52 protein-coding genes (1 of these 52 cut by a window edge) are annotated in these 56,266 nt (G+C 62.1%); 23 read left to right on the top strand and 29 right to left on the bottom strand.

Annotation, left to right across the window (positions count from 1 at the left end; genetic code table 11):
- Positions 1-278 (top strand): hypothetical protein (locus IEX16_RS20155; protein WP_229676427.1); only part of this gene is annotated, 278 nt, incomplete at its 5' end.
- A gap of 259 nt (positions 279-537) precedes the next feature.
- Here the strand turns inward: IEX16_RS20155 and IEX16_RS18435 are convergent.
- Together IEX16_RS18435 and IEX16_RS18440 are read right to left on the bottom strand one after the other, a co-directional pair.
- On the bottom strand, positions 538-1,614 hold the full coding sequence (locus tag IEX16_RS18435; RefSeq protein WP_188709953.1) for a DUF58 domain-containing protein: 1,077 nt from the start codon (positions 1,612-1,614) through the stop codon (positions 538-540).
- 4 nt (positions 1,615-1,618) lie between these two features.
- Complete coding sequence (locus tag IEX16_RS18440; protein WP_188709954.1) at positions 1,619-2,539, bottom strand: AAA family ATPase; 921 nt, start codon at positions 2,537-2,539, stop codon at positions 1,619-1,621.
- A 30-nt stretch (positions 2,540-2,569) separates the two neighbouring features.
- On the opposite strand from IEX16_RS18440, the gene IEX16_RS18445 reads away from it, so the two are divergent.
- Positions 2,570-3,520: a histone deacetylase family protein gene (locus tag IEX16_RS18445; RefSeq protein ID WP_188709955.1), complete on the top strand. Its 951-nt coding sequence runs from the start codon at positions 2,570-2,572 to the stop codon at positions 3,518-3,520.
- Positions 3,521-3,574: 54 nt separating this feature from the next.
- On the top strand, positions 3,575-4,882 hold the full coding sequence (locus IEX16_RS18450) for a mechanosensitive ion channel family protein (RefSeq protein ID WP_188709956.1): 1,308 nt from the start codon (positions 3,575-3,577) through the stop codon (positions 4,880-4,882).
- A gap of 10 nt (positions 4,883-4,892) precedes the next feature.
- On the opposite strand, the gene IEX16_RS18455 is transcribed toward IEX16_RS18450, so the two are convergent.
- From IEX16_RS18455 to IEX16_RS18465, 3 genes are all read right to left on the bottom strand, one after another.
- Positions 4,893-6,185 (bottom strand): TRAP transporter large permease, encoded by a 1,293-nt coding sequence (locus tag IEX16_RS18455; protein ID WP_188709957.1) that lies wholly within the window; start codon positions 6,183-6,185, stop codon positions 4,893-4,895.
- Positions 6,182-6,667 carry a TRAP transporter small permease gene (locus IEX16_RS18460; RefSeq protein ID WP_229676428.1) on the bottom strand — a complete coding sequence of 162 codons (486 nt, stop codon included), beginning with the start codon at positions 6,665-6,667 and terminating at the stop codon, positions 6,182-6,184. Before IEX16_RS18460 ends, IEX16_RS18455 begins: the two co-directional genes overlap by 4 nt.
- A gap of 72 nt (positions 6,668-6,739) precedes the next feature.
- Positions 6,740-7,750 carry a TRAP transporter substrate-binding protein gene (locus IEX16_RS18465; RefSeq protein WP_188709958.1) on the bottom strand — a complete coding sequence of 337 codons (1,011 nt, stop codon included), beginning with the start codon at positions 7,748-7,750 and terminating at the stop codon, positions 6,740-6,742.
- Positions 7,751-8,128: 378 nt separating this feature from the next.
- Here IEX16_RS18465 and IEX16_RS18470 point away from each other — a divergent pair, with 378 nt between their 5' ends.
- The 6 genes from IEX16_RS18470 (at position 8,129) to IEX16_RS18495 (ending at position 15,210) form a co-directional block, all read left to right on the top strand.
- Positions 8,129-8,878 (top strand): electron transfer flavoprotein subunit beta/FixA family protein, encoded by a 750-nt coding sequence (locus IEX16_RS18470; RefSeq protein WP_188709959.1) that lies wholly within the window; start codon positions 8,129-8,131, stop codon positions 8,876-8,878.
- Between the two features lie 138 nt (positions 8,879-9,016).
- A complete protein-coding gene (locus tag IEX16_RS18475) occupies positions 9,017-9,949 on the top strand; it encodes an electron transfer flavoprotein subunit alpha/FixB family protein (RefSeq protein ID WP_188709960.1) in 933 nt (310 codons plus the stop codon).
- A gap of 83 nt (positions 9,950-10,032) precedes the next feature.
- On the top strand, positions 10,033-11,847 hold the full coding sequence (locus IEX16_RS18480; RefSeq protein ID WP_188709961.1) for an acyl-CoA dehydrogenase: 1,815 nt from the start codon (positions 10,033-10,035) through the stop codon (positions 11,845-11,847).
- A 100-nt stretch (positions 11,848-11,947) separates the two neighbouring features.
- Positions 11,948-12,910 (top strand): NAD(P)H-dependent flavin oxidoreductase, encoded by a 963-nt coding sequence (locus IEX16_RS18485; protein ID WP_188709962.1) that lies wholly within the window; start codon positions 11,948-11,950, stop codon positions 12,908-12,910.
- Positions 12,911-12,922: 12 nt separating this feature from the next.
- The gene (locus IEX16_RS18490) at positions 12,923-13,966 is read left to right on the top strand and encodes an acyltransferase family protein (protein WP_188709963.1); all 1,044 of its coding nucleotides are present in this window, start codon (positions 12,923-12,925) and stop codon (positions 13,964-13,966) included.
- Positions 13,967-14,124: 158 nt separating this feature from the next.
- Positions 14,125-15,210: a PA0069 family radical SAM protein gene (locus tag IEX16_RS18495; protein WP_188709964.1), complete on the top strand. Its 1,086-nt coding sequence runs from the start codon at positions 14,125-14,127 to the stop codon at positions 15,208-15,210.
- Between the two features lie 59 nt (positions 15,211-15,269).
- On the opposite strand, the gene IEX16_RS18500 is transcribed toward IEX16_RS18495, so the two are convergent.
- Genes IEX16_RS18500 through IEX16_RS18510 form a run of 3 tightly spaced genes read right to left on the bottom strand, consistent with a single transcriptional unit; the run spans position 15,270 to position 17,864 of the window.
- The gene (locus IEX16_RS18500) at positions 15,270-16,238 is read right to left on the bottom strand and encodes a Bug family tripartite tricarboxylate transporter substrate binding protein (protein WP_188709965.1); all 969 of its coding nucleotides are present in this window, start codon (positions 16,236-16,238) and stop codon (positions 15,270-15,272) included.
- A 39-nt stretch (positions 16,239-16,277) separates the two neighbouring features.
- A complete protein-coding gene (locus IEX16_RS18505) occupies positions 16,278-17,075 on the bottom strand; it encodes an aspartate dehydrogenase (RefSeq protein WP_188709966.1) in 798 nt (265 codons plus the stop codon).
- Positions 17,076-17,864 carry an alpha/beta fold hydrolase gene (locus IEX16_RS18510; RefSeq protein WP_188709967.1) on the bottom strand — a complete coding sequence of 263 codons (789 nt, stop codon included), beginning with the start codon at positions 17,862-17,864 and terminating at the stop codon, positions 17,076-17,078.
- A 119-nt stretch (positions 17,865-17,983) separates the two neighbouring features.
- Here IEX16_RS18510 and IEX16_RS18515 point away from each other — a divergent pair, with 119 nt between their 5' ends.
- A complete protein-coding gene (locus IEX16_RS18515) occupies positions 17,984-19,009 on the top strand; it encodes a LysR family transcriptional regulator (protein WP_188709968.1) in 1,026 nt (341 codons plus the stop codon).
- Between the two features lie 11 nt (positions 19,010-19,020).
- Here IEX16_RS18515 and fghA read toward each other — a convergent pair whose 3' ends face one another.
- The 16 genes from fghA to IEX16_RS18595 form a co-directional block, all read right to left on the bottom strand.
- On the bottom strand, positions 19,021-19,890 hold the full coding sequence (gene fghA, locus IEX16_RS18520) for an S-formylglutathione hydrolase (protein ID WP_188709969.1): 870 nt from the start codon (positions 19,888-19,890) through the stop codon (positions 19,021-19,023).
- Positions 19,887-20,795, bottom strand: a complete 909-nt coding sequence (locus tag IEX16_RS18525; RefSeq protein ID WP_188709970.1) for an alpha/beta fold hydrolase — start codon at positions 20,793-20,795, stop codon at positions 19,887-19,889. Before IEX16_RS18525 ends, fghA begins: the two co-directional genes overlap by 4 nt.
- A 16-nt stretch (positions 20,796-20,811) precedes the next feature.
- Complete coding sequence (locus IEX16_RS18530) at positions 20,812-21,918, bottom strand: S-(hydroxymethyl)glutathione dehydrogenase/class III alcohol dehydrogenase (protein ID WP_188709971.1); 1,107 nt, start codon at positions 21,916-21,918, stop codon at positions 20,812-20,814.
- A 249-nt stretch (positions 21,919-22,167) separates the two neighbouring features.
- A complete protein-coding gene (gene dnaJ / locus IEX16_RS18535; RefSeq protein WP_188709972.1) occupies positions 22,168-23,313 on the bottom strand; it encodes a molecular chaperone DnaJ in 1,146 nt (381 codons plus the stop codon).
- Positions 23,314-23,419: 106 nt separating this feature from the next.
- Positions 23,420-25,357, bottom strand: coding sequence for a molecular chaperone DnaK (dnaK, locus tag IEX16_RS18540; protein ID WP_188709973.1), 1,938 nt, complete (start codon positions 25,355-25,357; stop codon positions 23,420-23,422).
- A gap of 135 nt (positions 25,358-25,492) precedes the next feature.
- Positions 25,493-26,065: a nucleotide exchange factor GrpE gene (gene grpE / locus IEX16_RS18545; RefSeq protein ID WP_188709974.1), complete on the bottom strand. Its 573-nt coding sequence runs from the start codon at positions 26,063-26,065 to the stop codon at positions 25,493-25,495.
- 289 nt (positions 26,066-26,354) lie between these two features.
- Positions 26,355-26,681 carry a winged helix-turn-helix transcriptional regulator gene (locus IEX16_RS18550; RefSeq protein ID WP_188709975.1) on the bottom strand — a complete coding sequence of 109 codons (327 nt, stop codon included), beginning with the start codon at positions 26,679-26,681 and terminating at the stop codon, positions 26,355-26,357.
- A gap of 226 nt (positions 26,682-26,907) precedes the next feature.
- A complete protein-coding gene (locus IEX16_RS18555) occupies positions 26,908-27,360 on the bottom strand; it encodes a MarR family winged helix-turn-helix transcriptional regulator (protein ID WP_188709976.1) in 453 nt (150 codons plus the stop codon).
- 34 nt (positions 27,361-27,394) lie between these two features.
- Positions 27,395-28,129, bottom strand: coding sequence for an ABC transporter ATP-binding protein (locus IEX16_RS18560; RefSeq protein WP_188709977.1), 735 nt, complete (start codon positions 28,127-28,129; stop codon positions 27,395-27,397).
- Positions 28,130-28,142: 13 nt separating this feature from the next.
- Positions 28,143-29,909: a branched-chain amino acid ABC transporter ATP-binding protein/permease gene (locus tag IEX16_RS18565; protein WP_188709978.1), complete on the bottom strand. Its 1,767-nt coding sequence runs from the start codon at positions 29,907-29,909 to the stop codon at positions 28,143-28,145.
- A gap of 1 nt (position 29,910) precedes the next feature.
- Positions 29,911-30,951 (bottom strand): branched-chain amino acid ABC transporter permease, encoded by a 1,041-nt coding sequence (locus tag IEX16_RS18570; RefSeq protein WP_188709979.1) that lies wholly within the window; start codon positions 30,949-30,951, stop codon positions 29,911-29,913.
- Positions 30,952-31,041: 90 nt separating this feature from the next.
- On the bottom strand, positions 31,042-32,178 hold the full coding sequence (locus IEX16_RS18575) for an ABC transporter substrate-binding protein (protein WP_188709980.1): 1,137 nt from the start codon (positions 32,176-32,178) through the stop codon (positions 31,042-31,044).
- A 39-nt stretch (positions 32,179-32,217) separates the two neighbouring features.
- A complete protein-coding gene (locus IEX16_RS18580; protein ID WP_188709981.1) occupies positions 32,218-33,207 on the bottom strand; it encodes a Bug family tripartite tricarboxylate transporter substrate binding protein in 990 nt (329 codons plus the stop codon).
- 66 nt (positions 33,208-33,273) lie between these two features.
- On the bottom strand, positions 33,274-34,038 hold the full coding sequence (locus IEX16_RS18585) for an SDR family NAD(P)-dependent oxidoreductase (protein WP_188709982.1): 765 nt from the start codon (positions 34,036-34,038) through the stop codon (positions 33,274-33,276).
- Positions 34,035-35,927, bottom strand: coding sequence for a feruloyl-CoA synthase (locus IEX16_RS18590; protein ID WP_188709983.1), 1,893 nt, complete (start codon positions 35,925-35,927; stop codon positions 34,035-34,037). The genes IEX16_RS18585 and IEX16_RS18590 overlap by 4 nt, the downstream gene beginning before the upstream one ends.
- 21 nt (positions 35,928-35,948) lie before the next feature.
- Complete coding sequence (locus IEX16_RS18595) at positions 35,949-36,743, bottom strand: crotonase/enoyl-CoA hydratase family protein (protein ID WP_188709984.1); 795 nt, start codon at positions 36,741-36,743, stop codon at positions 35,949-35,951.
- Positions 36,744-36,866: 123 nt separating this feature from the next.
- Here IEX16_RS18595 and IEX16_RS18600 point away from each other — a divergent pair, with 123 nt between their 5' ends.
- The gene (locus IEX16_RS18600) at positions 36,867-37,745 is read left to right on the top strand and encodes an amidohydrolase family protein (protein WP_188709985.1); all 879 of its coding nucleotides are present in this window, start codon (positions 36,867-36,869) and stop codon (positions 37,743-37,745) included.
- Positions 37,742-39,583: an AMP-binding protein gene (locus IEX16_RS18605; RefSeq protein WP_229676430.1), complete on the top strand. Its 1,842-nt coding sequence runs from the start codon at positions 37,742-37,744 to the stop codon at positions 39,581-39,583. Before IEX16_RS18600 ends, IEX16_RS18605 begins: the two co-directional genes overlap by 4 nt.
- Before the next feature lie 9 nt (positions 39,584-39,592).
- Here the strand turns inward: IEX16_RS18605 and IEX16_RS18610 are convergent, their stop codons facing one another.
- The 4 genes from IEX16_RS18610 to IEX16_RS18625 form a co-directional block, all read right to left on the bottom strand.
- A complete protein-coding gene (locus tag IEX16_RS18610) occupies positions 39,593-40,210 on the bottom strand; it encodes a 2-hydroxychromene-2-carboxylate isomerase (protein ID WP_188709986.1) in 618 nt (205 codons plus the stop codon).
- Positions 40,211-40,224: 14 nt separating this feature from the next.
- A complete protein-coding gene (locus IEX16_RS18615; protein ID WP_229676431.1) occupies positions 40,225-41,265 on the bottom strand; it encodes a Gfo/Idh/MocA family protein in 1,041 nt (346 codons plus the stop codon).
- On the bottom strand, positions 41,258-42,247 hold the full coding sequence (locus tag IEX16_RS18620) for a Bug family tripartite tricarboxylate transporter substrate binding protein (RefSeq protein WP_188709987.1): 990 nt from the start codon (positions 42,245-42,247) through the stop codon (positions 41,258-41,260). The genes IEX16_RS18615 and IEX16_RS18620 overlap by 8 nt, the downstream gene beginning before the upstream one ends.
- A 173-nt stretch (positions 42,248-42,420) precedes the next feature.
- Positions 42,421-43,185, bottom strand: coding sequence for a FadR/GntR family transcriptional regulator (locus IEX16_RS18625; RefSeq protein WP_229676432.1), 765 nt, complete (start codon positions 43,183-43,185; stop codon positions 42,421-42,423).
- A 186-nt stretch (positions 43,186-43,371) separates the two neighbouring features.
- Here IEX16_RS18625 and IEX16_RS18630 point away from each other — a divergent pair, with 186 nt between their 5' ends.
- The 11 genes from IEX16_RS18630 (at position 43,372) to IEX16_RS18680 (ending at position 54,725) form a co-directional block, all read left to right on the top strand.
- Complete coding sequence (locus IEX16_RS18630) at positions 43,372-44,181, top strand: NAD-dependent epimerase/dehydratase family protein (protein ID WP_188709988.1); 810 nt, start codon at positions 43,372-43,374, stop codon at positions 44,179-44,181.
- Between the two features lie 4 nt (positions 44,182-44,185).
- Positions 44,186-45,079: an SMP-30/gluconolactonase/LRE family protein gene (locus IEX16_RS18635; protein WP_188709989.1), complete on the top strand. Its 894-nt coding sequence runs from the start codon at positions 44,186-44,188 to the stop codon at positions 45,077-45,079.
- A gap of 36 nt (positions 45,080-45,115) precedes the next feature.
- Entirely contained in the window at positions 45,116-46,090 is a 975-nt protein-coding gene (locus IEX16_RS18640) for a TRAP transporter substrate-binding protein (RefSeq protein ID WP_188709990.1), read from the top strand.
- A gap of 115 nt (positions 46,091-46,205) precedes the next feature.
- Complete coding sequence (locus tag IEX16_RS18645; RefSeq protein WP_188710040.1) at positions 46,206-46,652, top strand: TRAP transporter small permease; 447 nt, start codon at positions 46,206-46,208, stop codon at positions 46,650-46,652.
- The gene (locus IEX16_RS18650; protein ID WP_188709991.1) at positions 46,643-47,938 is read left to right on the top strand and encodes a TRAP transporter large permease; all 1,296 of its coding nucleotides are present in this window, start codon (positions 46,643-46,645) and stop codon (positions 47,936-47,938) included. Before IEX16_RS18645 ends, IEX16_RS18650 begins: the two co-directional genes overlap by 10 nt.
- 32 nt (positions 47,939-47,970) lie before the next feature.
- Entirely contained in the window at positions 47,971-49,062 is a 1,092-nt protein-coding gene (locus IEX16_RS18655; protein ID WP_188709992.1) for a lactonase family protein, read from the top strand.
- Positions 49,062-50,651 carry a galactarate dehydratase gene (gene garD, locus IEX16_RS18660; RefSeq protein ID WP_188709993.1) on the top strand — a complete coding sequence of 530 codons (1,590 nt, stop codon included), beginning with the start codon at positions 49,062-49,064 and terminating at the stop codon, positions 50,649-50,651. The genes IEX16_RS18655 and garD overlap by 1 nt, the downstream gene beginning before the upstream one ends.
- A gap of 68 nt (positions 50,652-50,719) precedes the next feature.
- Positions 50,720-51,502, top strand: a complete 783-nt coding sequence (gene garL / locus IEX16_RS18665; protein WP_188709994.1) for a 2-dehydro-3-deoxyglucarate aldolase — start codon at positions 50,720-50,722, stop codon at positions 51,500-51,502.
- Positions 51,503-51,729: 227 nt separating this feature from the next.
- Complete coding sequence (glxR, locus tag IEX16_RS18670) at positions 51,730-52,626, top strand: 2-hydroxy-3-oxopropionate reductase (protein WP_188709995.1); 897 nt, start codon at positions 51,730-51,732, stop codon at positions 52,624-52,626.
- Between the two features lie 42 nt (positions 52,627-52,668).
- Positions 52,669-53,646 (top strand): Bug family tripartite tricarboxylate transporter substrate binding protein, encoded by a 978-nt coding sequence (locus tag IEX16_RS18675; RefSeq protein ID WP_188709996.1) that lies wholly within the window; start codon positions 52,669-52,671, stop codon positions 53,644-53,646.
- A gap of 110 nt (positions 53,647-53,756) precedes the next feature.
- Positions 53,757-54,725: a TRAP transporter substrate-binding protein gene (locus IEX16_RS18680; RefSeq protein ID WP_188709997.1), complete on the top strand. Its 969-nt coding sequence runs from the start codon at positions 53,757-53,759 to the stop codon at positions 54,723-54,725.
- Positions 54,726-54,934: 209 nt separating this feature from the next.
- Here the strand turns inward: IEX16_RS18680 and IEX16_RS18685 are convergent, their stop codons facing one another.
- Positions 54,935-56,266 carry the 3' portion of a glycine betaine ABC transporter substrate-binding protein gene (locus tag IEX16_RS18685; RefSeq protein ID WP_188709998.1) on the bottom strand. The gene runs 210 nt beyond the window's last position, so only the last 1,332 of its 1,542 coding nucleotides appear in the window; its start codon lies beyond the right edge, outside the window — the gene reads right to left on this strand; it ends in the stop codon at positions 54,935-54,937.

A 56,266-nucleotide genomic window follows, 5' to 3' on the forward strand; every position in this document is an offset into this window, starting at 1 on the left:
TGCTCGCCGAAAACGGGGTCGAGCTCGAACTCGCTTCGCTCAGACAATCGCTCGCCCTGATCCGTTTTTGGCTGCGCTCCTCGGCCCGGCCCGACGGGTGGCGCGCTGAAATACAAATCCCCATTCGGGGAGGCGAGGACGCGCTTTGCGCGTCCTCGCCGGAGCCCGATTGTGGCCTCGAATCCGAACCCGAATCCGTTCCCCATCCCGTCTCCACCACCCTTCTGTCTGCGCCGAGGAGCGCAGGGCCAGACGGATCAGGGATCGCGATTGTCTGAGCCGAAGGCGAGTTCGAGCGAGACCCCGGCTGGACCGAGCACCGCAGGTTGCCCCGGAGCGAGGCGCAGGGGACGCAGACAGCAGGGTCGCCTTTCTTTTGCTTACTTTTCTTTGGCGAGACAAAGAAAAGTGAGTTGCCGCCGGGCAACCCCCGGCTTGTTGGTACATCGCAAACGCAGGAGGCAGAGAAGGCTTCGACAAGCTCAGCCCGAACGGAGGAGGACCGGTTCGCGCCGCCTGCAGGCATGCCAGGGCAGGTCAACATAACGCCAGCGCCTCCAGACACAGGCGTTTGTGCGCCTCCCCGCTGGAAGGCTTGATCTGCACCCCCGGCAACCTCAGGCCGAAACTCAGTCCCAGCTTGTCGGCCTGCAGCACCCAGGCGCACAGACGGGCCAACCGGCCTTCAATGTCCAGCGAGCCGGCCTGGACAAAATCGAGCCAGAGCTCATGGCGTTGGGCCTGCTGGGCATCGCGCACCACCAGGCCGTTGCCCTGTTCATCGGCCTTGGCGGCCTTTTTCCACATGACCAGTTTGAGTGGGTCGCCGCGCCGATAGCCGCGGACGCTGTCGAAGTCACCGCTGCTTTGCACGCGTGCGGTGGCACTGGCCGCGCCTGACCGGGGCTCGCCGGGCGGCAGCGGCGGAGGCTGGCGTTCTGGTGCGGGGTAGACCAGCACTTGCGCGGCGGGCCGCCAGATGGTCCAAACGCGAAAGGTGCCCAGCGGAAAACGTGTTTCGGCGGTCAGGGTGGGGAGCTGGTGCAGACCGCGCCGTGTTGGTGTGAAGGCCACCTGAACGGTGCTGCTGCCTTCGGCGGGCACGTCGGTCCAGGCCCAGTGCAGCCCGGTTTTTGCATCAGCCGGATTCAACACACTCAGGCCGATGCCGTGGCGGGAAGAACGCCGGGTGTTCGTCAGTTTGACATCAAAAATGGCTGCGGCACCCACATACTGGGGGTGGGGCGCTATCAGGTTCATGGCAAGACCGCGCAATGTGCCATGGCACACATGCATGCCAATGACGGCGCTGCCGGCCAGTAAAAAGGTCAGCAGGTAGCCCAGATTAAGTTGGTAGTTGATGGAGGCAACGAGCAGCACCAGCAGCGTCAGCGCCAGCATGAGGCCGGGCCGCGTTGGCAGGATGTAGACATTGCGCTGGGTCAGCAGCACGCTGTCGCTGAGCGGCAGGCGGCTTTGCCACCATTGCTGGAACCCGCGGCGCACGAGGGTCAAAGGGTTCCATTCGCGGGCCAGCGCGGAACCGGCTCTGCCGGGCCGCTGGTGGCGCCCCCCTTGGGGGGAGGCGCCGGAGGCGCTTCGGGGGGGAGTCATATATTTATGGCAAAGGCACGGCCTCGAGCATTGCCCGCACCTGTTCGACCGCGCCGCGGCCGGCGCTGGTGACCGGCACCAGCCGGTGTGCGGCGGTTTGCGGCAGCACCGCCACCACGTCGTCGGGCGCCACATAATCGCGGCCGCTCAAAAACGCCTGGGCGCGGGCGGCCCGCATCACCGCGATACCGGCGCGCGGACTCAGGCCCTGCAAAAACCATTGGCCGGAACGCGTGGCGGCAATCAGGTCCTGCAGGTAATTGAGCAGGGGTTCGGCCGCATGTACCTGCAGCACTTCATGCTGCAACTCCAGCAGGTCGTGGGGCGTCAACAAGGTTTCGAGCCTGTCGACCATGTCGCGGCGGTCGCTGCCGCCCAGCAGCAGCCTTTCGGCGGCACGGTCCGGGTAGCCCAGCGAAATGCGCATGTGGAAACGGTCCAGCTGCGATTCAGGCAGCGAGTAGGTGCCCAGCTGGTCGTGCGGATTTTGCGTGGCGATCACAAAAAAGGGCAAGGGCAGAGGGCGGGTTTCGCCCTCGACGGTGACCTGTTTTTCTTCCATGGCTTCGAGCAGGGCACTTTGCGTGCGCGGGCTGGCGCGGTTGATCTCGTCGGCCAGCAGCACCTGGGCAAACACCGGACCGGGGTGAAAGACAAAACTTTCTTTCTGGCGTTCGTAAATCGACACACCGGTCAAATCGCTCGGCATCAGGTCGGCGGTGAACTGCACGCGGGAGAACTGCAGTCCGAAGGAGCGTGACAGCGCGTGGGCAAGGGTGGTTTTCCCGACACCGGGCACATCTTCGATCAGCAGATGGCCGCCGGCCAGCAGGCAGGCGACACAGTCCTGGACCTGGGCGGGCTTGCCCACAATGACCGTGTTAAGCTGATTCAATAGCGCCTGGATTTTTTGTTTCGCGTTCATGTCATCAACCTTACCGCAAAATTTTCCGCAATGAATGCCACTGCGTATTTCACCCACGCCGACTGTCGCAAACACGAGATGGGACCGGGCCACCCGGAGTGCCCGGAGCGGCTTGACGCGATTGAAGACCGGCTGCTGATCACCGGTGTCGGTGATGCGCTGGACCGGCGCGAGGCACCGCTGGCCTCGCTGGGAGATATTGAGCTCGGGCATGACCGCATGATGATTGCTGCGATCCGCGGACTGGGCGACCAGCTGGCCGACGACGCATTCGCGGGAGGACCGCAGTACGCCCAGATTGATCCCGACACTGCGCTGAACGCCTTCACCTGGAATGCCATCCTGCGCGGCGCCGGTGCAGCGCTGGCCGCCACCGATGCGGTGATGGCCGGCGAGGTCGAAAACGCCTTTTGCGCGGTGCGCCCGCCCGGCCACCATGCCTGTCACGACCGCGCCATGGGATTCTGCTTTTTCAACAACGTGGCCATCGCCGCCAAATATGCGCTGGAGCGGCACGGTCTGGAGCGGGTCGCGATCGTCGATTTTGACGTGCACCACGGCAACGGCACGGAAGACATCATCCGCGGCGATGAGCGCATCCTGATGGTGAGCTTTTTCCAGCATCCGTTTTACCCGCACGGCGGCACGGAGGGTGGTGACAACATGGTGAACATCCCGGTGCCCGCCTACACCAAGGGCGCAGCCGTGCGCGACATGATCGAGGCGATGTGGATGCCGCGGCTTGAGGAGTTCAAACCCCAGATGATCTTCATCAGCGCCGGCTTCGACGCACACCGCGATGACGACCTGGGCCAGCTCGGCCTGGACGAGCAGGACTACGCCTGGATCACCCAGCGCATCAAGGATGTCGCGCACCGTCACGCGGGCGGGCGCATCGTCTCCTCGCTCGAAGGCGGCTACAACCTCCAGGCATTGGCACGCAGCGTGGAAGCGCATATTCGCGTGCTGGCTGATCTGTAAACCGCCGGTCCGGTTGCGGTCGGGCGGCCATATTCCCTTTGACAGAAAGCCGCGATGGCCACGTTGACTAGACCCACTGCCCGCATCGAAGACCTGGACGCCTGGCTCGCCAACCTCACGCAGCCGTCGGCGTTGACAGAGCTTGCCCTTCTCCTCGCGTGTGTGGGGCTGGCCTGGGCATTGGTCTGGGGGATACGCCGAGCCAGCGGCCTGCCTGACGAGCGCTCCATCTGGTTCGGCCGCCAGATCATCGACGGTGTGATGTTTCCGCTCTTGCTGCTGTCCCTGGCTTACCTGTGCTTCATGCTGCTGGGCCGATGGATGCCGGTGGCGGTGTTCAAGATTGCGATTCCGGTGCTGGTGGCGCTGGCGGTGATCCGCCTCGGTGTCAAGGTGCTGCAGGTGGTATTTGTGGACGCGCCGCTGGTGCGCATCCTCGAACGCAGCATTTCCTGGCTGGCCTGGCTCGCCATGGTGCTGTGGGTTAGCGGCCTGTTGCCGCTGGTGCTGGAGGAGCTTGACGATATCCGCTGGAAAGTAGGCGATGCCACGCTGTCGGTGCGGACCCTGATTGAGGGTGCTTTGACGGCGGGCATCGTGCTGCTCATCGCCTTGTGGGTATCGGCCGCGATCGAGTCGCGGCTGCTCAAGTCGGCCACCGGCAGCCAGTTGTCGCTGCGTAAAGCCCTGAGCAACGCCACCCGTGCCTTGCTGGTGTTTGTCAGCTTGTTGGTGGCCCTGTCTGCGGTGGGCATTGACCTGACGGCCTTGTCGGTCTTGGGCGGGGCCATAGGTGTCGGGGTGGGTTTTGGCCTGCAGAAGCTCGCCGCCAGTTATGTCAGTGGTTTTGTGATGCTGGCCGAGCGCAGCGTGCGCATCGGCGACAACATCCGGGTTGATAACTTCGAAGGCCGGATCACCGATATCAACGCGCGCTATACCGTTGTGCGGTCCCTGGGTGGACGCGAGTCCATCGTGCCCAACGAGATGTTCATCAGCAACCGCATTGAAAACCTGTCACTGGCCGACTCGCGCGTGTTGCAGTCCACCGTGATCTCGGTGGCCTACGACAGCGATGTGGCGCTGGTGATGCGCCTGCTGACCGACGCCGCGTTGAACCAGGACCGCGTGCTGCGTGATCCCGGTCCCGGCGCCAATCTGACCAATTTTGGCGCTGACGGGCTGGAGTTCACCCTGAATTACTGGATGACCGATCCGGAAAATGGCCAGCAAAACCTGCGTTCGCTCATCAATCTGGGCATTTTGCAGTCGCTGCGCGCCAATGGCATCGAAATTCCCTACCCGCAACGGGTCATCCACACGCGGCTCCAGCCGGGGGAAGAAGTGGCCAAACCTTCCTGAGCTTGGCGCGTCACTGCATGAACGAGGGCAGCCACAGGCTGAGCCACGGGAAGGCCAGCAACAGGCCCAGCGCCACAATCTGCATGAAGACAAAGGGCCAGACGCCGCGAAAGATGTTGCTCAGACCGACACGGGGCAGCAGGGTGTTGAGTACAAACAGGTTCATGCCGACTGGCGGCGAAATCAAGCCGATCTGGATCACCATGACGATCAGCACACCGAACCACACTGGATCGAAACCGAGTGCCATCACGATCGGGAAAAACAGCGGAATGGTCAGCAGCACCATGGTAAGTTCCTCCATGACGGTGCCCAGGATCACGTAGATCAGCATCATGGCGCCGACGATCATCACCGGCGGGAGCCCGAGGTGCGTGATCCACTCCTTGAGGTCGCCTGGCATGGAGGTGAAGTTCATGAAGTTGGCGAAAATCGTAGCCGCAATCAGCAGTGTAAACAGCATCGCCGTGGTTCGCGCCGATTCCACCAGCACTTCCAGCGTGGCCTTGACCGTCAGCCGGCGCCGCGCCAGCGCGAACAGGAAAGCGCCTGCCGCACCGATGCCGGCCCCTTCGGTGGCGGTGAACACGCCGCCGTAGATGCCACCCAGGACCAGCAGCATCAGCAGTAGCACGCCCCAGATGCCGCGCAGGGCTTTCCAGCGATCAGGCCAGGATGTTTTTTCTCCGGCCGGCGCATGCTCGGGGTCCATGAAGGTCATGAAGAGAACCGCCAACATCAGCAGCACGGCCGTCATGATTCCGGGCAGCACACCCGCCGCGAACAGCTTGCCGATATTGGTTTCCGTCACGATGCCGTAAATCACCATGATGGTTGAGGGCGGAATCATGATGCCCAGGGTACCGCCGGCGGCAATCACGCCGGTCGACAAGGAGTCGCTGTAGCCGAGCTTTTTCATCGACGGGTAAGCCACTTTGCTCATGGTGGCAGCGGTCGCGATGGATGAGCCGCAGATTGCGCCGAAACCCGCGCAGGCCATCACGGTAGCGTGAGCCAGACCGCCGCGCAGGTGGCCGATGAAGGCATAGGCCGCATGGAAGAGTTCGTGGGCCAGGCCAGCCTTCGCGACAAAATTGCCCATCAGGATGAACAGCGGAATCACCGACAGCGTGTAGGCAAAACCGGTTTCGTGCACCACCTGCGCGGTGCTGGCCAGCGCCGGAAGCCAGCCGCGGGTCAGTCCCATGCCCACGATACCGACCAGGCCCATGGCAAAGGCCAGCGGCAGGCGCATCAGCGCCAGAACAAAAATGGCGGCAAAACCAAGCAGGGCTTCGGTCACAGCGTAGCTCCTTCGCCGGCTTCTTCAGTCGCAGTCGGCCGAAATACCAGGCCCAGATGGATCAGCCCGGCGACCGCGCACAACGCGGCCATGCCGTACATGAACGGGGCTTTCAGGATCTTGAGCTGGGCTGTGGTTTCACCGGTTTCCAGATACTGGCCGCCGGTTTGCCACATCAGCCAGCCCAGGCCCAGCAGCACGGCCGCACATACGGCCTGCATCATCGCGCGCTGGATCTTGCGCAGGCCTTGCGGCAGGTAGTGGTCCAGCGAGTCGAACACCACATGTTCACCGCGCAAGGACACCAACGGCAGGGCGGCAAAAATCACCACCACCATTAGCAGTTCCGTGAGTTCGAGCGAGCCGGTAATCGAGTTGGACAGCAGCTTGCGCCCGCCGACGTCAAAAAAAGTCAGCGCCATGATGGCGAACAGGGCGGCTGCAGTCAGTAGGCCGCACACGGTTTCAATCAGCTTGTTCAATCTTCGCCTCAATCCATAAAAAACGCGGCCTCATTGTCCATGAGGCCGCGCTAAAAAAAACGCTAAGACGGTTTACTTTTCCTGACGGGCGATTTCGGCGCGGAACTCGGCCAGAACCTTGGCGGCATCTTTCATGCCCTTGGCCTCGGCGTCCTTGACCCACTTCTGCTCCAGCGGCGCAGTTTTGGTTTTGACGTCAGCAACGAATTTTGCGTCGGCTTTGACGATCTGCACGTTGTTGGCCTGCATCAGCCCCATCGCGCGGCGGTCCACCTTGTCCCAGCCTCGGCCGAACATGCGCGCAGCCACTTCGCCCGAAATCGCATCAACAGCTTTCTTTTCGTCGGCGCTGAGCTTGTCGTACTTGCCCTGGTTCATCATGAAGACAAAGCTGGTGTTGTACAGACCCCCCGGAAACATCGTGGCATGTTTGATCAGTTTGTCGATCTTGAAGGACTCGGTGGATTCCGCCGGGAACAAGGTGCCGTCCATGACGCCGCCGGACAGCAACTCGTAGGAGTCGGGAGCGGGTTTGAGTGTGACATTCATGTTCAACACTTTGGAGATCTCATTGACCATGCCGCCGCCCACGCGCCACTTCAGGCCACCCAGCTCATCGACGTTGGTGACTGGCCGCTTGGTGTTGAACACCATGCCGGGGCCGTGTGTGAAGAAGGAGATGACCTTGACGCCCTGGTGCTCGGACAGGAATTGCGGGTTCTTAAAAGCCACCTTGTTGAAGGCCACTGAAATCGGCTCCGAGGTGTTGCCCAGGAAGGGGAACTCGGACATCTGGGTGTAGAGGAAACGCCCCGGCGTGTAGCCGTGCACGGTGTAAGACACATCGGCCAAGCCGTTTTTGACGGCGTCCATGGTTCCTGGCGCAGCTGTGACACCACGCGGCAGGATGTTGCACTTCATCTTTCCGACCGTGTTTTTCTCCAGCAGGTCGCACCATTCTTTTTGCGCCATGCTCAGCGAGTGGGTAGGCGGCAACCAGCTGGAGACGGTCAACACGGTTTGGGCGGAGGCGAAACCGCTGCAGGCGGTCAACAGCGCGACGGCGATGGGTTTGATCTTCATTCGATACTCCGGAACGGTCAGCAGGCTGACCAGATTACTCGTGGGGACGATTCGGCGGTGTGAAGCCGCTGTCTCATCCGGAACTATGACTGTATGTCAGCGATGCGCCACAGTCTGTCCCTACTTACCCCAATTAACCGACCCATCGGTTTGTTAATTGACGGTTGGCAATTGTCGCGAGGGCAACAGCGCTTTGGGCCGACGGCTCTAATTCAATCAGAATCGGTCTTTATAATTAAAAAGAACGGTCGTTCTATTTTCACTGCGCGTCCCCGCAATGCCCCCCCCCGCAGTCCGTGGTTCATGAGGTGTTGTGCATGTGCAGCATAGAATCAAACGCTTTACGTTAACGTCAATCACTAACTCTGGAGTTCTCTCATGAAGGTCCTGGTCCCCGTCAAACGTGTTGTCGACTACAACGTCAAGGTTCGCGTCAAGTCCGATGGCACCGGCGTCGATATCGCCAACGTCAAGATGAGCATGAATCCGTTTGACGAGATCGCCGTCGAAGAAGCCACACGGCTCCGGGAAAAAGGCTTGGCGACCGAGGTCATCGCTGTGAGCTGCGGCGTGGCGCAGTGCCAGGAAACCCTGCGCACGGCTATGGCCATCGGTGCTGACCGGGCCATCCTGGTCGAAACGACGGAAGAGCTGCAGCCGCTGGCTGTGGCCAAGCTGCTTAAGGCCCTGGTCGAGAAAGAGCAGCCGCAACTGGTGATTCTGGGCAAGCAGGCCATCGACGACGACTGCAACCAGACTGGCCAGATGTTGGCGGCCCTGCTGGGCTGGCCCCAGGCGACTTTTGCTTCCAAGGTTGATGTGGCTGATGGCAAGGCCGTGGTCATGCGCGAAGTTGACGGCGGTATGGAAACCCTGTCCTTGACTTTGCCGGCCATCATCACCACGGATCTGCGTCTCAATGAGCCCCGTTACGTGACCTTGCCCAACATCATGAAAGCCAAGAAAAAGCAGCTCGACAACTTCAAGCCTGAAGACCTCGGTGTCGATGTCAAGCCGCGTCTGAAAACGCTCAAGGTCAGTGAACCAGCAAAACGCAGCGCCGGCATCAAGGTGCCTGATGTCGCCACGCTGGTGGACAAGCTCAGGAACGAAGCCAAGGTCATCTAATAACCACGGTTGTCGTTGCGAGCCTGACCCGCAATCCATGCAGGTGCGCCACCATGGATCCCGGATCAAGTCCGGGATCCACCATGGATCCCGGATCAAGTCCGGGATGACAGCAGTCAAAAACATCAGGAGCTACTCATGACATCCCTCGTAATCGCAGAACATAACAACTCCAGCATCCGCCCCGCCACCCTCAACACCGTGACTGCAGCCGCCCAGTGCGGCGGCGACGTGCATGTGCTGGTGGCCGGCCTCAATGCCGGTCCAGCCGCCCAGGCCGCCTCCAGAATAGCCGGCGTCGCCAGGGTCATCCATGTGGATGGCGCACATTTTGAACACGGCCTGGCCGAAAACATGGCGGCCCAGGTGATCGCTTTGGCCGGCAGCTACTCGCACATCCTTTTTCCGGCCACGGCGTCGGGCAAGAACATCGCGCCGCGTGTGGCCGCCTTGCTCGACGTCGGCCAGATCTCCGATATCACCAAGGTTGATGCGGTGGATACCTTCGAGCGCCCGATTTACGCCGGCAACGCGATTGCCATCGTGCAGAGCCTGGACGCGACCAAGGTGATCACCGTGCGTACCACCGGTTTTGACGCGGCTGCGGCCACCGGCGGTTCCGCCGCTATCGACGTGGTCAGCGGTGAGGCCGACAGCGGCAAGTCGGTGTTTGTCGGCAGCGAAATCGCCAAGAGCGACCGACCCGAATTGACCGCCGCCAAGATCATCGTCAGCGGCGGTCGTGCGCTGGGCAGCGCCGAGAAATTCAATGAAGTCATGACGCCGCTGGCCGACAAACTTGGCGCCGCCCTCGGCGCTTCGCGCGCTGCGGTGGACGCCGGTTACGCGCCGAACGACTGGCAGGTGGGCCAGACCGGCAAGATCGTCGCGCCCCAGCTCTACATCGCCGCCGGCATCAGCGGCGCGATCCAGCATCTGGCCGGCATGAAGGACTCCAAAGTGATCGTCGCAATCAACAAGGACCCGGAAGCGCCCATCTTCAGCGTGGCTGACTACGGACTGGAGGCTGACCTGTTTGCGGCGGTGCCGGAGTTGGTGAAAGCATTGTAAAAAAAGAACAAAGGGCGTCGCGGTGACGTCCTTTTTTGTACCCGTCACCGATGCGGGGTCAACGTTATTTGCGGAGACAAGACATGAGCTACAAAGCCCCCCTCAAGGACATGCTGTTTGACATCAAACACCTGGCCGACATCGATGCCGTGGCGCAGATCCCGGGGTTTGAAGAGGCCGGTTTCGGCACGGCGCAGGCCGTGCTCGAGGAGTGCGCCAAATTCAACGAGGGGGTGTTGTCGCCGCTGAACTGGGAGGGCGACAAGAATCCTTCAATCTGGAAAGATGGCGTGGTCACCACGACGCCCGGCTTCAAGGAGGCCTACAAGCAATACGCCGAGGGCGGCTGGCAGGGGCTGCAGCATCCGCTGGACTTCGGCGGTCAGGGCCTGCCCAAGACAATTGGCGCGGCCTGTGGCGAAATGCTCAATTCGGCCAACATGAGTTTTGCGTTGTGCCCCTTGCTCAGCGACGGCGCGATTGAAGCGCTGCTGACGGCGGGCTCGGACGAACTCAAGGCGGTGTATCTCGAAAAGCTGGTCAGCGGCCAGTGGACCGGCACCATGAACCTGACCGAACCGCAGGCCGGCTCCGACCTGGCGATGGTGCGCAGCCGCGCCGAGCCGCAGCCTGACGGCAGTTACAAGGTCTTCGGCACCAAGATTTTCATCACCTATGGTGAACACGACATGGCCGAGAACATCGTGCACCTGGTGCTGGCCCGCGTCACCGGCGCGCCCGAAGGTGTCAAGGGCATCAGCCTGTTTGTGGTGCCCAAGTTCATGGTCGGCAAGGACGGCGCCCTCGGTGCGCGCAACGATGTGCACTGCGTGAGCATCGAGCACAAGATGGGTATCAAGGCTTCGCCGACAGCGGTGCTGCAGTACGGCGACAAGGGTGGCGCTGTCGGCTACATAGTCGGCCAGGAAAACCGCGGCCTCGAGTACATGTTCATCATGATGAACTCGGCGCGTTACGCCGTCGGCATGCAGGGCATCGCAATTGCCGAACGCGCTTACCAGAAGGCCGTGACCTTTGCAAAGGACCGCGTGCAGAGCCGACCGGTCGATGGCTCGATCAATGCGAGCGCACCCATCATCCACCATCCCGACGTCAAGCGCATGTTGATGACCATGCGCGCCTACACCGAAGGCTGCCGCGCCATGGCCTCGGTGGCCGCCGCCGCCTATGATGCTTCGCACCACCACCCCGACGCGGATGTGCGCAAGCAGAACCAGGCCTTCTACGAATACATGGTGCCTCTGGTCAAGGGCTACAGCACCGAGATGAGCCTGGAGGTCACCTCGCTGGGTGTGCAGGTGCACGGCGGCATGGGTTTCATCGAGGAAACCGGCGCGGCGCAGTATTACCGCGATGCCAAAATCCTGACGATTTACGAAGGCACAACCGCGATCCAGGCCAATGACCTGGTAGGCCGCAAGACCGCGCGCGACGGCGGCCAGACGGCCAAAGGCATTGCCGCCCAGATCGAAAAGACCGAAGCCGCGCTGATCATGCAGGGCGGCGCGGCAGCCAAAGCAGTGGCGAAGCGGCTCAAGGCCGCACGCGAAGCGTTTGTCGATGTCGTGGAATTCGTCGCCGGCGGGCTTGCAAAGGCCCCTGAAGGGTCCGCCAAGGCTTCGCTCAACGCCGTGTTCGCCGGCAGCGTGCCCTACCTGATGCTGGCTGGCAACCTGGTGGCCGGCTGGCAACTGGCGCGTTCGCTGCTGGTGGCTGAAGAAGAGCTGGCTGCGGGCAAGGATGTGGACTTCATGAAGGCCAAGATCATCACGGCGGTGTTCTACGCGGACCACCTGCTTAGCAAGGCCCCCGGCATGCGCGACAGCATCATTGATGGCGCGGAGAGTGTGACGGCGCTGGCCCTGGACGCATTCTGACCTGCCCTTTTTGCTATTGATTCGATAGCTGTTGTCGCCTGATTGACATGGGCCGCAGCCATTTTTCGCTAAAAATCCTGCTGAATTCACCGGAGACACCATGTCCAGACTTCCCGCGCCGCTCAACAAGCTTCCGCTGCCGATCATTGGCTCGCCGCTGTTCATCATCAGCAACCCCAAGCTGGTGATCGCCCAGTGCATCGCTGGCGTGGTCGGCGCCATGCCCGCCCTCAATGCGCGGCCAGCGGCGCAGCTCGAAGACTGGCTGGCCGAGATCACCGAGACCCTGGCTGCCTACAACCAGGCCAATCCCGACAAGCCGGCGGCGCCGTTTGCGATCAACCAGATCGTGCACAAGTCGAACGACCGGCTGGACCACGACATGGACATGTGCGTCAAGTACAAGGTGCCGATCTACATCACCTCGCTGGGCGCGCGTGAGGACATCAACGCCGCAGCGCACAGCTACGGCGGCGTGGTGCTGCACGACATCATCAACAACAAGTTCGCGCGCAAGGCGATAGAAAAAGGCGCTGACGGCCTGGTGGCCGTGGCTGCCGGCGCGGGCGGCCATGCCGGCGTGAAAAGCCCGTTTGCGCTGATCCAGGAAATCCGCCAGTGGTTCGACGGCCCGCTGGCACTGTCAGGCGCCATCTCGACCGGCGGCGCGGTGCTGGCCGCGCAGGCCATGGGGGCCGACTTCGCCTACATCGGCTCGGCCTTCATTGCGACCGACGAGGCGCGCGCCGCGGATGACTACAAACAGTCCATCGTCGACAGCAACAGCGACGACATCGTTTACTCCAGCCTGTTCACCGGCGTACACGGCAACTACCTCAAGCCGTCCATCATTGCTGCGGGCATGGACCCGGACAATCTGCCTGATGGTGATTTGAAAACCATGAACTTCAGCAGCGGCGAGGGTAGCAAGTCCAAGGCCTGGAAAGACATCTGGGGCTGTGGCCAGGGCATAGGCGCAATCAGCAAGGTACAGAGCACGGCCGACTATGTGGCTCAGCTCAAGCGCGAGTACGAGCAGGCCCGCCAGCGCATCTGCGCCTGACGTGGGTTGGCTATGACGCCCGCGCAACGCCTGCCGGGGGTGGACGCCCTCAAGGGCTTGGCTTGCGTGCTGATCGTCTGGCACCACCTGGCGTTTTACGGCCCGATGTCCGACGTGGTTCACGGCGCCGCGCCGGGGCTGATGAACTGGCTTTACAGCTACGGCCGCATGGCGGTGCAAGTTTTCCTGGTGGTCGGCGGATTTCTCGCCGCCTGTTCGCTGGCACCTGAGGGAAGGGCCGGCTTCCGGCAACCGCTGCGACTGATCCTCAAGCGTTACCGTCGCCTGGCGTTGCCGCTGGTGGTGGCGGTGCTGATCACGGTGGTGGTTGCGGCGTTGGTGCGGCCCTGGTTGCAGCATGGTTCGGTTCCCGGTGTGCCGTCGCTCTGGCAACTGCTGGCCCATCTGTTTTTGCTGCAAGACCTGGTTGGTCAGGAGGCTTTGTCTGCCGGCATCTGGTACGTGGCCATCGACCTTCAATTGTTTGCCATGACCGTGCTGATTCTCACGCTGGTTCGCAGCGAGCGTCATCGTTGGGTGGTGCTGGCGCTGGCCGCAGCGTCGCTGCTGATCTTCAACCGGCGCGCCGGACTCGACATGACCGGCCTGTATTTCTTCGGTGCCTACGCGCTGGGCATGCTGGCTTGGTGGGCGAGTCGCAGCGAGCGGCCGGCGCGCTGGCTGCTGCTTATCGCCAGCCTGGGCGCGGTGGCGCTGCTGCTGGACTTCCGTGGGCGGCTGCTGGTGGCAGTCGCCGTGGCGCTGGCGCTGGTCTGGCTGCAGCGCAGCCCGTGGCCGGCACGCTGGCTGCAACAGGCCTGGTTGCTGCGGCTGGGACAGATCTCCTACTCGGTGTTCCTGATCCACTTCCCGGTCTGCCTGCTGGTCAACGCGGTGGTCAGTCATTTCTGGCCTGCGCAGTTGCTGGCCAACACGCTTGGCATGCTGACTGCCTTCGGGCTGTCGCTGCTGGCCGGCGAAGTGCTGCACCGCTGTGTCGAGTCACCCAGCGCCCGCTGGCGAACCTTGTTCAGGCCTGTGCTGGCCGCGCGCTAAGTTTTTTTTCACCGGGTTGTTGGTTAAAACAGGCTATAGCCCATATAGGACGGGCGTGAGAAGCTCCTGATTTAATAGCTAATTGACCGCCTTGCAGTGCATCGGAGTGAGGGAATATACTGATTATATATACAGTTATTATCCACCTGATTGCCACCATGCCCGATGTCCTCATCCCCGTCCACGCCATCAAGGGCCGTGGCACCGCCACGCGCCTGGCGCATCGCTTCGAGAAGGACACACGCGCGGACTGGGACGATGGCTGGGGCACGCTGGAGGCGGATGCTGCGGAGGGCAGGCCGCTGCTGGAAACCACGGTCAGCTTCGAGGACGCCCGCAGCGCCATCGTACGCAACGACTCGCCGGACATCTTTTTTGACTACAGCCTCAACCCCTACCGCGGCTGCGAGCACGGGTGTATCTATTGTTACGCGCGGCCCACCCACAGCTACCTGAACCTGTCGCCAGGCCTGGATTTCGAGACCAAAATCATCGCCAAGCGCAACATAGCCGACATGTTGCGCGCCGACCTGGGCAAACGCAGCTACGTGCCCAAGCTGCTCAACATCGGCTCGGGCACCGACTGTTACCAACCGGTCGAGCGAGAGCTGCGCCTGACCCGCAGCGTGATCGAGGTCCTGCAGCAGGCGGAGCATCCGTTTTCGCTGGTGACCAAGTCCAGCGGTGTAGAGCGCGACCTGGACCTGATCGTGCCCATGGCGGCCGACCGGCTGGCCGCCGTCTATGTGACCATCACCACGCTGGACCCTGAACTGGCGCGCACGCTGGAGCCGCGCGCCGCCGCGCCGCACCGCCGGCTGCGCACCATACGCACCCTGGCCGAGGCCGGTGTGCCGGTGGGGGTCAGCGTGGCACCGCAGATTCCGTTTGTGAATGACGACATGGAAAAGGTGCTGGAAGCGGCGTGGGAGGCGGGTGCGCGTTCTGCGTTTTACACCGTGATCCGTCTGCCCTGGGAGGTGGCGCCGCTGTTCAAGCAGTGGCTGGCGCTGCATTACCCGCAGCGCGCAGACCGCATCATGGCGCGCATTCAGGAGATGCGTGGCGGCAAGGACTACGACAGCGACTTTGCCTCGCGCATGAAGGGCAGCGGCCTCTGGGCCGATCTGATCAAACAGCGCTTTGAAAAAACCTGCCACCGCCTCGGCTTCAACCGCCAGCGTGTGGAACTGGACTTCAGCCAGTTCAGGCCGCCGGCAGCGGGGCAGGCCAGTCTTTTCTGAGGGCGCGATCCGCAGCCTGGCCATTCTCGCCAAGCCCTCCCGCCCGGCGAAAACCTGCCTCAGTCGATCACCGCGCCGGACTGGCGAATCAGCTGCGCCGCCTTGGCTTCCTCGGATTTGAAGAAACCGACAAGTTCAGCAGTTGTCATCGGCTGCGTTGTCAGTCCCAGTCCCGTGAGTTTTTCGGCGAACACCGGGTCCATCACGAGCGCGCGCATTTCCGTGTTGAGCCTTTGCACGATCGCGGCCGGAGTTCCGGCTGGCGCCGACATCGAATACCAGCCAACGATGTCATAACCGGCATAACCCTGTTCGGCAATGGTTGGGACATGGGGTAGCGCTTGACTGCGGCGTTGTGTGCTGACCGCAATCGCACGCAACTTGCCGGTACTGATCAGGGAGATGACCGAGGACGGAGGAATGAGAATCGCATCGATATCACCGCCCAGAACGCCCGTCAGGCCCTGGGCGGCCTCCTTGAACGGGATATGCAGCAGCTTGACCTTGGCCATGGTGGCCAGCAACTCCCCGGCCAGATGCCCGGTCGTGCCGTTGCCTGAGGAGGCGTAAGAAACCTTGCCCGGGTTTGCCTTGGCACGGTTCACGAAATCCGACAGCGTCTTGTAGGGTGAGCTGGCGGAAACGACAAGCGCGCTGGGCACGAGTCCAACGAACGCGGCGGGTTCGAAGTCCTTGAGGGGCTCATACTGGAGCTTCGAGTACAGCGCCTTGTTACTCGCATGGGTGGCATTGGTGCCGAGCAAAAGCGTGTATCCATCAGGGGTCGCCCTGGCTACCGCCGTGGCACCCATGGCGGTGCCCGATCCCGGCTTGTTTTCAACGATGACGGTTTGCTTCAGGCGTGCGCCCAATGCTTCTGCGACCTGACGGCCGACGACATCGCCCGAACTGCCTGCGCCGAAAGGTACAACCAGACGAACAGGACGATCAGGATAGTCTGCAGCGGATGCCAGAAGAGGAAGCATTGCCACGGAAAAAAGGAGGGACTTGATGATGATGCGTCGCATGTTCTTGACCTTTAAAAGTGTTAAATCGTTTGAAATTAACTAAAATCCCATGGGCTCGACTCGGTTGATTAGCGCACGTGCCAAACTGCAGGCGGTTAAAGCTGAAGTTTTGGGGTTGTCAGGCAACGCCATTCCCTCGATCGTGAACGACATTCGGCCAAATCGGCCCTGCGCGGTGTAACTGTGCACGTTATGGGAGAGAGAGGGGTCGGCGACCAAACGCACCTGGGTCGCGTCCAGACCCAGGCCAGCCAGCGCCAGCGCCGCGGCCACGTTCGCGTTTTTGGGATATAGGCGTGCCGCATCGCGTGCGCTCCCCTTAAACAGGGTCGTTGCTTCGGCCAGGCTATCCAGACAAACCACTGACTCGCCTGGCGACCCACGCCAGCTGGATGGCGGTTTGCTGCCAACGTAAACGACCTCGTCCAGCCCGCCAAGCTGAGCCGCAGCCAGTGCATCGATCGCACCGATTGCGCCAGAAACGAGTTTCAGCCGACTTGAGCCGGCATTCGCTGCTTCGGCCAGAAGCTCTGCCATACCATCGTTTGCGAGCGCGCCGATTGATAAAATGATGCTGTCAATGCCGCTGGCCAAGGCGGGAACCACATGCTCGGTCAATGCGCGATGGCTGGCGCACTCGATCAGCACATCGGGCCGCCGTGGCAGGTCTTCCAGCCGGGTCACGATCGCCACCCCATCGCCAAGGGCTGCTTGGGCCTTCTTTAGCCCGGTCGCCCCCACGATCACCTGGTCAAGGCGCACCCGCGCATCGGCGGCAAACATGCGCATCAGATGCGAACCGATCGCACCGTATCCAACCATTGCGACATGCTGCATTCAGTTCTCCTGCCCGGCAAGACGGAAAAAGCGTTCAAGCGCGCGGTTGTATTCCGCTGGCACCACCTGCGGACAAAAGTGTCCCCCGTGATCCAGAACCTCAGAGTGGCACCCAGGCAAACCCCGCTTTAACGTCTCCCAAAGATGGGGCGGTGTGACCATGTCGTCGCGCGCGCCAATCACCAGGCTGGGAACTTGAATCCGATGAAGAAAAGGCCGCGAATCAAAGCGGATCAGTGCCTCAATTCGACTCAATACGATGTCAGCATCGTCACACCCGTCAACGGGTTCCAGCAGGTGCGGATGCGAAGCCAGGAACGGGGGGGGGAAACAAAAGAGCTTGCCAAGACGCTGGTAGGCCTCAAAACCGGTATGACGCAATACCTGCGCACGCGTTTCAAACAAGGCTCGAAAGTAGGCATCGGCATAACTCCATGTCGAACCCAGCACCACGGCGCTGACGCGCGCGGGGAAGTGTGCGGCAAGATATTGCGCAATCGCGCCGCCAGTGGAATGCCCCACAATGATGGCCCGCTCGACTTCGGCGGTATCCATGACGGCAATGGCGTCCCTGCTCATCTGCTCGATCGAGTACTTGATGCGGCTATGCGTACTGCGTCCCGTGCCGCGGTGGTCGTGAACAATGACCCGGCGGGATGTCGAAAACGCGGCCACCTGTTCACGCCAGAAAGCGCTCACTCCGCCAAGTCCGGAAATCAACATCAGCGCCTGGCCCTGGCCAGAACTCTCAAAAAAAATCTCGCCGTCAGCGGCTTGTGCGATGGGCATGCAGTTTGTCTTGTGGCCAAACAGTCAATAATAAGCAGGTTATTCGCCCTATTCACGCCGTATTGACTGCAATATTCAAGAAAAAAACGCAGTAATGTCGGTTCTCCAGGAGTTTGTCGATGTCAGAATCGAGTCGCCGCAAGCAGCTGCAGTCCGATGACCTGTCGCTATTTGTGCTCACCGTCGAGCATGGAAGTTTTGCCGCTGCCGCCATGGCCGCCGGCCTGACGCCGACCGCGGTCAGCAAAAGGGTGGCCAAGCTGGAGCAGCGACTGGGCGTGCGTCTTCTGGCGCGAACCACGCGCAGTCTGAAACTGACCGAATCCGGAATCATTTATTTCGAACGCGCGCGCCGCATCGCGGTCGATATCCGCACTGCCGAGCAAGCTGCGCAACTCACATCCGATCAAGCGCGCGGCACGCTGCGCATCAACTGTCCGGCGGCCTTCAGCGAGAAGCAGTTAACCCGGCTGATCCCCGAATTCCTTCAACGCTACCCGAACGTGCGGATTTCATTGATCGTTGGCGACCGCTCACCGGTGGGTGGGGAATTCGAGGACGACCTTGTCATCCGTTCGGCGGTTGCGCCGCTGGCGGGCTTGCACAGTCACTGTCTTTCATCCAATCGATGGGTCGTCTGCGCCGCCCCTTCCTACCTCCAGGCCTGGGGCACGCCCATGCGAGCTTCCGACTTACAGCAGCACAACTGTCTCATCGTGAGCGGGAGCGGTCTGACCAGTGAGGAATGGCTGTTCGAGTCCGATCAAAGCGTGCACCCGGTACGGGTTGCCGGCAACTTCGGTGGCTTCGGAAGCGCCGTCTATGAGACTGTCAAGACCGGCCTCGGCATTGCGAAATTACCCGAATTCCTGGTTGCCGCCGATATCCGCGAACAGCGCCTGCACGAACTGCTGTCGGACGCGATGCCCAGCGAAAATCGGTCCATGTATCTGAGTTATCGGCGTGACCGACCGGTGCCCGCCAAAACCTCCGCATTTGTGCACTTCCTGCTTGATCGGATTGCGGGCCGGCCGCCTTGGGCGCTGGCCGCGCAGGAGGCACAGGACGGGCCAGGTATTTCGCCGCTCCTGCGAGCGCTGCCGAAAGGTGAGTCGGTTGCGCCGGCCCGACCGCTGCAGGCCTGAACCGCTGCGGCTCAGGCCGCAAGCTGGCGCGCGTGGTGCTTCAAGTGATCGGCCATGAAGGTGGCGATGAAATAGTAGCCATGGTCGTAGCCCGCATGGCGGCGCAGCGTGAGCGGCTGGCCCGCCTGGGCACAAGCGGCTTCGAACAGGTGCGGCTGCAATTGTTCCTCCAGGAATTTGTCGGCCAGCCCCTGGTCGATCAGGATGCCGCCGGGGTAGGGCGCAGTGTCCAGTCGGGCCATCAGCGCCGTGGCGTCGTGCGCCGCCCAGGCCGACTCGTCGGCGCCCAGGTAGCCACCGAAGGCCTTGCGACCCCAGGGGCACTGGCTGGGCGCACATATGGGTGCAAACGCTGACACCGACTTGAACAGCGTGGGATGGCGCAGTGCCAGCGTCAGCGCGCCGTGCCCGCCCATGGAGTGGCCGAAGATGCCGGTGCGGCCGGCGTGCAGCGGCAGGGTGGCGCTCAGCAGCGGCAACAGCTCGCTGGTGATGTAAGTTTCCATGCGGTAGTTCTTGGACCACGGTGCCTGGACCGCATCCAGGTAAAAGCCGGCGCCCAGGCCCATGTCCCAACCGTCGCTTTCGCCAGGCACGTTGGCGCCGCGCGGGCTGGTGTCCGGCGCGATCAGCGCCAGGCCCAAAGTCGCGGCCAGCCGCTGCGCGCCGGCCTTGGTCATGAAGGTTTCCTCGTTGCAGGTCAGGCCGGCGAGGTAGATCAGCGCGGGCACCTTGCCACCGGCGTCATCGATGACGATCTGCGGCGGCAGGAACACCGAATACTTCATCGGCAGGCCGATGCTTCTGGCAGTGTGCTGATAGAAACGCTGCACGCCGCCGAAACATGCGTGTTCGCTGAGGAGTTCCGGGGCGGTGTTCATGCGCTTTGTTGTACCAGTTCGAGTACCGCGTCGGCGAAGATTTGCGGCTTTTCCTGGGGCAGGTTGTGTCCCGCGCCCGGCAGGATGCGGTGTGAACGAGGTCCGGTAAAAAAGCGGGCGTGTTGTCCGGCAGTGGCTGGGGGACGCACGCCGTCGTCACTGCCGTCAAAGGTGATGCTGGGCACGCTGATGGCTGGCTGCGCCGCCAGGCGGCTTTCGATGCCGGCCAGTGCCGGGTCGCCCGCCACCAGACCGAAGCGATGGCGGTAGGACTGGATCACGACGTCCACAAAGTCGGCGTTGTCGAAGGCTGCGGCGCTGCGTTCAAAGGTGGCGTCATCGAAGGCCCAGGTCGGTGACCACAGTTTCCACAGCAGCCGGCATAAGGTGCGACGGTCGGCCGCCAGCCCGGCGCGGCCGCGTTCGTTGTGAAAGTAATACTGGTACCAGAGGCTATGTTCGTTGTCCGGCGTGTCCGGCAGCATGGCTTTGGCGATGTTCTGGATGTTGTAGCTGTTCAGCGAGACCAGGCCGGCGCAGCGTTCGGGCCAGAGCGCGGCGACCACGCAGGCCGCGCGCCCGCCCCAGTCGTAACCCGCGAGCACGGCGCGCGGCACGGCCAGCGCATCCATCAGTGCCAGCAGGTCAGCGCCCAGGGCCGCCTGCTCGCCCGAGCGCGGCGTGGCATCGTCCAGAAAGCGCGTGGCGCCGAAACCGCGAAGATATGGCACGTAGACGCGGCAGCCCTGCGCAGCCAACAGAGGCGCCACCTCGGCATAGGCGTGGATGTCGTAGGGAAACCCGTGCATCAGGAACACCGGCGGCCCGTCCACAGGCCCGGTCTCGAACAAGGCCACATCCAGCACGCCGGCAGGGATGTGGCGCAGCGGCTGAAGAGAAGTCATGGTCAGTGAACTCCTGTCAGTACAGAACCACGCCGCGTATCGACTCACCGCGTTTCATCAAATCAAAACCTTTGTTGATGTCCTCCAGCGGCATCGTGTGCGTGATCAGATCGTCGATGTTGATCTTGCCCTCCATGTACCAATCGACAATTTTGGGCACATCGGTGCGGCCGCGCGCGCCGCCGAAGGCCGAACCTTCCCACTTGCGGCCGGTGACGAGCTGGAAAGGGCGGGTGCTGATCTCGGCGCCAGCCTCTGCCACGCCGATGATGATGCTGCGGCCCCAGCCCTTGTGCGTGCATTCGAGCGCCTGGCGCATCACCTGGGTGTTGCCTATGCACTCGAAGCTGTAGTCGGCGCCGCCGTCGGTAAGTTGCACGATGGCATCGACCACGTTCTCAACTTCTTTCGGGTTGATGAAATGCGTCATGCCGAACTTGCGCGCCATGGCTTCACGTTCAGGGTTCAGGTCCACACCGATGATCTTGTCGGCGCCCACCATCTTCGCGCCTTGGATCACATTGAGGCCGATGCCGCCCAGGCCGAACACCACCACGTTGGCGCCGGCCTCGACCTTGGCGGTGAACAGCACCGCGCCAATGCCAGTGGTGACGCCGCAGCCGATGTAGCAGACCTTATCGAAGGGTGCATCTTCACGAATCTTCGCGAGTGAAATTTCAGGCGCCACCGTGTAGTTGCTGAAGGTGGAGGTGCCCATGTAGTGGAAGATCGGCTTGCCGTCCAGGCTGAAGCGGGATGTTGCGTCAGGCATCAGGCCTTTGCCCTGCGTGCCGCGAATTAACTGGCACAAATTGGTTTTGCGCGACAGGCAGAACTTGCACTGCCGGCATTCCGGCGTGTACAGCGGAATGACGTGGTCGCCTTTTTTGAGCGTGGTGACGCCGGGGCCGACATCCACTACGATGCCTGCGCCTTCATGGCCGAGGATGGCGGGGAAGATGCCCTCCGGGTCGGCGCCGGACAGCGTGTAGTAGTCGGTGTGGCAGATGCCGGTGGCCTTGATCTCGACCAGCACCTCGCCGAACTTCGGGCCTTGCAGATCGACTGTTTCAATGGTCAGGGGTTCGCCGGATTTCCAGGCGACAGCGGCTTTGGTTTTCATGAGGGAGCTTGTGTGGAAGTGATGGGAATGACAGGGGTCAAGGCACTATAAGCCAACGCCCGGCCGTCCGCATCCCTGCAGGCGCATGACCGCACCAGCCAGTGTTTCAATTTAAGCATCATTGCTCACCGCACAGTCCCGGCCGCGTGTACAGCCGCCGCAGCGCCCAGATCCTGAATAAAAAGTGCCACCAGCCCATGCCGGTCGGGCGCAAGCTGCTATTGATTTAATAGCTACTTGCGCAGGGCGTCAAGGACTGAAGAAGTTCTTGAGCTTGTCGGTCCAGGTTTCTTCAGTCGGCGAATGTTTGGCGCCGCCTTTTTTCAGGGACTCGTCGAGTTCCTTGAACAGCTTGCGCTGGTGCTCGGTCAGCTTTACCGGTGTTTCCACCGTGATGTGGCAATACAGGTCGCCCGGATAGCTTGAGCGCACACCCTTGATGCCCTTGCCGCGAAGGCGGAACTGCTTGCCGGTTTGCGTGCCATCAGGAATGTCGATGGCGGCCTTGCCGGCCAGCGTCGGCACCTCGATCTCGCCGCCCAGTGCGGCGGCGGCCATGCCGATGGGCACCACGCAGTGCAGGTCGTCGCCATCGCGCTCGAAGATCTCGTGTTTCTTCAGCCGGATCTCGATGTACAGGTCGCCCGGCGGGCCGCCATTGGTGCCGGGTTCACCGTTGCCGCTGGAGCGGATGCGCATGCCGTCGTCGATGCCGGCGGGGATTTTGACCTCCAGCGTTTTGTTGCTCTTGGTCTTGCCGACGCCGTGGCAGCTCACGCAGGGCTCGGGGATCAGCTTGCCGGTGCCCCGGCACTGCGGACAGGTCTGCTGCACGCTGAAAAATCCCTGCTTCATCTGCACCACGCCGTGGCCATGGCAGGTGGTGCAGGTCACGACCTTGGTGCCGGGCTTTGCGCCGGTGCCGCGACAGATGCCGCAGTCGTCCCAGCTCGGGATGCGGATCTGCGCGTCCTTGCCGGTGGCGGCTTCTTCGAGCGTGACCTCCATTGCATAACTGAGGTCGCCGCCGCGGTAGACCTGGCGGCCGCCGCGCTGCCCGCCGCGCGCCTGCTGGGCGCCAAACACGTCACCAAAGATATCGCCGAAGGCCTCCGCAAAACCGCCGAAACCTTCCGCCCCGGGGCCACCGCCGCGGTTGGGGTCCACGCCGGCATGGCCGTACTGATCATAGGCTGCGCGTTTTTGCGCATCGGAGAGCATCTCGTAAGCCTCTTTGGCTTCCTTGAATTTTTCCTCGGCCGCCTTGCTGCTGTCCCCCTGGTTGCGGTCGGGGTGGTGCTTCATCGCCAGCTTGCGATAGGCTTTCTTGATGTCTTCGTCGTTGGCGTTTTTGGGCACGCCCAACGTGTCGTAGTAGTCTTTTTTGATGGCCATGGAAATTCGTGTTCAATGAAAAGATTGCGCTGCCCCGGATGTGCCAAAGCGGAACGCGGGGACAGGCCCCGATTCCGCTTCGCTGCCCCGATGGCTCAAAAGGTGATCAGCCCTTTTTGACTTCCTTGACTTCAGCGTCCACCACATTGTCGTCGGCAGCCGGCTTGGCAGCCGCGTCCTGGGCGCCGGCTTCGCCGCCGGCCTGTGTGGCCTGGGCGGCCTGCATGTCGGCGTACATTTTTTCACCGAGCTTCTGGCTGGCATCCATCAGCGCGGCGTTTTTCGCGTCAATCGCGTCCTTGCTGTCGCCCTGCAGCGCTTCTTCCATGTCCTTGATGGCAGCCTCGATTTTTTCCTTCTCGCCGGCGTCCAGCTTGTCGCCGTATTCGACCAGCGACTTCTTGACGCTATGAACCATCGCCTCGGCGTTGTTCTTGGCGGTCACAAACTCGACTTTTTTCTTGTCGTCCGCCGCATTGAGTTCGGCGTCTTTCACCATCTGCTGGATCTCGGTCTCGGACAGGCCCGAGTTGGCCTTGATGGTGATCTTGTTTTCCTTGCCGGTGCCCTTGTCTTTCGCGCCCACATGCAGGATGCCGTTGGCGTCGATGTCGAAGGACACTTCAATTTGCGGCGTGCCGCGCGAAGCCGGCGGAATGCCTTCCAGGTTGAACTCGCCCAGCGCCTTGTTGCCCGAGGCAATTTCACGCTCGCCCTGGAACACCTTGATGGTCACGGCCGGCTGGTTGTCCTCGGCGGTCGAGAAGGTCTGCGCAAACTTGGTCGGGATGGTCGTGTTCTTCTTGATCATCTTGGTCATCACGCCGCCCATGGTTTCGATACCCAGGGACAGTGGCGTCACGTCCAGCAGCAACACGTCGGTGCGGTCGCCCGACAAGACCTGGCCCTGGATCGCGGCACCGACAGCCACAGCCTCATCGGGGTTCACGTCCTTGCGCGGGTCCTTGCCGAAAAATTCCTTGACCTTGTCCTGCACCTTGGGCATGCGGGTCTGACCGCCGACCAGGATCACGTCATGGATGTCGGAACTGGCGACGCCGGAGTCCTTGACCGCCACGCGGCTCGGAGCGAGGGTGCGCTCGACCAGCTCTTCGACGAGTTGCTCCAGCTTGGAACGGGTCATCTTGATGTTCAGGTGTTTCGGGCCTGAAGCGTCGGCGGTGATGTAGGGCAGGTTGATGTCGGTCTGCGCGCTGCTCGACAATTCGATCTTGGCTTTTTCGGCGGCTTCCTTCAGGCGCTGCAGGGCCAGCACGTCGTTCTTGAGATTGACGCCGGATTCTTTCTTGAACTCGTCGATGATGAAGTCAATGATGCGCTGGTCGAAGTCTTCGCCGCCCAGGAAGGTGTCGCCATTGGTGGAGAGCACTTCAAACTGCTTTTCGCCGTCCACATCGGCAATCTCGATGATGGAGATGTCGAAAGTGCCGCCGCCCAGGTCATACACCGCGATCTTGCGGTCGCCTTTTTCCTGCTTGTCCATGCCGAACGCCAGCGCTGCGGCGGTTGGCTCGTTGATGATGCGCTTGACGTCCAGGCCGGCAATGCGGCCGGCATCTTTGGTCGCCTGGCGCTGAGCGTCGTTGAAGTAGGCCGGAACGGTGATCACGGCTTCGGTGACCGGCTCGCCGAGGTAGTCTTCGGCAGTCTTTTTCATCTTGCGCAGGATGTCGGCGCTGACCTGTTGTGGCGACATTTTCTTGCCGTGCACCTCAACCCAGGCGTCGCCGTTATCGGCTGCCACGATCTTGTAGGGCATCAGGTCGATGTCCTTCTGGACTTCTTTTTCAGTGAACTTGCGGCCGATCAGGCGCTTGACCGCGTACAGCGTGTTCTTGGGGTTGGTCACGGCCTGACGCTTGGCCGAGGCGCCGACCAGCACTTCACCGTTTTCAAGGTAGGCCACGACCGACGGTGTGGTGCGTGCGCCTTCCGAATTTTCGATGACGCGGGGCACATTGCCCTCCATCACAGCGACGCAGCTGTTGGTGGTGCCCAGATCGATACCGATGATTCTGCCCATGATTAACTCCTAGATTTTCTTGGTTGACTGTTTGATGACGGGTGGCTGAGGATTTCAGCCGCTGGTCCGCAGACCATGTTGATGACTTGTGGATAACTTTCGATGTTTCAAGTGCGACATCGTCAATCAGACCGTTTATTTGGGCGCCGCCACGGTGACCAGCGCGGGCCGCAACACACGGTCGGCAATCAGGTAGCCTTTTTGCAGCACGCCGACCACAGTGTTGGCCTCCTGGGTGGACTCGGGCGGCAGCGGCACCATGCTGATGGCCTGGTGCTGGTGCGGATCGAATCGGGCGCCAGCGCTGGGGTTGATCTCCACCACCTTGTTGCGCTCCAGCGCGCTCTTGAGCTGCTTGAGTGTGGCTTCGGTACCTTCGCGGATCTGGGCGGCCGTGGCCTCGGGCTGCAGCAGCCCTGCTTCCAGGCTGTCGGTGACCGGCAGCAGGCTTTCGGCAAAACTTTCGACGGCAAATTTGCGGGCCTTGGCGACTTCATCGTCGGCGCGGCGGCGGGCGTTTTCAACCTCGGCCTTGGCGCGCAGGTAGCTGTCCGCCAGTTCGGTGTTTTTGGCCTGCAGCACGGCCACTTCAGCCTGCGCCGCGCTCAGGGCATCGGCTTCGTTGGCGGCCTGGGCGGCTTCCAGCTCTTCAGGGCTTGGCTCGCCGCTGAGGTCTTGATTTTGTTCGGGTTGGATGTTGTCGGACATGGGTCGGATGAAGTTATTCAGAATGACAAGTGGTTTAACTGAGGGCGGCAAAGCCCTTTTCAAGACAAGGGATTGCTCCCTGGCACAAAATGCCGCCCGCTGTCGGGGCGCCCCGTCAGGCGGTCCTTGTTTGCTATGAAATAAGGAGCGGTTTGCGCAGGCTGCGGAAGGGCCGGAGCAAAATTTTATCCGCAAAAATTGCCCAGGGAGCCTGGGCGGCAGAAGGAAGGCTGGCCGCAAATGAAAAGACAGGCGCAAGGCCTGTCTGTGCGGGGCAAGCGGGAGATGCCTATTTTTTCTTGACCATACCGGCGGCTTTGACCTGACTGACCGCCCACTTGCCGGCAAAGGCCTGCATGTCATTGAGGCGCTTGAGCAGGTCGGTGCCCATGGCCGTGACGGTGTAGCCTTCGCTGCCGTGGCCCATCAGGCCGGCGGCGCGCAGCTCCTTGATGCGGGTATTCAATGTGTTCGGGGTGATGCTGCCAATGCTGTCTTGCAGCAGCCGGAACGTCTGCGGGTGACCATCCTTGAGTGCCCACAGCACGCGCAAGGCGTAACGCGCTTCAAGCAGTTCAAAAAGTTGGCCGACGGCGGCATTTTCTTTGGCACTCATGGGGGACATCTCCTGGTCACGTTTTTGTCACAGTTAATCGGTAAGCACGCGCTTGAAGCGAAATATAGCGGATATTTTGGACTGCTACTAGTTTTATAGCTGCCTGCGCCCGCAGGGTGTAGCCTCCCAGCCAAAAAGGCTTGAAAAGTCAGGCCGGATGGGGTAGGCACAAGGTGGGCGGTCACGCCGGCCTCGCCGGTCGCATGACCCGGTGGGCACCTGCGGGTCAAAGATAGACTTTTTGCAGCAGGCGGATCAGGGTTTTGCGTTCTGCAGCTGTCAATCGCCTGGTGGCGTCCAGCTCCAGTTCTTGCGCCGTGCGCTCAGCGTCATGCATCAGCTTCTGGCCAGTGGGCGTCAGGTGCAGGCCGACAGCCCGGCCGTCGCGCGGATGCGGTTTGCGAACGATCAGCTCGCGCTGTTCCAGCGCGTTGATCATGGCCACCAGGTTGGGCGGCTGGATGCTCAGCGCGGCACAGAGCTGGCGCGAGGTGATGCCGGGGTTGTGTGTGACCAGCGACATCACCGAAAAATCGACCTGCCGCATGCCATAGACCGCCATGCGCTGCAGAAACAGCTCGATCACCGTGATGGCGGCGCGGCTGGCGTTGTAGCCGACCAGGCCTTCCAGGTAAGACGTGTCGACGGTTTCGACGGCGGGCGGGAGTTTGTCGGGCATGGGGGCGGCACGGCGGTTTTTGCGGGCTGGCAGATCAGCGCTGCACGCTTGCTGCACCCAGGTAGGTGCCGATCACGCGCGGGTCGTGGGCCAGTTCCGAGGCGGGGCCCTCGAAGGCGATCTCGCCCATTTCAAGCACATAGGCGTAGTCGGCGGTTTCCAGCGCCGCGCGGGCATTCTGCTCGACCAGCACGGTGGTCACGCCAGTCTTGCGCAGCGCGTCGATGGTGCGGAAGATTTCCTTGACGATCAACGGCGCCAGACCCAGGCTGGGCTCGTCGAGCATCAGCAGCCGGGGCTGCGACATCAGCGCGCGGCCGACCGCCAGCATTTGCCGTTCGCCGCCGGACAGGGTGCCGGCGAGCTGGGTGCGGCGTTCCTTGAGGCGCGGAAACAGCTCGAAGACGACCTCCATTTGGCCCTGCCACTGCTTGTTGTTCCGGCGCACCTGCCGGTAGGCGCCCAGCACCAGGTTGTCTTCCACTGACATGCTGCCGAACAGCTCGCGGCGCTCGGGCACCAGCGCGATGCCCTGCATCACGCGTTCTTCCAGCGGCAGGGAGGCGATGGGCTGGCCGTCGTAGGCGATGGTGCCGGTTGAGGGCAGCACACCCATCAGGGCATTGAGCAGGGTGGACTTGCCGGCGCCGTTGGGGCCGATGACGGTGATGATGCTGCCAGGCGCAGCTTCCAGGCTGATACCGCGCAACACTTCGGCCTTGCCGTAGCCCGCGTGCAGGTCCTGCACCTTGAGAATGGGAGTGGACATGGTCTTGACTTTCTCAGTGCTCGGTGCCGAGGTAGGCGGCGCGTACCAGCGGGCTGGCCTGGATGTCGGCGGGCGTGCCTTCAATCAGCCGGGTGCCGAACTCCATCACCACGATGCGGTCGGTGACCTGCATCACCAGGTCCATGTCGTGTTCGACCAGCAAAATGCTCAGGCCCTCGGCGCGCAGTTGCCGCAGCACGTCGGCCAGCCCCTGTTTTTCCTTGTGGCGCAGGCCGGCAGCGGGTTCGTCGAGCAGCAGCAGGGCCGGGTCGTTGCAGAGCGCGCGGGCGATCTCAAGCAGGCGCTGCGGACCCATTGCCAGGTTGCCGGCCAGCTCGTGCAGCGAATCTCCCATGCCAACACGGCGAAGCTGGATCTCGGCCTCGCGAAACAGGCTTTGTTCTTCACGGCGGTCCAGCCGCAAGGTGGCAGACAGCGCGCCGCGACCGCCGCGCAGGTGCGCGCCCAGCGCGACGTTTTCGAGCACCGTCATGTCGGCAATCATCTTGACGTGCTGGAAGGTGCGCGAAATGCCGCGCTTGGCAATCTCGCGTGAGGCCAGTCCCGTGATGTCGTCCCCACGGAAGGCGACGCGCCCGCTGGTGGGCGCCAGCACGCCGGTGATCAGGTTGAAGGTGGTGGACTTGCCTGCGCCGTTGGGGCCGATCAGCCCGACAATCTGCCCGGCGTGCACGCTGAAGCTGATGTCGTTCACAGCGATCAGCCCGCCGAACTCCTTGCGGATATTGCTTGCCTGCAACACCACTTCGCCCTTGACCGGCATCGCGCGATGGGCCAGCGGGGCGGCTTGCTGCCAGTCAACCTTGCGTGCGGCCTTGGGCAGTTTGCGGTCCACAAAAGCCCAGATGCCGTTGGGCGCGTATTTGAGCACCAGCACCAGCAAGACACCGAAAACGATCACCTCGTAACTGCCGCTGGTGCCTATGAGCGCCGGCAGCAGTACCTGCAACTGATCGGCCAGCAGCTTGGTCACCAGGGCGCCGGTGATGGCGCCCCAGACATGGCCGGCGCCGCCCAGCACCGCCATGAACAGGTACTCGATGCCGATGTGCACGCTGAAAGGTGAAGGGTTGACCGAGCGCTGGAAATGCGCATACAACCAGCCCGACAGGCTGGCCAGCAGCGCAGCAATCGTGAAGATGCCGATCTTGAAACGCAGGGTGTTGATGCCCATGGACTCGGCCATTTGCGAGCCGGTCTTGAGCGAGCGTATGGCCCGGCCCACACGCGAGTCCAGCAGGTGCAGCATGGCCAGCGCTGCCAGCAGCACCAGCGCCCAGGTCAGCAGGAAAAACACGCGACCCTGGCCCAGCTCCCAGCCGAACAGCGACAGGCCGGACACGCCGAGGATGCCGTCGTATTTGCCCAGCGCCTGCAGGTTGCCCATGGTGTAGTACAGCGACAGGCCCCAGGCCAGCGTGGCCAGCGGCAGGTAGTGGCCCGACATGCGCAGCGTGATCCAGCCCAGCACGATGGCGCAGACGGCGGTCAGGCCCAGGCCGACCCACAGGGTCAGCCAGGGCGAGAGCCCGGCGTTCACCGTCAGGTAGGCCGTGGTGTAGGCGCCGATGCCGACAAAAGCCGCCTGGCCGAAAGAGGTCAGGCCGCCGATGCCGGTCAGCAGCACCAGACCGAGCACCGCGAGGCTGGAGATGCCGATGTAGTTGAGCTGGGTGATCCAGAACTCGGGCACCGGCAGCGCCGCGATCAGCACAATGACGGCCAGCATCAGCAGCCATCCGATTTTTCTCAGCAGCATGTCAGTGGTCCTCGTCCGAATGGCCGGTCTTCAGCGAGCGCCAGAACAACACGGGCAGGATCAGCGTGAACACAATCACTTCCTTGAAGGCGCTGGCCCAGAAGGAGCCAAAAGCCTCGATGATGCCGACCATCAGCGCGCCCAGTGCCGCCACTGGATAACTGGCCAGTCCGCCGATGACGGCGGCAACAAAACCTTTCAGTCCGATCAAAAAGCCCGAGTCGTAAAACACCGTGGTCGTGGGGCCGATCAACAGGCCGGACAGGGCGCCTATCAGCGCGGCCATGGCGAGCGTGAGCTGGCCGGCGGTCTGCGACGAGATGCCCATGAGCCGCGCACCCAGCCGGTTCACAGCGGTGGCGCGCAAGGCCTTGCCGTACAGCGTGCGTTCAAAAAACAGCCACAGCATCACGATCAGTGCGAGCGATGCGAGGCCGATGATCACCGCCTGGCCGGACAGGTTGACCGCACCCAGGCTGAAACGCGCGTCCCAGAACGGCGGATTCCGAAAACCCTCAGCGCCGAAGAACAGCAGGCCCAGCCCGGTCAACGCGAAATGCACGCCGACCGACACAATCAGCAGCACCAGCGGCGTGGCATCGGCCAGCGACTGGTAGGCCAGGCGGTACACCAGCGGGCCGAAACAGGTGACGATGCCAACCGACAACAAGGCCTGCACAAACAATGAGAACTGCTGGGGCGCGGCCCACAGCGTCACCAGCGACACCACCACCGGGGCCACCAGCACCTTCAGGCCGGACAGCAGGGCTTTGGCCGGCAGCTTGTACCTTTTCCAGGTGTGCCAGGCTTCTGCCATGGCAGCCAGACCGGCCAGCATCAGCAGCAGCCAGATGGTGCCCGGCACCTTGCCGGTCTGCAAAATCGCCAGCGTGAGCGCACCATAAGTGACGAACTCGCCCTGGGGAATAAAAATGATCCGTGTCACGGCGAACACCAGCACGGTGGCCAGGCCCAGCAGCGCGTAAATCGCGCCGTTGGTCAGTCCGTCGACCAGCAGGATACTGGCAATTGAAAAATCCATAAATACCTTCAGGAAACGCGTGATACGCGGGTGCCCGGACGGGCCGGCCTGTTGCCACTGCGCCGCCCGGTCGCTCGCGGAAATGTCGGCTTATCTGGCCTGCAGTTTCCAGTCGCCATTGACGATCTGCATGATGATGCCGGTGTCATCGGTGTAGCCGGCGTGGTTGGTGGCGGTGTAGTTGACGGTGCCGTGGAACAGCGGGATCGGGCCGGCGTTTTCGAGTGCAGCCTTGAGCGCGCCGCGGAATTCCTTGGTGCCCGGTTTTGCGGTTTTCAGGGCAATCGGGATGATCTTTTGCAGGATCACCGAGGCGTCGTAGGCGTGGCCGGCAAACGGGTTGCGGCTGTTGGCGCCGTAAAGCTTTTCCCAGGCGGTCACGTGGGTCATGGCGACCTGCTTGCTCGGGTGGTTGGCGGGAAGCTGCTCGGCAACCACGCCGGGGCCGGCGACCACAAAAGCGCCTTCAACATCCTTGCCACCGACACGCATCAGGTCACGCGATGCAGCGCCGTGCGTCTGGTAGATCTTGCCCTTGTAGCCGCGTTCGATAAGCGCCTTGTGCGGCATGGCGGCGCCGCTGCCCGAAGCGACGACCAGGATGGCGTCCGGAGCGCCTGCTGTCACCTTGAGCGCCTGGCCGGTCACGCTGGTGTCGGTGCGGGCAAAGCGTTCTTCCGAGACGAACTTGATGTCGGTGCCGGCCATCTTGACCTTCATGTCGCGCAGGAACAGCTCGCCGTAGGCATCGGCGTAACCAATGAAACCGACGGTCTTGACGCCAATTTTTTTCATGTGGGCAACGATGGCGTGCGACATCACCAGGGTTGACTGGGGCGTGTTGTAAGACCACGGGGCTTTGTTGGTGGACACGTCGATGGGCGCAAAGGTCATGTGCATGGTGCCGGTCTCGGCGGCTACGGCGGCTACCGCATTGGCTGGCGGTGTGGCGGCCGAGCCCATCAGGATGTCGACCTTGTCATCGGTCACAAACCGGCGGGCGTTCTTGGTGGCGTTGGTCGGGTCGGTGGCGTCGTCCAGGATGATGACGTTGAGCTTTTCACCGGCAATGGTGGTCGGCCACAGTGCGATGGCATTTTTAATGGGAATGCCCAGCGCGGAGGTCGGTCCGGTCAAGGGCAGGCTGATGCCGATGTTGATGTCTGCCTGAGCCGTGCCCAGCAACAGTGCCAGGGTGGCGGCGAATGCGATGCGTGTGTGTTTCATGATGTCTCCTTCAGGGATGGGTGAAAGCGGGAATGGTACTCAGGACTCGGCGGTAAAGCCAATCTGCTTGATCAGGCGGCGCCATTCGTCGGCGTCGGACTTGAGCAGGTCAGCCAGAACCTGCGGCGTGGACGAGGCGACTTCCATGCCGACCTGCGCCATGCTGCTGATGAGGTCGGGTTGAGCCAGCGCGGTTTGCATGTAGGCGGCTGCGCGACGAACGGTTTGCGGGTTGGCTTTGCCGGGCAGGAAAACGCCGTACCACTCACGCACGGTGATTGGTATGCCTTGCTGACGGTAGGTCGGCACGTCCGGCACGAAGGGGCTGCGGTTGATGCCCGATATGGCCAGCAAGCGCAGCTTGCCGCTTTTGAGGTGGGGCAGGTAGTCGCCGACCGGGGACGACATGGCCGAGATCTGGCCGCCCAGCAGGTCCTGGATGCCGGGCGCGGAGCCGCGGTAGGGAATGTGGCGCAAATCGTTACCCAGCAGCTTGTTCATCAGCCCGACGATCAGGTGCGGCATGGAGCCGGCGCCTGGCGAGCCGTAGTTGGCCTTGGTGGGGTTGGCCTTGGCCCAGGCCAGAAAGTCCTTCAGGGTCTTGACGCTCTCCGGTACGGCCGGACCGACGCCGAACGCGTGGTTGAAATAACAGGCCAGCGAAACCGGCGCGACATCCTCGGCCGGCTTGTACGGCAGCTTGGGGTAGACGAAGGGGTAGATCGACAGCATGGACGAAGGCGTCAGCAGCAAGGCGCTGCCGTCGGCCGGGCTGTCCCGCAGTGTGGTGACACCGATCTGTCCGCCCGCGCCCGGCTTGTTGTCCACCACCACGTTGGTCGCGTAGTTGCCGCGCAGCTTGTCAGCCAGCCGCCGCGACATGGCGTCGCTGGTGCCGCCTGGCTGAAATCCGCATATGAGTTTGGCCAGCTCGATGCTGGCTTGTGCCTGGGCCGACAGCGGCAGGCCGAGGCCGGTGAGGGCGGCTGCACCGCCCAGGGCCAAAGTGAATTCGCGGCGGGTTGTCATGATGTTTGTCTCCTTGGAATAATTTAAAAGCCAGATAAAACCAACGCAACTGAAAAAGTGAACGCTCTAGCGGGGCGCCATGCGCAAGGCCCCATCGAGCCGGATCACCTCGCCGTTGAGGTGGCCGTTGGTCACGATGTGGCAGGCGAGCTGGGCAAACTCTTCGGGTTTGCCCAGACGCGATGGAAAGGGAATCGAAGCGGCCAGCGATTGCTGCACCGGCTCGGGCAACTGTTTCATCAGCGGTGTGGCAAACAGGCCGGGCGCCACGGTGCAGACGCGAATGCCGTGCTGGGCCAGATCGCGCGCCATCGGCAGCGTCATGCCGACCAGTCCGCCCTTGGACGCGCTGTAGGCCTGCTGGCCGACCTGGCCATCGAAGGCAGCGACCGAGGCGGTGAACATCATCACGCCCCGTTCGCCATCTTCCATCGGTTCCAGCTTCGTGCAAGCCGCGGCAAACAGGCGGCTGATGTTGTAGCTCCCGATCAAATTCACGTTGATGACTCTGGCAAAGTCTTCGAGAGGCGCAGCATTGCCGTCCTTGCCGACGATGCGTTTTGCGGTTCCGATGCCGGCAATGTTCATCAGTATTCGTGCCGGACCGTGGGCCGCCGCAGCCTTGTCGAGAGCCACCACCACGCTGTCCGTGTGAGTGATGTCGCATTGGCAGGCAAGGCCACCGATGTCGGTGGCAACCTTCTCGGCCAACGCCATGTTGACGTCAAGCACGGCGACCTTCGCGCCGAGGCGAGCCAGTTCGCGCGCGACGGCCTCACCCAGGCCCGAGGCGCCGCCGGTCACGATGGCGGCATGTCCCTGAATATTCATGGTGTTACTTTCGGCAAGATGGTGAAGGGCAGGGTGCCGTCGTGCAGGGCGCTGACCAGCGCTTCGCGGTGTTTGAGAACGGCGCGCTGGTTGATGGAGCCCTTGTCGGTGACTTCGCCCTTGTCGATGGATGGGGGCTCGGCCATCAGGTGCGCACGCGCGATGCGGCTGGCGCTGCCGGTCGCGGTTTTTGCCAGGTCGTTGACCAACTGCTGGAAGCGCGCTTGCACCGGCGCGCTTTCCAGCACGGCCTGGAGGCTGGCCTCGGCGCCCAGGCCACTCAGCGTTCTGCATGCGGCCGTGGGGAAGATCAGCGCACCGACTTCGTTCAGATTGATGCCGGTCAACACCGCGTCCTGCACATACGGGGCACCCGCCGCAATGATTTTTGCGCGTAGGGGGCCGACGCTCACAAAAGTGCCCGTGGCGAGTTTGAAGTCCTCGGCGATACGGCCGTCAAACTTCAGGCCTTTGTGGATGTCATTGCGGTCTATCCAGGCGACCGCATCGCCGGTGCAAAAGAATCCCTCGTCGTCCAATGACTCCTGTGTGGCCTCAGGCGCGCGCCAATAACCGGGCGTGATGTTGGGGCCGCGGTAGCGCACCTCGATCTTTCCATCGACCGGCACCAGCTTGAGTTCCAGGCCTGGCGTTGGCACGCCGAGGTCGCCCGCTTTGACATCGGGACTGGTCACGAAAATTCCGAAAGGACCGGATTCGGTCATGCCCAGACCGGTGCCCATCACGATGCGTTCGCCGACTTCGGCCTGCTGGGTCTGGTGCAGGCTGTCCCAGACCGGCTGGGCCAGCGCCGCGCCCGCATAGAAAAACATCTTCACGCGTGACAGCAGGCTCTTGCGCAATTGCGCGTCGGTTTTCATGGCGGTGGCAATTGCCTCGAAACCGGTGGGCACGTTGAAATAGACCGTAGGCGCAATCTCGCGCAGGTTGCGCAGGGTCTCGCCCATCAAGGCTGGCGTTGGCTTGCCATCGTCGATGTACAGCGTGCCGCCGTTGTAAATCGTCATGCCGACGTTGTGGTTGCCGCCGAAGGTGTGGTTCCAGGGCAGCCAGTCGATCAGCACCAGCGGTTCTTCGGCCAGCACCGGCATCGACTGGCGCATCTGCTGCTGATTGGCGCACCACATGCGCTGGGTGTTGATGACCGCCTTGGGGAGTTTGGTTGAACCCGAGGTGAACAGGAATTTGACGATGGTGTCGGGCCCGGTGGCTTGCATCGCGGCATCCACGGTCGCTGTCGCCGGTGTGGAAACAAGTTGATCAAATCGGGTGCTGGCCCTTGGGAGAAGGGCGTCATCAGCTATAGATTTGATAGCAACTTCGACATCGGCCCCGACGGTGGCCGCAATCGCTTTGCCGTAACGCCCGGCATCGCTGGCAAACACCAGGCCCGGCGTCAGCGTGGCCAGCACATGGCGCAGCTTGTCATAGTCCTGGCTTACCGTCGAATAGGCCGGCGACACCGGGCAATACGGCACGCCAGCGTAAATGCAACCCAGTGCCAGCAGGGCGTGTTCCAGGTCGTTTTCGCTGAGGATCGCGACCGGGCGGTCGGCATTCAGGCCACGGTCCAGCAAGGCCTGTCCGATGTTGCGTGCGCTGGACAGCGCTTGCGCGTAGCTGATGTGTTGCCAGTCGCCAGAGCTGCCGTCGCCATTTTTTTTGCGCCTGGCCATGAAGCTGCGGTCCGGCGCGTGCTGTGCCCAGTGGACCAGGCGGTCGGTGATGCGCTGTGCGTAGTTGCCCAGCGGCTGGTCTGCCGACAGGTACTGCGTGCCGTGTTGGCCTTCGCGCAGCTCGACACGCGTGACACCAAAGACCAGCGGGCGGTAAGTCGGCGTTGGGGAGAGGGTGCTTGTTGGGCTCATGGTTGCTTTTGCGGTGCGCTGTCAGCTTTTGGTTACTTTGCTGGCTTTGCCCGCCAGGAAGGCCTGGACCCGTTGTTTGGCTTCGGGCGCGCTTTGGGCAATGGCGGCCATCAGTGATTCGGTGAAAAAGCCCTGATCGGCGGGCTGCTCGGCTATCCGCGGCAACGCATGCATCAGTGCGTAGTTGGTCAGGGGGGCGTTTTGTGCCACGCGTGTTGCCAGCTCCAGTGCTTTGGCCAAAGCCTGGCCCTCGGGCACCAGGTACTGCGCAAAACCCGCGCGTTCGCCGTCCTGTGCGTCGTAGACACGGCCGGTCAGCATCATGTCGGTCATGCGCGCAACGCCCACCAGTTTGGGGATACGGACGGAGCCGCCGCCGCCGACAAAAATGCCGCGCGAGCCCTCTGGCAGCGCGTAAAAGGTGGACTCGTCGGCCACGCGGATGTGGCAGGCGCTGGCCAGTTCCAGACCGCCGCCTACGACGGCACCGTGCAGCGCGGCAATCACTGGCACCGGACCGTGCTGGACACACTCCAGCGCTGCGTGCCACATGCGCGAGTGGTGCATGCCCTGACCCGCGTCGCGTTCCTGCAGCTCGCCCAGATCCAGTCCGGCGCAGAAGTGTTTGCCCTCGCCGTGCACAACGGCTGCGCGCACGCTGGACGGCAGGTTTTCAAAGACGTTGCGCAGGCTCAGAATGAGCTTGTCATTGAGCGCATTGCGTTTGGCAGGACGGCTCAGGCGGATCACGGCAATCTCATGCTGGGCACCAGAAAATTCGAGCTCGATGTCTTTGGAGTGGGAGGTAAGTGTCATGGTCGGGTTTGCAAAGTGAGTGAATTATTGTTATAAATGATAACCAATTCAACCGATTTTGGGGCTGATTTATCGGTGTTAACCCGCATGCTTGACAAAGTGCAAGCGCGTCAGGAGACCAATATGGACTACAAAAATCTCATCGCGATCGACATTCACACCCATGCCGAGGTGAGTTGCTGGAACCCGTTTGACAACTACGGCGAGGAGTACGACCGTGCCGCCGACAAGTACTTCAAGAACAGCCGCCGACCGACGATTGAAGAGACCATTGCCTACTACCGCGAACGCAAGATTGGGCTGGTGATGTTCACGGTGGACAGCGAATCCAAGCTGGGCCGACGCCGCATCCCGAACGAGGAGATTGCCGAGGCCGCGCAAAAAAATAGCGACATGATGATGTGTTTTGCCAGTATCGATCCGCACAAGGGAAAAATGGGTGCACGCGAAGCCGAGCGGCTGATCAAAGACCACGGTGTCAAGGGTTTCAAGTTTCACCCGACGGTGCAGGGCTTCCACCCGTATGACAAGATGGCTTGGCCGATCTACGAGGTCATCAATGCCCACAAGCTGCCTGCGATTTTTCACACCGGGCACAGCGGCATCGGCAGCGGCATGCGTTGCGGCGGCGGCTTGCGGCTGGAGTTTTCCAACCCCATGCACCTCGACGATGTGGCGATTGATTTCCCCGACATGCAGATCGTCATGGCGCATCCGAGCTTTCCGTGGCAGGACGAGGCGCTCAGCGTGGCCACGCACAAACCCAATGTCTGGATCGATCTGTCGGGCTGGAGTCCCAAGTACTTCCCGAAACAACTGGTGCAGTACGCCAACACCCTGCTCAAGGACCGCGTGTTATTCGGCAGCGACTACCCGCTGATCACGCCAGAACGCTGGATGAAGGATTTCGAAGACGCGGGTTTCAAGCCCGAAGTGATGCCTGGCATCCTCAAGGGCAATGCGATGCGTCTGCTCGGATTGGGGCAGACTGCCGCTGCATGAATGACATGGCTTTTCGCTGCCTGACCGACATAGCGGCGCTTGAGCGCATCCCTTACGACCAGGCCATTCCCGCACGCACAACCTATGGACTGATCGAAAACGCCGCTCGCTGCTTTGGCAAGCGCGATGCGTTTCGGTTTTTGCCCAGTGGCGACTTGCAAGCGCAGCCGCAATGTGTGAGCTACCGCGAACTGCTGTCGCAGATTCGTCGCGCGGCGAATCTGTTTCGCTCACTCGGTGTTGGGCCAGATGATGCGGTCGCGATCCTGGCGCCCAACATTCCTGAAACGCAATTCGCGCTGTGGGGCGCGCAGGTGGCAGGCAAGGTCTGTCCCATCAACTATTTGCTGCAACCCGACCATATCGCCGCCTTGCTTAAGGCGTCCGGGGCCTGTGTCATCGTGGCGCTCGGCCCCAACGAGAAACTCAATCTCTGGCCGACGCTGGATAAAGTTCTGGCACTGCATCCGGTGCAGGTGCTGCAGATTCGGGTAGGCGATCATGTCGCGCCCGATGTGCTGGTGTTCCAGGATCTGCTCGGGCAGCAAAGCGACACGCTGGCTTTTGAACCCAAGCTCACGCCCGACCGCATTGCCGCCTGTTTTCATACCGGCGGCACCACCGGCGCCCCCAAGCTGGCCCAACACACACACGGCAACGAGGCACACACCGGGTGGTTCTCGCACTTTTTTTACGGCTTTGACGAACAGACGGTCGAGATCAACGGTTTTCCGCTGTTTCACGTGGCTGGCGCTTTTGTCTACGGTCTGTCGCTGCTGGCCATAGGCGCGACCCAGGTGCTTCCCACGCTGGTCGGCATGCGCGACTCCGACTTTCAGAAAAACTACTGGAAGTTCTGCGAGCGTGAGCAGGTGACCGCGCTGGCCTGTGTGCCGACCATCCTGGCGACGCTGGTGAACCTGCCCGTCGATGCGGATATTTCTTCGGTGCGGGTAGCCTACACCGGCGGTTCGCCGCTGCCCACAGAATTGGCGCAGCAGTTTGAAAATAAATGCGGCATCCCGGTGCGCAACATCCTCGGCATGACCGAGTGCGCGGGTCTTGTTTCCATCGAGCCGGCAGCCGCACCGCGCGTGCCGGGTTCCACCGGGCTGCGCCTGCCTTACACCGAGGTGCGCGCTGTGCCCTGGCGCGATGGCGCGGCGCAACTTCATGAAAACTGCAGTGCGGGGCAGACCGGTGTCATCGTGCTGCGCGGCCCGCATGTGAGTCCTGGGTATACCGACAAGGCTCGCAATGTGGGGATGTTTGAAGGTGCCTGGCTGGTGTCCGGCGACCTCGGTCATCTGGATGTGCAAGGCTACATCCACATCACAGGCCGCGCCAAGGACGTGATCATTCGCGGTTCGCACAACATCGACCCCGGCCTGGTGGAAGATGCTTTTCTGGCTCATCCCGCGGTGGCGCTGTGTGCGGTGGTCGGCGAGCCTGACGCCTACGCCGGCGAGTTGCCGGTTGCTTTTGTCACCCTCAAACCAGGCATGCACTGTGAGCCTGCTGACTTGCTGGCCGAGGTCGCACCGCAGGTTTATGAGCGGCCCGCCACACCCAAACGCGTGACCATTGTTGACGTCATGCCTTTGACCGCAATCGGCAAGATATACAAGCCGGCGTTGCGCCTGCTGGCTATGGAAACCAAACTTGCGGAGATGCTGGTGGACGTGCAGGGTGCAAGCGTGCGGGGCGAGGAGCGCAAGGGCAGCTTGGTGGCGGTGGTGACGCTTGCATCTGCGCCCGGCCATGCGCTGGAAAGCCGCCTGCGCGAGCGGCTGGCGGCCATGGCCATCGTGATGGAGTTCGTGTTCACCGCCGCCTGACCGTCGGCGCTACCAGCCGCCGCTGGCCAGCCACTGCTCCAGCAGCTCGAAGGTTTCCACGCCCCAAAAAGGTTCGCCGTCCACCACCACGGTGGGAGAGCCGAAAATGCCGGCTTTCAGCGAAGCGTCGACTGCGCTGCGCAGTCCTTGTGAAGCTTCCGGGCTGCTTATGCCTTCCTGCAGGCGTTGCCTGTCCAGTCCCGCAGGCAAGGCGATAGATGCCACGGCTTCGGCGCTTGACAGGTCGCGGCCTTCAGCCCAGTAGGCATGGTAGATCGCGTGGGCCAGCGGCGCCGCAAGTTCGGGCTGTTGCTGTTTGACCCAGTGAAAAGCGCGACCTGCCGCGCGCGGGTCCATCACCGGGTCGTCGAGCTTGCGTTGCATCTGCAAACCATGACATCGCATATAGCGCAGCGCATCGCGCCGGATGTAGTCGCCCTTGAGCGGCGTATCGAGCAGGGGCTTGAGGCCCATGACCTTGAGCACCGAGACACCGAGCAACATGGCATGCCACTGAACGCTGCGCCGATGCCGCGCAGCCATCTCCTCGATACGCAGCGAAGCGAAGTAGCCGAAGGGCGAGATGAAGTCGAAGTAGAAGTGCAGGGGCGCGGACGATGTGCTCATTGCGCTAGCGTAGCTCAGGACGCGATGGAAACGGCGGCTCCGCGATGGGACGATTCCATCATGGCCGCGATCAGCCGCTGCACTTGCAAGGCGGAACGCCCTGTGATGGCCGGCTCGGTGTGGCTGCGGATCGCCGTCACAAAATCCAGCAGCACCGCGCGGTGAAACGCGTGGTCAAAAGCCATGGGGTTGGCGCCTGAACCCGTTGCCTGCCGGACTCCGACCTGGATCTTGCGGCCATCCGTCAGTTCGGCGCGCAACTCACCGGCTTCCAAGGTGGCGCTTCCCTGCGCGAAGTTCAGCGCGATGCGTTCCGGAAAACCGGGCCAGGCCGCAGTTGTTGCATCGATATTGCCAATCGCCCCGTTCGGGTAACGCAGCACGGCCGCTACGGTGTCTTCACATTCCATGCGGTGCGCAGGGCTGGTGCCGGCCATGGCCAGCACCCTGTCGGGCATACCGGTCAGGCTCAGCATGAGGTCGAGGGTGTGGATGGCCTGCGTCATCAGTACGCCGCCGCCGTCGCGCGCCAGGGTGCCCCGGCCTGGCTCGTTGTAATAAGTTTGCGGCCGCCACCAGCGGATGCTGGCCGACGCGCTGAGCAGTGGCCCCAGACTGCCGTCCTGGATCAGCCGGGCCAGCGCCAGCGAGGCGTCGCGTATGCGGTGCTGCAGCATCACGGCCAGTTTTACGCCGTTTTGTTCACAGATGGCCACCATCTGCTCGGCTTTTTCCAAACTGACATCCAGCGGTTTTTCGACCAGCACATGTTTGCCGGCCCGCGCGATCCGCTCGACGATTTCCCCGTGGCTGTTGGGCGGCGTAAGCACCAGCACGGCCGCGATGGTTGCGTCCTCAAGAATATCTTCCAGCCGCGTGCTGGTGACGGCTCCTGCGGGGAGGTGCAGCGCCGCGAGCTTGTCGGCGCTGCGTGCCACCACGCGCGCCAGTGTCACTTCAGTGTCCAGATCCCGGATGCTCTGCAGGTGCGGCGCCGAGGCCTGCCCGGCGCCCACCATCCCGATTCGCATCGCGCCGCGAACCGCTTTAATCAAGCTTGATGCCGGCGACCTTGATGACCTGTGCCCATTTTTCAACTTCGTTTTTCTGGAATTCGGTCACATGGGCTGGCGTCATGGTCGAGCCCTGCATGCCCAGGCCTTTGAGGCGCTCCTGGAACTCTGCGGTCTGCAGAATCTTCATGACTTCTTCATGCAGCTTGTCCACGATAGGTTTGGGCGTGCCCGCCGGCACGAACAGGCCTTGCCATGAGGTCACTTCAAAGCCCGGAACGCCGGACTCTGCGACGGTAGGTACGTTCGGGAAAGCTTCCAGGCGCTTGGACGAACTCACGGCCAGCGCGCGCAACTTGCCGCTGGTGATGTGCTGGGCTGCGACCACGGAGGTGTCGAACATCATATCCACCTGGCCGCTCATCACGTCCGAGATGGCCGGGCCGCTGCCCTTGTAAGGCACGTGGATGAACTGCGTGCCCGACTTGAAGCCCAGCATCTCCAGCGCCATGTGCTGCGAGGTGCCGCTGCCCGCCGACGCGGACGAAATGGTCCTGGGTTTGGCCTTGGCCGCGGCCAGCACGTCCTGCAGCGTCTTGTAGGGACTTTTCTCACCGACGACAAGAATCACCGGGTTGGAGCCGATCAGCACGATGGGGGTGAAAGACTTGACCGGGTCATAACCGAGCTTGGGATACAGGCTGACGTTGATGGCATGCGAGCTGACGGTGCCGCCCACCAGGGTGTAGCCATCGGCCGGCGCGCGCGAGCCCTGTTCGGAACCGATGCTGCCGCCCGCGCCGCCCTTGTTCTCGATGACGAGCGTGGTGCCCAGCGTGGTGCCTAGCTTTTGCGCGATCAGCCGTGCCAGGATGTCGGTGGTGCCGCCAGCCGGAAAGGGCACCAGGTAGGTGATGTTCTTGGCCGGCCATTTGTCCTGGGCCCAGGCGGGCAGGGCGGCCGTGCCCAGCGCAAGGGGAAGAGCGAGGGCGACGGCAGAGTGGATCAGGGTGCGCCGTTTCATGGTGTCTCCTGGATGATGGAAGGCAAAACCGTTCTTGACCGGTCTTGGCCTGACCGAAGACATCGCGGGCTAACAGGGAAAAGGGGGTCAGAAAAGATCAGTTATCGTACAACTGCACTAGTGAACACCCATGGGGGAATTCCCTTGTCACCATGAAAACAGCCTCTTGGCCTTTAGATGCCGGTTGAAGCGTCCTGGGTTTGTCCCTTGCGCAGCCTCTCGCGGCTGTTCGACAAATGGGTTCGCATCGCCGCCCTGGCCGCTTCCGGGTCCTGGCTGCGGATGGCGTTGTAGATGTTCTCGTGCTCGCCGTTGACGCGCTGTAGATAGAGCAGTCGGCCTTCCGGCGCGCTTTGCGGTGTGTTCACACGTGTGCGCGGGATGATCATGGTGCCGAGGTAGGTCATCAGGTCCTCAAAATGGCGGTTGCCGGTGGCACGCGCCACTTCCATATGAAACTGGAAGTCGGGTGGCACCGCGTCGGAGTCCGCGTGGATGGAGTCCTGAAAGGCCCGCAGCGCGGTAGCCATGGCCTCCAGATTTTCCGTGCTTCTCCTCTGGGCGGCCAGGCCTGCCGCCTCGGTTTCAAGGCTGATGCGCAGCTCCAGCACGGAAATCACATCGTTGACCGTGGCGAAGTCGGCCGCCGCAATCTTGAAGTTGCCAGCGTCCCGGCTCAGGATCACGAACGTGCCGATGCCGTGCCGTGTTTCGACCAGGCCGGACGCCTGCAGTTTGGAAATCGATTCACGCACCACCGTCCGGCTGACGTCGAAACGGACCATGATTTCGGCCTCGGTCGGCAGTTTGTCACCGGGCTTGAGCTGTCCGTCGCGGATGCTGGCCGCCAGGCTTTCGACAATTTCAGTTACCAGCCCGCGCGGCCGCCGCATGCGCGGGGCTTCGTCGGAAAGGGCAGGCAGCAGGTTCGATTCCATCGGGTTGACTCGGAGTAGGGGTTTGCCTTGATGACCGCAGAAAGCTCTTGACAGTTAAAAGGGTGTCACTAGAATTCCTTGTCATCAGACAACGTATGACTGATGTGTTGATCGATTAAAGCGACTGTAGCAAACCTAACGAAAAAGTCCAGTGTTTGCGCCAGCAGAGTTTCCTCAAAGACAAAGATGACTATCAAGGCTCACGAAAAATTACTGCTGACCGGTGCTGCCGGCGGCCTGGGCCAGGCCCTGCGCGAACGGCTCAAGGCCAACTGTGCCACCCTGCGCTTGTCGGACCGGGTCAGCCTCGGCGATGCGGGTAGCCAGGAAGAAATCATGCTTGCCGACCTGGCCGATGCCGCAGCCGTGGACGCGATGGTGCAGGGCGTGGATGCCATCGTCCATCTCGGCGGCGTGTCGGTGGAGGGGCCCTTTGGCCCCATCCTGCAAGCCAACATCCTGGGCCTGTACAACCTGTATGAAGCCGCGCGCAAACATGGCGTCAAACGCGTGGTGTTTGCCAGCTCCAACCACGTCACCGGCTTTTACCGCCAGAGCGAAACCATCAACGCCGATGCGCCGGCACGCCCGGACGGCATGTACGGCCTCAGCAAGGCCTTTGGCGAAGACCTGTCGCGCTTCTATTTCGACCGCTACGGTATTGAAACCGCCTGCGTGCGCATCGGCTCCTCCTTTCCCGAGCCTAAAGACCGGCGCATGCTGGCCACCTGGCTCAGCTTCGACGACCTGCACCGCCTGATCACGGCCTGCCTGACGACACCGGTTCTCGGCCACAGCATTGTGTTCGGCATGTCCGACAACGCGGTGACATGGTGGGACAACAGCCGCGCCCGGCACATCGGCTACGTCGCCAGGGACAGCTCGGACATCTTCCGCGACGCGGTCTATGCGCGCACGTCCGCACCCGACCTCACCGATCCCGCCGTGCAATTCCAGGGCGGCGGTTTTGTCAAGGCCGGCCCGTTTGCGGATTGATCTGATGAGCACTCAGGCACAACTGCTGGTGGACAGTCGCAATGGCACCGGCGAAAGCCCGGTCTGGCATGGCGGCGAGCAGGCCTTGTACTGGGTCGATATTCCTGCGCGCAAGCTGTGCCGCTGGCAATCTGGAGACGGCACTGTCACCCACTGGGAAACGTCTGAAATGCTGGCATGTATTGCCCAGGGCGGTGCACCGGGCTGCTGGGTGGCGGGCATGGAAACCGGCATCTTTGAATTGCAGGCACAGTCCGGCGGCCAGCTAACCAGTCGTCTGCTCGGCGGCGTGACCCATGCGCAGCCCGGTATGCGTTTCAACGACGGCCGCTGCGACCGCCAGGGCCGCTTCTGGGCCGGCACCATGGTGATGAACATGGGCCTGGCATCACCGGCCGGTGCCCTGTACCGTTTTCACCCAGGCACCGCAGTGGAAAAAATGCTGGACGGCTTCATCACACCCAACGGCCTGGGCTTCAGCCCCGACGGCCGCACCATGTACCTGTCCGACTCGCACCCTTCGGTGCAGATGATCTGGGCTTTTGATTACGACACTTCCACCGGAACGCCGTCAAACCGCCGGGTGTTTGTGGACATGAATCCGCTGCCTGGCCGACCCGACGGCGCCGCCGTGGATGAAGACGGTTGTTACTGGATTTGCGGCAACGATGCCGGGCTGGTGCACCGCTTCACACCCGATGGCAAGCTGGACCGCTCCTTGCCCGTACCCGTCAAGAAGCCAGCCATGTGTGCCTTTGGCGGCGCCGGCCTCGACACCTTGTTCGTGACATCGATTCGCCCCGACGGAGTCGATGTGTCTGACCAGCCGCTGGCCGGCGGTGTGTTTGCGTTGCGCCCCGGCGTGCGCGGACTGCCCGAAGCCGCGTGTTCGCTTTAAAAAAGTTTCCCAACCACCACCACTACAGAGGATGACATGAAGATTAAAAAGACACTGTTTGCTGTTGCTGCCGCACTGGCAATGGTTCCCATGGCCAGCCAGGCCCTTGAGTTCCGTTCCTCTGACGTCCACAACAGCGAGGAATACCCCACCGTTACCGCCGTCAAGTTCATGAGCGAACACCTGAAAAAGGCCAGCGGCGGCAAACATTCGATCAAGGTTTTCAACAAGGGCGCCCTGGGCTCTGAAAAAGAAACCGTGGACCAGGTGAAGATTGGCGCGCTCGACATGACGCGCGTCAACATCAGTCCGATGAACTCCATCTGCGCCAAGACGAATATTCCGGTGCTGCCTTTCCTGTTCCGCTCGGTCGATCATCTGCACAATGTGCTGGACGGCCCGATTGGCGAGGAGATCGCCAAAGACTGCGAAGCTCAGGGTTTCATCCTGTTGGCCTACTACGACTCCGGCTCACGCTCGGTTTACAGCAAAAAACCCGTCAAATCGATTGCCGACACCAAGGGCATGAAAATTCGCGTGCAGCAGTCAGACCTGTGGGTCGGTGTGGCCACCGCCATGGGTGCCAACCCCACGCCCATGCCGGCCGGTGAGGTGTTGACCGCGCTGAAGACCGGCCTGGTCGACGCCGCTGAAAACAACTACCCGTCCTACGGATCCGGCTTCCGCCATTTCGAGGCGGCCAAGTACTACAACAAGACCGAACACTCGATGGCGCCAGAAGTGCTGCTCTTTTCCAAGCTCATCTGGGACAAGCTACCCAAGGCAGAACAGGACATGGTCCGTGCCGCTGCCAAGGCGTCGGTCCCCTTCAACCGCCAGGCATGGGCTGCCTACGAGAAGAAAGAGCTGGACATGGTCAAAGCCGCCGGCACGGAGATTGTCGAAGTCGACAAAAAGTCCTTCCAGGACGCGATGACACCGGTGTATGACAAGTTTGCCGGCACGCCCGACATGAAGCGCCTGGTCAAGGCCGTGATGGACACCAAGTAAATCCCTGGTTTCCTGAACTTCCCGGCGCCGCGCCGCCGGGAAGTTGTTCCCCTTACCGGAGCCGCACGTGCTTTTTTATACCCGCTTTTGCGCCCTGTTGTCCAAGCTCAGCCTGATGCTTGCGGTGGCCGGGCTGATCGTCCTGATCGCCTGTGTGCAATACCAGGTGGTTGGCCGCTACGTTTTCAACGACACCCCCACCTGGGCTGAAGCCCTGGCCTTGCTGCTGGTTCTGTACATCACGGCGCTGGGCGTGGCCGTAGGTGTGCGCGACGCAGGGCATATCGGCATGGACTCGATTGTGAGTCTGTTGCCTGAAAAATTCCGCCTGAAGCTGGAGATCGTCATTCACCTGCTGGTGGGCCTCTTCGGCGCCCTCATGGTGCAAAACGGCTGGTTGTGGACCACCATGAAATGGAACGACAAAAAACCCATGCTGTCGGTTCCTTCCGGCCTTGATTTTCTGCCGCTGGTGATTGCCGGCGTGCTGATCGTCCTGTTTTCTATCGAACATATTATTGCCCTGCTGCAGGGCAAAGAGGTGATTCCCGCATGGAACTGACTGTCCTTGGTTTGACTTTTGCAGCGCTGCTGCTCATCGGTGTGCCGGTGGCGTTTGCGGTGGGCTTGGCGTCCGTGGCGACGATTATGGTGGCCGGTTTGCCGGTTGCGGTCGTGTTCCAGAAGATGGTCGGCGGCATGCAGGTGTTTTCTTTTCTCGCCATTCCGTTTTTCATTTTTGCTGGCGAGCTGATGCTGCATGGCGGCATTGCCGACCGCATTGTCCGCTTGGCCAACAGCCTGGTTGGCCACGTGCGTGGTGGTCTGGGCATGTCCAACGTGGTCGGCTGCACCTTGTTCGGTGGCGTGGCTGGCTCGCCGCTGGCCGACGTGTCGGCCATGGGCTCGGTCATGATTCCGCTCATGAAGAAGGAAGGCTACGACGCCGACTATGCGGTCAACGTCACCACCCACGCCTCGCTGGTGGGTGCCCTGATGCCGACCAGCCACAACATCATTTTGTTCACCCTGGCCACTGCTGGCCTGGCCTCGGTCAGTGTGCTCGGCATGATCATGGCCTGCCTGATTCCTGCGCTGATCCTGACGCTGCTGAACCTGGCCGCGGCCTATGGTGTGGCGGTGAAACGTGGTTATCCCACACACGGCAAGTTTGCCGGCTGGGTAGAAGTGGCGCGTAGTTTTGCCGTGGCCCTGCCTGGCTTGCTGATCATTGCCATCATCCTGGTCGGCATTTTGTCCGGCGTCTTCACCGCCACCGAATCAGCCGCCACGGCGGTGTTGTGGGCATTGATCGTCACCATTGTGGTTTACCGCTCGCTGTCCTGGAAGGACTTCATCAAGTCCTGCGCCAAGGCCTGCAAGACCACCGGCGTGGTGCTGCTGCTGATCGGCATTTCATCGGCTTTCGGCTACTTCCTTGCCCTGTATGACGTGCCGCAGCGCACCGGTGAATTGATGAGTTCTATCACCCAGACGCCCTGGATGATCTTTTTGATGATCAACCTGATGCTGTTTGTGCTGGGCACTTTTCTGGACATGGCGCCCACCTTGCTGATCTGCACGCCGGTTTTCTTGCCCATCGCCCAGCAATACGGCATGGACCCAACGCAGTTTGGCGTGATGATTCTGATTAACTGCGCGCTGGGCCTGAACACGCCGCCTGTGGGTACCACCCAGTTTGTGGGGTGTGCCATCGCGGGCATCTCGGTCAGTGACGTGATGAAGTCCATCTGGCCGTTTTATGGCGCCCTGATTGCCGCGCTGATGTTGGTGACTTACGTCCCCGCTGTGTCGCTTTGGTTGCCAAACCTGATCATGGGCAAGTAGAGATTTTTGCATCATCACAACGGGGGCTTCCCATGACAACAGGAACTTCATTGCGACGGGGGCTGATGCCAGCGGTGTTTGCTGCCGCTGTGGTTGCAGCGGGCGTCAGCAACGCGGCCACTTGGGTTTACGCGGCCAACGCCGACAGCCAGGACATCTCGGTGTTTCAGCTGGACCGTGCAGCGAGTCAGCTCAAGCCGGTGGCCACGGTGCCGGTGGGCGGCACCGTCATGCCCATGGTGGTGAGCCGCGACAAGAAATTCCTGTATATAGCGAGCCGCTCCCAACCGTTTCGCGTCACCACCTTTGCCATTGACAGCAACACCGGCGGGCTCAAGAAGCTGGGTGAGGCGGCGCTGGCCGACAGCATGGCCAACATCGACCTGGACCCAACCGGCAAGTGGCTGTTCGCCGCCTCTTATGGCGGCAACAAGATCACCGTCAACAGCATTGGCAACGATGGCCTGGTGGGCGCGGTGCAGCAACTGATACGTACCGCGCCGAATGCGCATGCCATCCATGCCGATGCCTCCGGCCGTTATGTATTTGCCACCAGCCTGGGCGGCGACAACCTGTCGAGCTGGAAGTTTGATCCGGCCAGCGGCATGCTAAGCGCCAACGAGCCGCCGCTGGTGAATGTGTCTCCGGCCAAAACCGGACCGCGCCACTTTCTTTGGGACAAGGCGCAGAAGTATGTGTACCTGCTCAATGAACTTGACGGTGGCGTGGATGTGTTTGCTTATGACGGCGCCAGGGGTGGCATGAGCCACCTGCAGCGCAGCACGGTGGTGCCGCCGGGCTTTTCCGGCAAGGTCTGGGCGGCCGACCTGCAGATCGCACCCGACGGAAAGTTCCTCTACGGTTCGGAACGCACCTCCAGCACCCTGACCACCTTCAAAGTCGATGGCGCCACCGGGCGGCTGCAGGTTGTGGGTCAGACCCCGACCGAGAAGACGCCACGTGGCTTCGCCTTGGATTCCAGCGGGCGCTTCTTGGTCGCCGCCGGGCAGGAGTCGCACGGCGTCTCGCTGCATGCGATTGACAGCGCCACCGGCCTGCCCGGTGCGGGCAAGAGCCAGCCCGCTGGTAAAAACCCGAACTGGGTCGAAATTGTCGACTTCTGATGATCGCTGAGACACGCCAGCCCATCTCCATCCGCATGCATGATGCGGACAACGTGGCCATTGTCGCCAACGACGGCGGCTTGTTGCCGGGCGCCGTGTTTGCCGATGGTCTGGTGCTGGTTGATCGCATTCCGCAAGGCCACAAGGTGGCACTGGTCGATTTGCCCCACGGCACGGCGGTGCGGCGTTACAACGTGCCCATCGGTTATGCGCTAAAAGACATTCCCGCCGGGAGCTGGGTGCACGAGCGCCTGCTGGAAATGCCGGCGGCCCGTGGCCTCGAAGGCTTGCCTATCGCCACCGTCAAGCCGCCTGCGCAAGACCCGCTGGAGGGTTACACCTTCGAGGGTTACCGCAATGCCGACGGTTCGGTCGGCACCCGCAACATCCTGGCCATCACCACCACGGTGCAGTGTGTGGCCGGCGTGGTGGACTTTGCCGTCCAGCGCATCAAGGCCGAGCTGCTGCCGAAATTTCCCAACGTCGATGACGTGGTGGGTCTTGAACACACTTATGGATGCGGCGTGGCCATCGACGCGCCCGACGCCATCATCCCGATACGCACGCTGCGCAACATCAGCCTGAACCCCAATTTCGGCGGCGAAGTCATGGTGGTGAGCCTCGGTTGCGAGAAGCTGCAGCCCGAGCGGCTGCTGCCGCCGGGCTCTATTCCGATTGTCGACCAGCGCGATGTCCCCGCCGGCGGGGAAGTGCAAGTGGACCCATCTCTCGACGTGGTCTGCCTGCAGTCCGAAAACCATGTCGGCTTCATGTCAATGATCGACGCCATCATGCAAGCCGCCGTGCTGCACCTTGAAAAGCTCGACGCGCGCCGCCGCGAGACCGTGTCCGCCAGCGAGCTGGTGGTCGGTGTGCAATGCGGCGGCAGCGACGCGTTTTCCGGCGTCACTGCCAATCCGGCGGTCGGTTTTTGCACCGATCTGCTGGTGCGCGCCGGCGCCAGCGTGATGTTTTCTGAAACCACCGAGGTGCGCGACGGTATCGACCAGCTCACCTCACGCGCGACCACGCCCGAAGTCGCGCAGGCCATGATCCGCGAGATGGCCTGGTACGACGCCTATTTGCAAAAAGGCCTTGTCGACCGCAGCGCCAACACCACGCCCGGCAATAAAAAGGGCGGCCTGTCCAACATCGTCGAAAAAGCCATGGGCTCCATCGTCAAGTCGGGCAGCTCACCCATCAGCGGTGTGCTGGGACCCGGCGAAAAGCTCAAACAGAAGGGCCTGATCTATGCGGCCACACCGGCCAGCGACTTCATCTGCGGCACGCTGCAGCTTGCCGCCGGCATGAACCTGCACGTCTTCACCACGGGCCGCGGCACACCTTATGGCCTGGCCGAATGCCCGGTGATCAAGGTCGCCACGCGCAGCGACCTGGCCAGGCGCTGGCACGACCTGATGGACATCAACGCCGGCCGCATCGCTGATGGCGAGGCCAGCATCGCCGACGTTGGCTGGGAGATGTTTCACCTGATGCTGGAAGTTGCCAGCGGCCGCAAGAAGACCTGGGCCGAACACTGGAAGCTGCACAACGCGCTGGTGCTGTTCAACCCGGCACCCGTGACATAAATCCGCCGGAAGCCGCTGCAGGCGCAGCGTCTTCCCTTCACTGCCCCGATATTTACAAGCGAGCACCCATGACACAAACCACCTCTTACCAGTCCTTTCCCAACAGCCTGAAGCGCGACCTGCTGGCCGGCAAAAAGCTGATCGGCTGCTGGTCCTCGCTGTCCAACGCCATCACCACAGAGGTGCTGGGCGTGGCCGGCTTTGACTGGATACTGCTCGATGGCGAACATTCGCCCAACGACATGGCCACCTACATCCCGCAACTGATGGCGCTGAAAGACAGCCGCAGCGCGCCGGTGGTTCGCCCAACGTCCAACAACTCGGTAGAACTCAAGCGTTTGCTCGACGCCGGCTTCTACAACTTCCTGATCCCCTTTGTCGAAAGCGCAGAAGAAGCTGCCAGCGCGGTGTCGGCCACGCGATATCCGCCGCAGGGCATTCGCGGCGTCTCGGTGTCCCAGCGTAGCAACCGCTACGGTACCGTGCCGGATTACCTCAAGTCCATCAACGACCACATCTGCGTGATGGTGCAGATCGAAAGCCGCGCCGGGATTGCTGCGGCGCGCGAGATCGCAGCCATCGACGGTGTGGACAGCCTTTTCGTCGGCCCGTCCGATCTGGCCGCCGCCCTGGGCCACCTCGGCAATGCCGGGCATCCGGAAGTGCAGGCAGCCATCGCCGCCATCTTTGCCGACTCCAAAGCCCATGGCAAACCGGTCGGCATTCTCGCGCCAGTTGAAGCCGACGCGCGCCGCTATATGGAGATGGGTGCGACTTTTGTTGGCGTCGGCAGTGACCTCGGCGTGTTCCGTGCCGCCACGCAGGCCCTGCGTGACAAGTATCTCGCCTGATTTTTTCTGACACCGCTATGTCGCCCGCACCCATGCTGCATGAACCACCGAAGGTGTGCGCAGACATGGATTGCGGGTCGAGGCCCGCAATGACAGACCGAGGGATGCGGGGCACGGAGAGTTCGTCTTGTCATTTGTCATCCCGGACCCGATCAGGGATCCATGGTTCCGCGTTCTGAATCGCGGGTTCTGGCCACAAGAATTTTTACTGAACAAGGAGTATTTTTATGAGCAAGCTGGGTTTTATCGGTCTGGGCATCATGGGCGCGCCGATGGCGGGCCATCTGGTCAAGGCCGGCCATGAGGTGTTTCTCACCACCCGCAGCAAGGTGCCCGCCGAGCTGCTGACCGGCCAGGCCGTGGCCTGCGCTTCGGCGCAAGAGGTCGCTGAAAAGGCCGACATCATTTTCATGATGCTGCCCGACACGCCCGATGTGGCCAAGGTATTGTTCGGTGACAAGGGCGTCGCCGCCGGCCTGAAGAGCAACGCAAAAGGCAAGACCGTCGTCGACATGAGCTCGATTTCGCCCATGGACACCAAGGACTTCGCCAAAAAGATCAACGAGCTCGGCTGCGACTACCTGGACGCGCCGGTCTCCGGCGGCGAGGTCGGCGCCAAGGCCGCCAGCCTGACCATCATGATCGGTGGGCCCGATGCCGCGTTTGAGCGCGTCAAACCGCTGTTTGAGCTGATGGGCAAAAACATTACCCTGGTCGGCGGCAACGGCGACGGCCAGACCTGCAAGGTGGCCAACCAGATCATCGTGGCACTCAACATCGCCGCTGTGGGTGAGGCCCTGCTGTTCGCCAGCAAGGCCGGCGCCGACCCGGCCAAGGTGCGTCAGGCGCTGATGGGCGGGTTTGCCGCCTCACGCATTCTTGAAGTGCATGGTGAACGCATGATCAAGCGCACCTTCAACCCGGGCTTTCGCATCGGCCTGCACCAGAAAGACCTGGGCCTGGCCCTGGCCGGCGCCCGCAGCCTCGGGGTGGCGCTTCCGCAAACTGCCAGCGCCGCGCAACTGATGCAGGTCTGCAGCGCCAACGGCATGCAGGACCTGGACCACTCCGCCCTGGTGCGTGCATTGGAACTGATGGCCGGCCATGAAGTCGCCAAGGCCTGATCGCCAAGTCGTTCAATTTTTGATTTTTTCAAGGAGACAGACATGACCCTCAATCGCCGCAAGGTTCTCGCATCCACCGTGGCCCTGGGCCTCGCCGCTGCTTCGGGCGTCCAGGCGCAGACCCAGGCCTGGCCGTCCAAACCGATTCGCCTGATCGTGCCTTACCCACCGGGCGGTTCGTCGGACATCATTGGCCGCTCCATCAGCCAGGCGCTGTCGGAAGCGCTCAAACAACCCGTCATTGTTGAAAACCGCGCAGGCGCTAACGGCAACCTCGGCGCCGACCTGGTCGCCAAGTCCGCGCCCGACGGCTACACGCTGCTGCTGTGCGACACCGGCGCGCTGGCCATCAGCCCGTCCGTCTACACCAAGCTGCAGTTCGACCCGAGCAAAGACCTGCGCGGCGTCACCATGCTGGCCTATTCGCCGCATTTGCTGGTGGTGCACCCCTCGGTGCCGGCCAACAACCTGAAAGAGCTGGTGGCACTGTCGCAAACAAAGCAGCTCAATTTCGCCGTCACCGCCATGGGCAGCGCACCACATCTGGCCGGTGTGTCGGTCGAGCGTGCCAGCCAGGCGAAGTGGCAATACATCCCCTACAAGGGCGGCGCGCAGGCCATCAACGACACGGTGGCCGGCCAGACCCAGGTGCTGATGAATGGCATGCTGGCCACGCTGCCCTTTGTGCAAAGCGGCCAGCTCAAGATTCTCGGCGTCTCGAAAGCCACACGCATGCCGCTGATTGGCAATGTGCCGACCCTTCAGGAGCAAGGCATCACCGGCTTTGAGTCCGGCACTTGGCAGGGTGTGCTGGTCGCTGCCGGCACGCCGCAGCCCATCGTGAACCGCCTGAACACCGAGCTGATCAAGATCATCCGCAGCCCGGAGATTCGCGCCAGGCTCAGCGGGCAGGGCGCAGAGGTGGTGACCATGAAACCTGTTGAGCAAGACCAATTTTTCAACCAGGAGCGAAAGCGATGGGCTGAAGTGGTAGCGCAAGCCGGCATCAAGCTGGACTGACTGAATTCCAAAACAAATCAAGTGCGTTGCCACCGGCGGGGTGGCAGCGTTGGGGAGGCGCGTGTGAAACCCGCTGGATGAGCCCCATTTTTATCAATCAGGAGACAGACATGCGTACATTTACAAAAACCCTCTTGTGCCTTTCACTGGCACTCGGCGCCAGTGCTGGCATAGCCCAGACAAAACTCAGGGCCTGGAACATCCACCCCGACGGTTATCCGGTGACCGAGGCCATGAAAAGCTTTGCCGAGCAGGTAGGCAAGGCGACGCAAAATCGCTACCAGATCGAAATTTTCTCCAACGGCTCTCTGGGCGATCAGCCCAAGGCGGTGCAAATGCTCAAAAGCGGCGAGATTGATTTGGCCGAGTTCAGCTCTGGCCCTTTGTCTGACGCGGTGCCGGGCATCAAGGTGCTCAACCTGCCATTTTTGTTTACCGACTCTGCCCACATGTTCCGCCACCTGGACGGCAAGTTGGGCGAGCGTTTTGCAGCCAACCTGAAATCCGCCGGCTTTGTGGTGCTGGGCTGGTACGACGGCGGGGGCCGCTCCTTCTACTGTGCCAAGCCCATCAACACCCTGAAAGACCTGTCGGGCGCCAACATCCGCGTGCAGCAGTCCGAGATCTATATCGAGATGGTCAAGCTGATGGACGCCAAGCCGGTGGCCCTGCCTTTCAAGGACGTGCTGGGTGCCTTGCAAGAGGGCAAGGTTGACTGCGCCGAGAACAACATGCCGTCTTACGAATCAACCGGCCACTACAAGGTGGCAAAAAACGTGTTTGTCACCAACCACGTGGTGTCCGCCGAAGCGCTGGTGGTGTCCACCAAGCTCTGGGACAAGCTCAGCACCGAAGACAAGGCAGCTTTCTCGGCAGCGGGGCAAAAGTCTGCCACCTTGATGCGCGCCCTGTGGACCAACCGCGTTGCGACAGCTCTGGAACTGACGACCAAGCAGGGCTCCACTTTTGTCAAACCGCGTGATGTGTCGCCCATGGTGCGGCGCATGAGCCCGCTGTACGGCAAGTACATGGCCGACCCGACCACACGCGAAGAGTTGCTGACCATCATCGCCAAGTAAAACGGCTGCCCCACTTCGGTGGGGCGACTTTATCGTCATGCTGCATGCTATTAAGTTAATAGCAAACTATTCTCGTCGTTAAAGGGCAAACTGGCGATTTGGCGTATAAGAAAAAGTGAGCTTGCTACTGTATTGATAGTAGCAAGTTCCCGTGTTTAAGGGTCCGGAAGCCTAAAACCCTTAAAAAACCTTTGGGCGCAGCCCGCGCTTCAGGCCCTGCGCCTTTGCAGTGCCCGCTCAAGCACTTCAAACAGCGCCTCGCTCAGCAGCGCCAGCACCGTGGCGGGCAGGGCGCCGGCCAGAAGCAACTGGCGATCGTTCAGCGCCAGGCCGGTCACAATGCGTTCACCATAACCGCCGGCACCGATGAAAGCGGCAATCGTCGCCGTGCCTATGGCAATCGACATGGCGGTGCGCACACCCGCAATGATGGTGGGCAGCGCCAGCGGCAGCTCGACCTCGCGCATGCGCTGGGCCGGCGTCATGCCCAGCGCCTGCCCGGCCAGGCGCAGGCCGCTTGAGACCTCGCCCAGGCCTGTCACGGTGTTGCGCATGATGGGCAGCAGCGCGTACAGCATCAGCGCAATCAGCGCCGGCACAGTCCCAATCAGGCCCAGTACAGAAATCAGCATGGCCAGCAACGCCAGCGAGGGCACGGTTTGCAGCAGGCTGGTGGCGCCCAGCACCAGCGCGCGCAGGCGCGGGTGCGGAAACACCCACACCGCCAGCGGAATGCCCAGCAGCGCTGCACCGCCGACCGAGATCAAGGTCAGCGCCAGGTGCTGGCGTGTCAGCCGCGCCAGGTCGGGGCCAAACAGTTTGGCCCAGAAGCCGCGCTCGCCGGCATCGGTACCTGTGCCTGCCGCCGCGCTTGTTCCGCCTGCCTTCGCCGTGATGTGATCTCTGGCGATCACGTCAAAGGCCACACCTTTCAGCTCTGCCCGCGCGTTCATCGCAATCATCGCGGTCTCATTGATGCTGCCCTCCAGCTTTTGCAGCGCCGCCCAGGCTTTGGGAAAACGCTGCGGCACATCCAGCCGGTACAGCAGCACCGCGTCATAACGCGGAAAGTAGGCCTTGTCGTCCGCCAGCACACGCAGGCCCAGGTGGCCAATCTTGGCGTCGGTGGTGTAGATGTCGATCACGTCCACCTGCTTTTGCGCAATCGCGTCATAAGCCAGCCCGTGGTCCAGCGCCACCGGCACCTGCGCCGCGCCGTACTGCTGCGCCAGGCCCTTCCAGCCGTCGGCCCGGCCTATGAATTCGTTCGACAGGCCCAGCTTGAGCGCCGGGTGTTTGGCCAGGTCGCTCAGTGACGTGATGCCCAGGCGCTGCGCATTGTCTTCACGCATGGCCAGCGCGTAGCCGTCGTTAAAACCCAGCGGCACCGCCAGACCCAGGCCCAGCGGCGCCAGCGCGGTGTTCATCGCCTGCAGCGTCATCGGCGTTTTGTTTTTCAGAATCTCCAGGCTGATGGTGCCCACGTACTCCGGGTAGATGTCAATGCTGCCGGACCGCAGCGCCTCATAAACAATCGCCGT

The organism is Polaromonas eurypsychrophila, from assembly GCF_014641715.1.
Classification (GTDB): domain Bacteria; phylum Pseudomonadota; class Gammaproteobacteria; order Burkholderiales; family Burkholderiaceae_C; genus Polaromonas; species Polaromonas eurypsychrophila.

What these genes read in the sequence shown, in the direction of transcription:
- IEX16_RS18610 (WP_188709986.1), bottom strand. Translation starts at nt 40,210, where the DNA reads ATGAGCACATCGTCCGCGCCCCTGCACTTCTACTTCGACTTCATCTCG.
- IEX16_RS18605 (WP_229676430.1), top strand. Translation starts at nt 37,742, where the DNA reads ATGAATGACATGGCTTTTCGCTGCCTGACCGACATAGCGGCGCTTGAG.
- grpE (WP_188709974.1), bottom strand. Translation starts at nt 26,065, where the DNA reads ATGTCCGACAACATCCAACCCGAACAAAATCAAGACCTCAGCGGCGAG.
- IEX16_RS18515 (WP_188709968.1), top strand. Translation starts at nt 17,984, where the DNA reads ATGTCAGAATCGAGTCGCCGCAAGCAGCTGCAGTCCGATGACCTGTCG.
- IEX16_RS18465 (WP_188709958.1), bottom strand. Translation starts at nt 7,750, where the DNA reads ATGAAGATCAAACCCATCGCCGTCGCGCTGTTGACCGCCTGCAGCGGT.
- IEX16_RS18510 (WP_188709967.1), bottom strand. Translation starts at nt 17,864, where the DNA reads ATGCCCATCGCACAAGCCGCTGACGGCGAGATTTTTTTTGAGAGTTCT.
- IEX16_RS18480 (WP_188709961.1), top strand. Translation starts at nt 10,033, where the DNA reads ATGAGCTACAAAGCCCCCCTCAAGGACATGCTGTTTGACATCAAACAC.
- IEX16_RS18470 (WP_188709959.1), top strand. Translation starts at nt 8,129, where the DNA reads ATGAAGGTCCTGGTCCCCGTCAAACGTGTTGTCGACTACAACGTCAAG.
- IEX16_RS18635 (WP_188709989.1), top strand. Translation starts at nt 44,186, where the DNA reads ATGAGCACTCAGGCACAACTGCTGGTGGACAGTCGCAATGGCACCGGC.
- IEX16_RS18625 (WP_229676432.1), bottom strand. Translation starts at nt 43,185, where the DNA reads ATGGAATCGAACCTGCTGCCTGCCCTTTCCGACGAAGCCCCGCGCATG.
- IEX16_RS18505 (WP_188709966.1), bottom strand. Translation starts at nt 17,075, where the DNA reads ATGCAGCATGTCGCAATGGTTGGATACGGTGCGATCGGTTCGCATCTG.
- IEX16_RS18565 (WP_188709978.1), bottom strand. Translation starts at nt 29,909, where the DNA reads ATGCTGCTGAGAAAAATCGGATGGCTGCTGATGCTGGCCGTCATTGTG.
- IEX16_RS18445 (WP_188709955.1), top strand. Translation starts at nt 2,570, where the DNA reads ATGAATGCCACTGCGTATTTCACCCACGCCGACTGTCGCAAACACGAG.
- dnaJ (WP_188709972.1), bottom strand. Translation starts at nt 23,313, where the DNA reads ATGGCCATCAAAAAAGACTACTACGACACGTTGGGCGTGCCCAAAAAC.
- IEX16_RS18585 (WP_188709982.1), bottom strand. Translation starts at nt 34,038, where the DNA reads ATGAATATTCAGGGACATGCCGCCATCGTGACCGGCGGCGCCTCGGGC.
- IEX16_RS18440 (WP_188709954.1), bottom strand. Translation starts at nt 2,539, where the DNA reads ATGAACGCGAAACAAAAAATCCAGGCGCTATTGAATCAGCTTAACACG.
- IEX16_RS18595 (WP_188709984.1), bottom strand. Translation starts at nt 36,743, where the DNA reads ATGACACTTACCTCCCACTCCAAAGACATCGAGCTCGAATTTTCTGGT.
- IEX16_RS18570 (WP_188709979.1), bottom strand. Translation starts at nt 30,951, where the DNA reads ATGGATTTTTCAATTGCCAGTATCCTGCTGGTCGACGGACTGACCAAC.
- IEX16_RS18485 (WP_188709962.1), top strand. Translation starts at nt 11,948, where the DNA reads ATGTCCAGACTTCCCGCGCCGCTCAACAAGCTTCCGCTGCCGATCATT.
- IEX16_RS18600 (WP_188709985.1), top strand. Translation starts at nt 36,867, where the DNA reads ATGGACTACAAAAATCTCATCGCGATCGACATTCACACCCATGCCGAG.
- IEX16_RS18435 (WP_188709953.1), bottom strand. Translation starts at nt 1,614, where the DNA reads ATGACTCCCCCCCGAAGCGCCTCCGGCGCCTCCCCCCAAGGGGGGCGC.
- IEX16_RS18655 (WP_188709992.1), top strand. Translation starts at nt 47,971, where the DNA reads ATGACAACAGGAACTTCATTGCGACGGGGGCTGATGCCAGCGGTGTTT.
- garL (WP_188709994.1), top strand. Translation starts at nt 50,720, where the DNA reads ATGACACAAACCACCTCTTACCAGTCCTTTCCCAACAGCCTGAAGCGC.
- IEX16_RS18645 (WP_188710040.1), top strand. Translation starts at nt 46,206, where the DNA reads ATGCTTGCGGTGGCCGGGCTGATCGTCCTGATCGCCTGTGTGCAATAC.
- fghA (WP_188709969.1), bottom strand. Translation starts at nt 19,890, where the DNA reads ATGAACACCGCCCCGGAACTCCTCAGCGAACACGCATGTTTCGGCGGC.
- dnaK (WP_188709973.1), bottom strand. Translation starts at nt 25,357, where the DNA reads ATGGGCAGAATCATCGGTATCGATCTGGGCACCACCAACAGCTGCGTC.
- IEX16_RS18475 (WP_188709960.1), top strand. Translation starts at nt 9,017, where the DNA reads ATGACATCCCTCGTAATCGCAGAACATAACAACTCCAGCATCCGCCCC.
- IEX16_RS18530 (WP_188709971.1), bottom strand. Translation starts at nt 21,918, where the DNA reads ATGAAAACCAAAGCCGCTGTCGCCTGGAAATCCGGCGAACCCCTGACC.
- glxR (WP_188709995.1), top strand. Translation starts at nt 51,730, where the DNA reads ATGAGCAAGCTGGGTTTTATCGGTCTGGGCATCATGGGCGCGCCGATG.
- IEX16_RS18590 (WP_188709983.1), bottom strand. Translation starts at nt 35,927, where the DNA reads ATGAGCCCAACAAGCACCCTCTCCCCAACGCCGACTTACCGCCCGCTG.
- IEX16_RS18560 (WP_188709977.1), bottom strand. Translation starts at nt 28,129, where the DNA reads ATGTCCACTCCCATTCTCAAGGTGCAGGACCTGCACGCGGGCTACGGC.
- IEX16_RS18620 (WP_188709987.1), bottom strand. Translation starts at nt 42,247, where the DNA reads ATGAAACGGCGCACCCTGATCCACTCTGCCGTCGCCCTCGCTCTTCCC.
- IEX16_RS18525 (WP_188709970.1), bottom strand. Translation starts at nt 20,795, where the DNA reads ATGACTTCTCTTCAGCCGCTGCGCCACATCCCTGCCGGCGTGCTGGAT.
- garD (WP_188709993.1), top strand. Translation starts at nt 49,062, where the DNA reads ATGATCGCTGAGACACGCCAGCCCATCTCCATCCGCATGCATGATGCG.
- IEX16_RS18450 (WP_188709956.1), top strand. Translation starts at nt 3,575, where the DNA reads ATGGCCACGTTGACTAGACCCACTGCCCGCATCGAAGACCTGGACGCC.
- IEX16_RS18680 (WP_188709997.1), top strand. Translation starts at nt 53,757, where the DNA reads ATGCGTACATTTACAAAAACCCTCTTGTGCCTTTCACTGGCACTCGGC.
- IEX16_RS18640 (WP_188709990.1), top strand. Translation starts at nt 45,116, where the DNA reads ATGAAGATTAAAAAGACACTGTTTGCTGTTGCTGCCGCACTGGCAATG.
- IEX16_RS18630 (WP_188709988.1), top strand. Translation starts at nt 43,372, where the DNA reads ATGACTATCAAGGCTCACGAAAAATTACTGCTGACCGGTGCTGCCGGC.
- IEX16_RS18555 (WP_188709976.1), bottom strand. Translation starts at nt 27,360, where the DNA reads ATGCCCGACAAACTCCCGCCCGCCGTCGAAACCGTCGACACGTCTTAC.
- IEX16_RS18500 (WP_188709965.1), bottom strand. Translation starts at nt 16,238, where the DNA reads ATGCGACGCATCATCATCAAGTCCCTCCTTTTTTCCGTGGCAATGCTT.
- IEX16_RS18495 (WP_188709964.1), top strand. Translation starts at nt 14,125, where the DNA reads ATGCCCGATGTCCTCATCCCCGTCCACGCCATCAAGGGCCGTGGCACC.
- IEX16_RS18650 (WP_188709991.1), top strand. Translation starts at nt 46,643, where the DNA reads ATGGAACTGACTGTCCTTGGTTTGACTTTTGCAGCGCTGCTGCTCATC.
- IEX16_RS18580 (WP_188709981.1), bottom strand. Translation starts at nt 33,207, where the DNA reads ATGACAACCCGCCGCGAATTCACTTTGGCCCTGGGCGGTGCAGCCGCC.
- IEX16_RS18675 (WP_188709996.1), top strand. Translation starts at nt 52,669, where the DNA reads ATGACCCTCAATCGCCGCAAGGTTCTCGCATCCACCGTGGCCCTGGGC.
- IEX16_RS18575 (WP_188709980.1), bottom strand. Translation starts at nt 32,178, where the DNA reads ATGAAACACACACGCATCGCATTCGCCGCCACCCTGGCACTGTTGCTG.
- IEX16_RS18550 (WP_188709975.1), bottom strand. Translation starts at nt 26,681, where the DNA reads ATGAGTGCCAAAGAAAATGCCGCCGTCGGCCAACTTTTTGAACTGCTT.
- IEX16_RS18490 (WP_188709963.1), top strand. Translation starts at nt 12,923, where the DNA reads ATGACGCCCGCGCAACGCCTGCCGGGGGTGGACGCCCTCAAGGGCTTG.